At 61.4% G+C, this 57,671-nt stretch carries 47 protein-coding genes, 2 tRNA genes and 1 riboswitch (2 of these 50 cut by a window edge); of the genes, 34 read left to right on the top strand and 15 right to left on the bottom strand.

Annotated features, from left to right (window positions below):
- Positions 1–1,290, bottom strand: partial view of a TolC family outer membrane protein gene (locus HV822_RS13825; protein ID WP_238870744.1) — the 5' portion only. 150 nt of this gene lie to the left of the window's left edge; 1,290 of the gene's 1,440 nt are visible here — the first part of the coding sequence; its start codon is at positions 1,288–1,290; the stop codon falls past the left edge of the window.
- 207 nt (positions 1,291–1,497) lie between these two features.
- Positions 1,498–1,594: riboswitch (TPP riboswitch) on the top strand.
- 73 nt (positions 1,595–1,667) lie between these two features.
- On the opposite strand from HV822_RS13825, the gene thiC reads away from it, so the two are divergent.
- The 8 genes from thiC to parC all read left to right on the top strand — a co-directional run bounded on the left by thiC (position 1,668) and on the right by parC (position 11,619).
- Entirely contained in the window at positions 1,668–3,551 is a 1,884-nt protein-coding gene (thiC, locus tag HV822_RS13830) for a phosphomethylpyrimidine synthase ThiC (RefSeq protein ID WP_238870745.1), read from the top strand.
- 214 nt (positions 3,552–3,765) lie between these two features.
- Positions 3,766–4,380: an NUDIX domain-containing protein gene (locus HV822_RS13835; protein ID WP_238870746.1), complete on the top strand. Its 615-nt coding sequence runs from the start codon at positions 3,766–3,768 to the stop codon at positions 4,378–4,380.
- Positions 4,377–4,841 (top strand): DUF1249 domain-containing protein, encoded by a 465-nt coding sequence (locus tag HV822_RS13840; protein WP_396264891.1) that lies wholly within the window; start codon positions 4,377–4,379, stop codon positions 4,839–4,841. Before HV822_RS13835 ends, HV822_RS13840 begins: the two co-directional genes overlap by 4 nt.
- Before the next feature lie 73 nt (positions 4,842–4,914).
- Positions 4,915–5,715, top strand: coding sequence for a 3',5'-cyclic-AMP phosphodiesterase (cpdA, locus tag HV822_RS13845; protein ID WP_238870747.1), 801 nt, complete (start codon positions 4,915–4,917; stop codon positions 5,713–5,715).
- Positions 5,716–5,848: 133 nt separating this feature from the next.
- Positions 5,849–7,744 (top strand): DNA topoisomerase IV subunit B, encoded by a 1,896-nt coding sequence (parE, locus tag HV822_RS13850; protein ID WP_238870748.1) that lies wholly within the window; start codon positions 5,849–5,851, stop codon positions 7,742–7,744.
- Positions 7,744–8,769, top strand: coding sequence for an SdiA-regulated/phytase-like domain-containing protein (locus HV822_RS13855; RefSeq protein WP_238870749.1), 1,026 nt, complete (start codon positions 7,744–7,746; stop codon positions 8,767–8,769). Before parE ends, HV822_RS13855 begins: the two co-directional genes overlap by 1 nt.
- Positions 8,770–8,810: 41 nt before the next feature.
- Positions 8,811–9,290, top strand: a complete 480-nt coding sequence (locus HV822_RS13860) for a retropepsin-like aspartic protease family protein (protein ID WP_238873614.1) — start codon at positions 8,811–8,813, stop codon at positions 9,288–9,290.
- 46 nt (positions 9,291–9,336) lie between these two features.
- Positions 9,337–11,619, top strand: coding sequence for a DNA topoisomerase IV subunit A (parC, locus tag HV822_RS13865; RefSeq protein ID WP_238870750.1), 2,283 nt, complete (start codon positions 9,337–9,339; stop codon positions 11,617–11,619).
- A gap of 34 nt (positions 11,620–11,653) precedes the next feature.
- Here parC and HV822_RS13870 read toward each other — a convergent pair whose 3' ends face one another.
- Complete coding sequence (locus HV822_RS13870; protein ID WP_238870751.1) at positions 11,654–13,177, bottom strand: histidine kinase; 1,524 nt, start codon at positions 13,175–13,177, stop codon at positions 11,654–11,656.
- Positions 13,178–13,340: 163 nt separating this feature from the next.
- Here HV822_RS13870 and serB point away from each other — a divergent pair, with 163 nt between their 5' ends.
- Positions 13,341–14,552: a phosphoserine phosphatase SerB gene (gene serB / locus HV822_RS13875; RefSeq protein WP_238870752.1), complete on the top strand. Its 1,212-nt coding sequence runs from the start codon at positions 13,341–13,343 to the stop codon at positions 14,550–14,552.
- A gap of 26 nt (positions 14,553–14,578) precedes the next feature.
- Here serB and HV822_RS13880 read toward each other — a convergent pair whose 3' ends face one another.
- From HV822_RS13880 to epmB, 3 genes are all read right to left on the bottom strand, one after another.
- On the bottom strand, positions 14,579–16,648 hold the full coding sequence (locus tag HV822_RS13880) for an EAL domain-containing response regulator (protein WP_238870753.1): 2,070 nt from the start codon (positions 16,646–16,648) through the stop codon (positions 14,579–14,581).
- Positions 16,649–16,710: 62 nt separating this feature from the next.
- A complete protein-coding gene (locus tag HV822_RS13885; RefSeq protein WP_238870754.1) occupies positions 16,711–18,498 on the bottom strand; it encodes a molecular chaperone in 1,788 nt (595 codons plus the stop codon).
- A gap of 184 nt (positions 18,499–18,682) precedes the next feature.
- Positions 18,683–19,711, bottom strand: a complete 1,029-nt coding sequence (gene epmB, locus HV822_RS13890; protein ID WP_238870755.1) for an EF-P beta-lysylation protein EpmB — start codon at positions 19,709–19,711, stop codon at positions 18,683–18,685.
- A gap of 105 nt (positions 19,712–19,816) precedes the next feature.
- Between epmB and efp the strand changes: the two genes are divergently transcribed.
- Both efp and epmA read left to right on the top strand, forming a co-directional pair.
- Positions 19,817–20,383 carry an elongation factor P gene (efp, locus tag HV822_RS13895; protein WP_083725482.1) on the top strand — a complete coding sequence of 189 codons (567 nt, stop codon included), beginning with the start codon at positions 19,817–19,819 and terminating at the stop codon, positions 20,381–20,383.
- Between the two features lie 70 nt (positions 20,384–20,453).
- Positions 20,454–21,416: an elongation factor P--(R)-beta-lysine ligase gene (gene epmA, locus HV822_RS13900; RefSeq protein ID WP_238870756.1), complete on the top strand. Its 963-nt coding sequence runs from the start codon at positions 20,454–20,456 to the stop codon at positions 21,414–21,416.
- On the opposite strand, the gene asd is transcribed toward epmA, so the two are convergent.
- The 3 genes from asd to HV822_RS13915 all read right to left on the bottom strand — a co-directional run bounded on the left by asd (position 21,417) and on the right by HV822_RS13915 (position 24,744).
- Entirely contained in the window at positions 21,417–22,271 is an 855-nt protein-coding gene (gene asd, locus HV822_RS13905) for an archaetidylserine decarboxylase (RefSeq protein ID WP_238870757.1), read from the bottom strand.
- A 9-nt stretch (positions 22,272–22,280) separates the two neighbouring features.
- Positions 22,281–23,090 (bottom strand): rhodanese-like domain-containing protein, encoded by an 810-nt coding sequence (locus tag HV822_RS13910; protein ID WP_238870758.1) that lies wholly within the window; start codon positions 23,088–23,090, stop codon positions 22,281–22,283.
- A 79-nt stretch (positions 23,091–23,169) separates the two neighbouring features.
- The gene (locus HV822_RS13915) at positions 23,170–24,744 is read right to left on the bottom strand and encodes a hypothetical protein (protein ID WP_238870759.1); all 1,575 of its coding nucleotides are present in this window, start codon (positions 24,742–24,744) and stop codon (positions 23,170–23,172) included.
- A gap of 108 nt (positions 24,745–24,852) precedes the next feature.
- Between HV822_RS13915 and motA the strand changes: the two genes are divergently transcribed.
- Together motA and motB are read left to right on the top strand one after the other, a co-directional pair.
- Entirely contained in the window at positions 24,853–25,707 is an 855-nt protein-coding gene (gene motA / locus HV822_RS13920; RefSeq protein WP_238870760.1) for a flagellar motor stator protein MotA, read from the top strand.
- A 3-nt stretch (positions 25,708–25,710) separates the two neighbouring features.
- Entirely contained in the window at positions 25,711–26,769 is a 1,059-nt protein-coding gene (motB, locus tag HV822_RS13925; RefSeq protein ID WP_238870761.1) for a flagellar motor protein MotB, read from the top strand.
- On the opposite strand, the gene rsgA is transcribed toward motB, so the two are convergent.
- Positions 26,763–27,803 (bottom strand): small ribosomal subunit biogenesis GTPase RsgA, encoded by a 1,041-nt coding sequence (gene rsgA / locus HV822_RS13930; protein ID WP_238870762.1) that lies wholly within the window; start codon positions 27,801–27,803, stop codon positions 26,763–26,765. The genes motB and rsgA overlap by 7 nt on opposite strands.
- Positions 27,804–27,895: 92 nt before the next feature.
- On the opposite strand from rsgA, the gene orn reads away from it, so the two are divergent.
- Entirely contained in the window at positions 27,896–28,438 is a 543-nt protein-coding gene (gene orn / locus HV822_RS13935) for an oligoribonuclease (protein ID WP_238870763.1), read from the top strand.
- Here the strand turns inward: orn and queG are convergent.
- Complete coding sequence (gene queG, locus HV822_RS13940) at positions 28,428–29,495, bottom strand: tRNA epoxyqueuosine(34) reductase QueG (RefSeq protein WP_238870764.1); 1,068 nt, start codon at positions 29,493–29,495, stop codon at positions 28,428–28,430. The genes orn and queG overlap by 11 nt on opposite strands.
- Before the next feature lie 62 nt (positions 29,496–29,557).
- Between queG and HV822_RS13945 the strand changes: the two genes are divergently transcribed.
- The 12 genes from HV822_RS13945 (at position 29,558) to HV822_RS14000 (ending at position 42,641) form a co-directional block, all read left to right on the top strand.
- Positions 29,558–31,060, top strand: a complete 1,503-nt coding sequence (locus tag HV822_RS13945) for an NAD(P)H-hydrate dehydratase (RefSeq protein ID WP_238870765.1) — start codon at positions 29,558–29,560, stop codon at positions 31,058–31,060.
- Positions 31,057–31,530 carry a tRNA (adenosine(37)-N6)-threonylcarbamoyltransferase complex ATPase subunit type 1 TsaE gene (tsaE, locus tag HV822_RS13950; protein ID WP_238870766.1) on the top strand — a complete coding sequence of 158 codons (474 nt, stop codon included), beginning with the start codon at positions 31,057–31,059 and terminating at the stop codon, positions 31,528–31,530. Before HV822_RS13945 ends, tsaE begins: the two co-directional genes overlap by 4 nt.
- A gap of 10 nt (positions 31,531–31,540) precedes the next feature.
- Positions 31,541–32,953 (top strand): N-acetylmuramoyl-L-alanine amidase, encoded by a 1,413-nt coding sequence (locus tag HV822_RS13955; RefSeq protein WP_238870767.1) that lies wholly within the window; start codon positions 31,541–31,543, stop codon positions 32,951–32,953.
- Position 32,954: 1 nt separating this feature from the next.
- A complete protein-coding gene (mutL, locus tag HV822_RS13960) occupies positions 32,955–34,811 on the top strand; it encodes a DNA mismatch repair endonuclease MutL (protein WP_238870768.1) in 1,857 nt (618 codons plus the stop codon).
- On the top strand, positions 34,811–35,797 hold the full coding sequence (miaA, locus tag HV822_RS13965) for a tRNA (adenosine(37)-N6)-dimethylallyltransferase MiaA (RefSeq protein ID WP_238870769.1): 987 nt from the start codon (positions 34,811–34,813) through the stop codon (positions 35,795–35,797). Before mutL ends, miaA begins: the two co-directional genes overlap by 1 nt.
- A gap of 132 nt (positions 35,798–35,929) precedes the next feature.
- Positions 35,930–36,184, top strand: a complete 255-nt coding sequence (gene hfq / locus HV822_RS13970) for an RNA chaperone Hfq (RefSeq protein WP_083728692.1) — start codon at positions 35,930–35,932, stop codon at positions 36,182–36,184.
- A 17-nt stretch (positions 36,185–36,201) separates the two neighbouring features.
- On the top strand, positions 36,202–37,503 hold the full coding sequence (hflX, locus tag HV822_RS13975) for a ribosome rescue GTPase HflX (RefSeq protein WP_238870770.1): 1,302 nt from the start codon (positions 36,202–36,204) through the stop codon (positions 37,501–37,503).
- Between the two features lie 110 nt (positions 37,504–37,613).
- Entirely contained in the window at positions 37,614–38,804 is a 1,191-nt protein-coding gene (gene hflK / locus HV822_RS13980; RefSeq protein ID WP_238870771.1) for an FtsH protease activity modulator HflK, read from the top strand.
- Positions 38,804–39,679 carry a protease modulator HflC gene (gene hflC / locus HV822_RS13985; protein WP_238870772.1) on the top strand — a complete coding sequence of 292 codons (876 nt, stop codon included), beginning with the start codon at positions 38,804–38,806 and terminating at the stop codon, positions 39,677–39,679. Before hflK ends, hflC begins: the two co-directional genes overlap by 1 nt.
- 196 nt (positions 39,680–39,875) lie before the next feature.
- Positions 39,876–40,061 (top strand): DUF2065 domain-containing protein, encoded by a 186-nt coding sequence (locus HV822_RS13990; RefSeq protein ID WP_238870773.1) that lies wholly within the window; start codon positions 39,876–39,878, stop codon positions 40,059–40,061.
- Positions 40,062–40,112: 51 nt separating this feature from the next.
- Positions 40,113–41,303, top strand: a complete 1,191-nt coding sequence (locus HV822_RS13995) for an ATP phosphoribosyltransferase regulatory subunit (protein ID WP_238870774.1) — start codon at positions 40,113–40,115, stop codon at positions 41,301–41,303.
- Positions 41,304–41,351: 48 nt separating this feature from the next.
- Entirely contained in the window at positions 41,352–42,641 is a 1,290-nt protein-coding gene (locus HV822_RS14000) for an adenylosuccinate synthase (protein WP_238870775.1), read from the top strand.
- 137 nt (positions 42,642–42,778) lie between these two features.
- On the opposite strand, the gene HV822_RS14005 is transcribed toward HV822_RS14000, so the two are convergent.
- Positions 42,779–42,865, bottom strand: a tRNA-Leu gene (locus HV822_RS14005).
- Positions 42,866–42,914: 49 nt separating this feature from the next.
- A tRNA-Leu gene (locus tag HV822_RS14010) sits at positions 42,915–43,001 on the bottom strand.
- Positions 43,002–43,260: 259 nt separating this feature from the next.
- On the opposite strand from HV822_RS14010, the gene rnr reads away from it, so the two are divergent.
- The 8 genes from rnr to HV822_RS14050 all read left to right on the top strand — a co-directional run bounded on the left by rnr (position 43,261) and on the right by HV822_RS14050 (position 52,606).
- Entirely contained in the window at positions 43,261–45,747 is a 2,487-nt protein-coding gene (rnr, locus tag HV822_RS14015; protein ID WP_238870776.1) for a ribonuclease R, read from the top strand.
- A 2-nt stretch (positions 45,748–45,749) separates the two neighbouring features.
- Positions 45,750–46,496 (top strand): 23S rRNA (guanosine(2251)-2'-O)-methyltransferase RlmB, encoded by a 747-nt coding sequence (rlmB, locus tag HV822_RS14020; RefSeq protein ID WP_238870777.1) that lies wholly within the window; start codon positions 45,750–45,752, stop codon positions 46,494–46,496.
- A gap of 232 nt (positions 46,497–46,728) precedes the next feature.
- The gene (rpsF, locus tag HV822_RS14025; RefSeq protein WP_238870778.1) at positions 46,729–47,160 is read left to right on the top strand and encodes a 30S ribosomal protein S6; all 432 of its coding nucleotides are present in this window, start codon (positions 46,729–46,731) and stop codon (positions 47,158–47,160) included.
- A gap of 40 nt (positions 47,161–47,200) precedes the next feature.
- Complete coding sequence (gene rpsR, locus HV822_RS14030; protein ID WP_083723771.1) at positions 47,201–47,431, top strand: 30S ribosomal protein S18; 231 nt, start codon at positions 47,201–47,203, stop codon at positions 47,429–47,431.
- A 63-nt stretch (positions 47,432–47,494) separates the two neighbouring features.
- Complete coding sequence (locus HV822_RS14035; protein WP_238870779.1) at positions 47,495–48,364, top strand: YybS family protein; 870 nt, start codon at positions 47,495–47,497, stop codon at positions 48,362–48,364.
- Between the two features lie 18 nt (positions 48,365–48,382).
- Positions 48,383–48,829 carry a 50S ribosomal protein L9 gene (rplI, locus tag HV822_RS14040; protein ID WP_083723767.1) on the top strand — a complete coding sequence of 149 codons (447 nt, stop codon included), beginning with the start codon at positions 48,383–48,385 and terminating at the stop codon, positions 48,827–48,829.
- Positions 48,830–48,962: 133 nt separating this feature from the next.
- Positions 48,963–50,366, top strand: coding sequence for a replicative DNA helicase (gene dnaB / locus HV822_RS14045; RefSeq protein ID WP_238870780.1), 1,404 nt, complete (start codon positions 48,963–48,965; stop codon positions 50,364–50,366).
- 2 nt (positions 50,367–50,368) lie between these two features.
- A complete protein-coding gene (locus HV822_RS14050) occupies positions 50,369–52,606 on the top strand; it encodes a YgiQ family radical SAM protein (protein WP_318035911.1) in 2,238 nt (745 codons plus the stop codon).
- Between the two features lie 186 nt (positions 52,607–52,792).
- Here HV822_RS14050 and HV822_RS14055 read toward each other — a convergent pair whose 3' ends face one another.
- The 3 genes from HV822_RS14055 to purH all read right to left on the bottom strand — a co-directional run.
- The gene (locus tag HV822_RS14055) at positions 52,793–55,540 is read right to left on the bottom strand and encodes a response regulator (protein ID WP_238870781.1); all 2,748 of its coding nucleotides are present in this window, start codon (positions 55,538–55,540) and stop codon (positions 52,793–52,795) included.
- Between the two features lie 171 nt (positions 55,541–55,711).
- Positions 55,712–56,992, bottom strand: a complete 1,281-nt coding sequence (gene purD / locus HV822_RS14060; RefSeq protein WP_238870782.1) for a phosphoribosylamine--glycine ligase — start codon at positions 56,990–56,992, stop codon at positions 55,712–55,714.
- A 156-nt stretch (positions 56,993–57,148) separates the two neighbouring features.
- Positions 57,149–57,671, bottom strand: the 3' end of a protein-coding gene (gene purH, locus HV822_RS14065) for a bifunctional phosphoribosylaminoimidazolecarboxamide formyltransferase/IMP cyclohydrolase (RefSeq protein WP_238870783.1). 1,085 nt of this gene lie beyond the right edge of the window; only the last 523 of its 1,608 coding nucleotides appear in the window; its start codon lies beyond the right edge, outside the window; its stop codon occupies positions 57,149–57,151.

The raw sequence follows: 57,671 nt of genomic DNA on the forward strand, positions 1-57,671 counted from the left end.
CTGCAGGTCCTGAGGGCTCAGGGTGCCGGCAGCCAGCTTCAGGTTCAGGTTGTTGATGATGTAGTTGTAACGCACGGTGTTGTAGTCACGCACGGTGCGGAACAGGTTGCGCTGGGCCTGAAGTACGTCGACTACGTTGCGGGTGCCCACTTCATAGCCGGTCTGGGTGGCGTCCAGTGCCGCCTTGGCCGAGACAATCGCCTGGCGGCGGGCGGTTACTTCTTCCACGCTGGATGTCACAGTGCGGTAGAGGTTGCGGGTGTTTTCGACCACGCGGCGGCGCTGCGCCTCGCTGCCTTGCTCGGCCTGGGTTAGACGGTAGGTCGATTCGCGCACCCGAGAGGTGGTCAGCCCGCCGGTGAACAGCGGCATGCTCAACTCCACGCCAAAGCTGGTCAGCTCGGTATCGGCGCTGGCCTGGCCGGCAGCCGGGATGCTGGCGCCGCCGTTGTCGTTGCTGTAGCGCACGAAGGCGTCGACCACCGGAGCATAGCCGGCCTTGCTGCTGCGCAGGGTGTCTTCTGCGCTTTCAATGGCATACCGACTGGCCTGCAGGGTGAGGTTTTGCGCGGCGGCGGTTTCTACCCACTCCTGCATACTGGCGGGGGTCGGTGGCAGTACGGGCAGCTCGTGGCTGATACCGTAGAGGCTGTCGTAGCTCTGGTTGGTCAGGCGCGTCAGGGCCTGGTAGCTGACATCCAGGTTGGTTTCTGCTGTCAGGCGCGCGGCGCGGGCGCTGTCATAGCCGGCACGCGCTTCCAGTACGTCGGTGCGGGCCGACAGGCCGACGTCAAAGCGTTCCTGCGCCTGCTCAAGCTGACGCTCAAAGGCCTTTTCCTCGGCCTTGGCGGTGGCTAGGTTATCGGAGGCGCGCAGCACATCAAAATACGCCTGTGAAACCTCCAGAATCAGATTCTGCTGTGTTGCCGAGAACTCCAGCTGTGCCTGCTGGCTGACCGATTTGGCAGCCTGATAGGTGAACCAGCGGTCCGCGCGAAACAGCGGCTGGGTCAGACTGGCCTGGTAGTAATGGGTGGAGTACTCATCACCCCCCACATTGTCGATCTCCAGATCCTCCCGTGCGGCGCCGGCGCCAATACCCAGGTTGGGCAGCAACTGCGAGCGCGCTTGCGGCAGGGCTTCCTGGCGGGCCAGGGCATCCGCTTCGGCGGCGGCCAAATCAGCGCTGTTCAGCACGGCTTCGCGGTAAATAGTCATCAGATCGGTGTTGGCAGCCGCCGGGCCGGAAACACCAGCCAGCAGCAAGGCGACATACAGAGGGCGGAACATGCAGACATCCTTCGCATGGGGGAGAGTCAAGCAAGGCTAAAAGGCTCGGCAGCCGGGGTCAAGCGAGCAGACGGTAACAATCGGGAACAAACTGTTGCCGCCTGTTTTGCTGACATTTTCGCCGATTTTGTCAGCCGGTGCGCCGCTGCTTTTCGATTGGTGCGCGTGCCGCTTGCGGCCGGGTAAGAACAGCCCCTAGACTATGCCGACATCTTGACGGGGTGCTGCCTGCTTGGCAGCTGAGATGATACCCGTTGAACCTGAACCGGTTAGCACCGGCGTAGGAATCGAGATAGACGGCAACCGCGAGTCCGTAAGGGCTGGCGTAGCCGTGGTTTTTCGGTTCCCTGCGCATTTCAACGCAGTGGAGCACAACAATGAACAGCAAGTTGCCTGATACCGCCATCGCCACCTCGGGTGCCGACAGCGCCGCCACCCAACCCTTCCCTAATTCCCGCAAGGTTTACGTGACCGGCTCGCGTCCGGATATTCGTGTGCCCATGCGCGAGATCAGTCTGGCTGACACACCGACCGATTTTGGCGGCGAATCCAACGCGCCGGTGCTGGTGTATGACACCTCCGGCCCCTACACCGACCCGCAGGCCACCATCGATCTGCGTGCCGGTCTGGCCGATGTGCGCGGCGCCTGGATTGACGAGCGCGCCGATACCGAAGTGCTGCCTGGGCTGACCTCCGAGTTCGGCGCCTCGCGGCTGGCCGACCGTTCCCTTGATCACATGCGCTTTGCCCATGTGCGCACGCCACGCCGCGCCAAGGCGGGCAGCAACGTGTCACAGATGCATTACGCCCGGCGCGGCATCATCACGCCGGAAATGGAGTACGTCGCGATTCGCGAAAACATGAAGCTGCAGGAGGCCCGTGAGTCAGGTCTGTTGAAAGAACAGCATGCCGGCCACAGCTTCGGCGCGAACATCCCCAAGGAAATTACCCCTGAATTTGTGCGCGAGGAGATCGCCCGCGGCCGCGCCATCATCCCGGCCAATATCAACCACCCGGAACTGGAGCCGATGATCATCGGCCGCAACTTCCTGGTGAAGATCAACGGCAATATCGGCAACTCGGCGCTGGGCTCTTCCATCGAAGAAGAGGTCGAGAAAATGACCTGGGGGATTCGCTGGGGCTCTGACACCGTCATGGACCTATCGACCGGCAAGAACATCCACGAAACCCGCGAGTGGATCATCCGCAACTCGCCGGTACCGATCGGCACTGTGCCGATCTATCAGGCGCTGGAAAAGGTGGGCGGCGTTGCCGAGGATCTGACCTGGGAAATCTTCCGTGACACCCTGATCGAGCAGGCCGAGCAGGGCGTGGATTACTTCACCATTCATGCCGGCGTGTTGCTGCGCTATGTGCCGATGACCGCCAAGCGGGTCACCGGCATCGTATCGCGCGGTGGCTCGATCATGGCCAAGTGGTGCCTGGCGCATCATCAGGAGAACTTCCTCTATACCCACTTCGACGACATCTGCGAAATCATGAAAGCCTACGACGTCAGCTTTTCGCTTGGCGACGGCCTGCGCCCGGGCTCGATTGCCGATGCCAATGACGAGGCGCAGTTCGGTGAGCTGGAAACCCTTGGCGAGCTGACCAAAATCGCCTGGAAGCACGACGTGCAGGTCATGATCGAAGGCCCGGGCCATGTGCCCATGCAACTGATCAAGGAGAACATGGACAAGCAGCTGGAGTGCTGCGATGAAGCGCCGTTCTACACCCTGGGCCCGCTGACCACCGACATTGCTCCGGGCTACGACCACATCACCAGCGGTATCGGTGCGGCTATGATCGGCTGGTTTGGCTGTGCGATGCTGTGTTACGTGACGCCCAAGGAGCATCTGGGGCTGCCGAACCGCGATGACGTCAAGACCGGGATCATTACCTACAAGATCGCTGCTCACGCGGCAGACTTGGCGAAGGGGCACCCGGGCGCACAGATTCGTGACAACGCGCTCTCCAAGGCGCGTTTCGAGTTCCGCTGGGAGGACCAGTTCAACCTGGGGCTGGACCCGGACACCGCGCGCGCCTATCACGATGAGACCCTGCCGAAGGAGTCGGCCAAGGTGGCGCATTTCTGCTCCATGTGCGGCCCCAAGTTCTGCTCGATGAAAATCACCCAGGAAGTCCGTGAGTATGCTGCCCAGCAGCGTATCGATGCGGTCGATCTGGCGGTAGAAGAGGGCATGAAGGCCAAGTCCGAGGAGTTTCGCACCACCGGCTCGCAGCTGTACCACAAGCTTTAAGGAAACTCTGATCCGTTTCGCGCGCGTCTTTCGGCTGTGGGTCTGGCACGTCTAGACCCTTGCCGTCTGCCCGCCAGATATGCGAGCTTAAGCGACTGACTCTTATTCGCTCTGCCCTGCGCCCGCGCAGCAGAGCGAATTTATGCTTTGCTTGCAGTCCGCAGCGGGCCCGGTGCCTTGCCCTCTGCAGCTGCCTGATCGGGGGAGTGTGCTTTTGTCCTTTACGCGCGACGACGTGGACATTATCAGCCGGGAAACCGGCTTCAAGGGTTTCTATCGCCTCGACGTTCTCAATCTGCGGCACCGCTTGTTCAACGGCGGGTGGGGGCCGGTGCTGCGGCGCGAGCTGTTCGTGCGCCACGATGCCGTGTGCGTCTTGCCCTACGACCCCTGGCTGGATCAGGTTGTGCTGATTGAGCAGGTGCGCATCGGTGCACTGGAGAAAAGTGACAATCCCTGGATGCTGGAGCTGGTCGCCGGGCTGATTGATACCGATGAATCCCCGCAAGAGGTTGCCCACCGCGAGGCTGACGAGGAAGCTGGCCTGACCCTGCTCTCGCTGCACCCCATTACCCGCTACTACCCATCGCCTGGCGGTAGCGACGAGTTTGTTCACCTGTATTGTGCGCTGGTCGACAGCCGCGGCGTGGGTGGTGTTCACGGATTGGCTGAGGAAGGTGAAGATATTCGCGTCAGTCTGTGGTCGCGCGAGCAGGCGCTGGCCGCGTTGCAGGAGGGGCGTATCGACAATGCAGCCAGCATCATTGCCCTGCAGTGGCTACAGCTCAACGGTGCGCAGCTGCGCGCTGGCGCCGGAGAACAGCCATGAGTGCCTTGCGCAAGCCACGTTACCGGGTCGATCTGATCGGCTTGCAAGCTGCTTGCGAGAGTAACTATTGGCGGCTGCTCAAGTTGATGCCCCAGTTGCATTCGCAGGATGAGGTGCGAATCGATATCGACGCTGGCGACGGCCAGAAACAGGCGCTGCTGATTCGGGTGCTGGAACGCTGCCCTTATACATCGACCTTGCAGTTGGCCCATGAGCGTCGCCACGCCTGGGTTACGCCGCCGAGCATGGAAGTGCGCCTGTACCATGATGCTGGGCTGGCCGAGGTCGTAGCTGCCTACAACCGTCGGCGGTTTCGCGGAGTGTATCCGTACCCCAACGAGCAGATGCTGCAGCCGGATGAGAAGTACCAGTTGAACCAGTTTCTGGGTGAGTGGCTTGGTTATTGTCAGCGCCACGGACAGAGCGCTCAGCCAGTGTCTTTTGCCGGGCAGGGTCTGTGATCCAGTCGCTGGAATCGCTATGCGGCAACGGCCAAGATAATCGCTGAGAAAGCGTACAAGGAGTGGGAGCAGCATGTCGTTAGGATCGGACTTCGTCTGCGTTGTGCAGTTGACCGACAGTCATCTGTTTGCCGAGGCAGAAGGTGACCTGCTGGGCTTGCAGACGCAGGCCAGTCTGGACGCCGTGATCGACATGGTGTTGCAGCAGATCGCGCGTATGGATCTGGTGCTGGCAACCGGCGACATCACCCAGGACGGCAGTGAGGCTGCCTATCGCCGATTTATCGCTTCCAGCCTGCGGCTGCCGGCCCCGTGCTACTGGATTCCCGGCAATCACGATGACGCCGAGTTGATGGCACGGTTGGGTAAACCGCTGGGCCTGACCCGCGATTGGGTGGATATCGGCAAGTGGCGCATCGTCTTGCTCGACTCCAGCATCCTGGGCGCGGTGCCGGGCCGTCTGTCGCCAGCCGCGCTATCCGGCCTTGACGATGCCCTGGCAACGGCGGGCGACCGCCATGTGCTGGTGTGCCTGCATCATCAGCCGGTGAGCATAGGTAGTGGCTGGATGGAACCCATCGGCCTGCTCAATGCCCCGGACCTGCTGACCCGCCTTGAACCCGATCCGCGAGTCAAGGCGGTGCTCTGGGGGCATATTCATCAGCACTTCGACCAGCCGCTTGGTCACCTGCGCCTGTTGGCTACCCCCTCGACCTGCGTGCAGTTTGCGCCCAGCAGTGACGACTTTGCTACCGATACCCAGGCACCGGGTTACCGGTGGCTACGCCTGTATGACGACGGGCGAATCGAAACCGCTGTGTGCCGTCTGCCTGCTGGGCAGTTTCTGCCCGACCCGCAAGCGGCTGGGTATTGAGTTCTGCCAGCGCAGACGGTGGCAGGCAAGCGGCCTGCCGGATACTATGTGACCCCATGTCTGTCTTTGTTGTCGGCTGCCGCACCCGCTGCCCGCATGTTGAAAAGATTCAAGAAGGAAGCCTGCCTCCACCATGTCTCAATCGACCTATAACGCCGATGCGCTGGAAGTTCTCAGCGGTCTGGACCCGGTGCGCCGCCGCCCCGGCATGTACACCGACACCACCCGCCCCAACCATCTGGCGCAGGAGGTCATCGACAACAGTGTTGACGAGGCGCTGGCTGGCCATGCGCGCACCATCAGCGTTGTACTGCATCAGGACAATGCGCTGGAGGTCAGTGATGATGGCCGTGGCATGCCTGTGGATATTCACCCGGAGGAGGGCGTGTCCGGGGTCGAGCTGATCCTTACCCGGCTGCATGCTGGCGGCAAGTTCTCCAACAAGAACTACCAGTTCTCCGGCGGTTTGCACGGGGTGGGTATTTCGGTGGTCAACGCCTTGTCGCACAAGGTGGAAGTGCGCGTCAAAAGAGACGGGCAGGAGTACGCCATGGCCTTTGCCAATGGCGACAAGGTACGCGAGCTGGAGGTGATAGGTACGGTCGGCAAGCGCAATACCGGCACGACCGTGACCTTCTGGCCGGACGCCAAGTATTTTGATTCAGCCAAATTCAGTATCAGCCGGCTCAAACACCTGCTCAAGGCCAAGGCCGTGCTCTGCCCGGGGCTCAAGGTCGACTTTGACGACCGCCAGTCCGGCGAGAAGATCAGTTGGTACTTTGAAGATGGCCTGCGCGACTATCTGGTCGATGCCTGCGCCGAGTGGCCAAAGCTGCCGGAAGAGCCCTTCTCCGGGGCCTTTGCCGCCAAGCAGGAAGCCGTTGACTGGGCGGTGTTCTGGCTGCCCGAGGGCGGCGAGCTGGTGCAGGAAAGCTACGTCAACCTGATTCCTACCGCGCAGGGCGGTACCCACGTCAACGGTTTGCGCGCGGGGTTGCTGGAAGCCATCCGCGAATTCTGTGAGTTCCGCAATCTGCTGCCGCGCGGCCTCAAGCTGGCGCCAGAGGATATCTGGGAACGCGTCAGTTACGTGCTGTCGCTGAAAATGGCCGAAGCGCAGTTCTCCGGTCAGACCAAGGAGCGGCTGTCGTCTCGCGAGTCCGCGGCCTTTGTCTCCGGTGTGGTCAAGGACGCGTTCAGCCTATGGCTGAACCAGCACGCCGACATCGGTCAGCAGATTGCTGAAATGGCGATCAGCCATGCCGGTCGACGTCTCAAGGCTGGCAAGAAGATCGAGCGCAAACGGATCACCCAGGGCCCAGCGTTGCCGGGCAAGCTGGCCGACTGCGTGGGGCAGGACAGCAGCCGTTCGGAACTCTTTCTGGTTGAGGGTGACTCTGCCGGCGGTAGCGCCAAGCAGGCCCGCGACAAGGAGTTTCAGGCCATCATGCCGCTGCGCGGCAAGATCCTGAACACCTGGGAGGTCGAGTCCAGTGAGGTGCTGGGCTCCCAGGAAGTACATGATATTGCGGTCGCTATTGGTGTGGACCCGGGTGCGGCCAGCCTAGAGCAGCTACGCTACGGCAAGATCTGCATCCTCGCCGATGCCGACTCTGACGGTCTGCACATCGCCACGCTGCTGTGCGCCCTGTTTGTCCGTCATTTTCGCCCGCTGGTTGAGGCCGGCCATGTGTTTGTTGCCATGCCGCCGCTGTATCGCGTGGATATTGGCAAGGATGTCTATTACGCGCTGGATGACGCCGAGAAGCAGGGCATCCTTGACCGCATCGAGGCCGAGGGCAAGCGCGGCAAGATTCAGGTCACACGCTTCAAGGGGCTGGGTGAAATGAACCCGCTGCAGCTGCGTGAAACCACCATGGCGCCCGACACGCGGCGCCTGGTGCAGCTGACCGTGGACGAGAGCCAGGACACCGAGCAGCTGATGGATATGCTGCTGGCCAAGAAGCGCTCCTCGGACCGCAAGGCCTGGCTGGAAAGTAAGGGTGATCTGGCCGAGGTGCTGCTCTGATGATGCCTGCTGGTCTGCGCCTGCTGGGTGCCTGTGCGTTGCTGCTGAGCACTACTGCCAACGCCTTTGAGCGAGCGCCTGAGTTGCAGCTTGAGTCGGCCCTGCCGGTGGACGGCATGCCGCGCGGCAATCTTTCCGCCTTGCAGCACTGCAACGGGCAACTGTTGACCCTGTCTGATCGTGAGGACACCAGCCTGTTTGTGTTGCAGCGCGACGAGCATGCCTATCAGGCGAGTGTCGAGAGCTTCACGCTGCCGTCCGAGTCGCCCTCCATGTTGCCCGTCAAGTTGCTGGCCGGCGCCTGGTTGCGCGGGTTGAGCGGCCAGGCGCTGGATTTTGAAGGGCTGGCCTGTGATGGCGATGGCAATCGCTATCTGGTCAGCGAGAGCCAACTGGGCGTTCTGCGTCTGCCGCCGCCGGCCGATACGCCGGTACAGGGCAGTTGGCTGAACCTGGACCCGGCGGTATACACCGAGGGTGAAGCACGCGGTCTCTGGCAGCAGGTCAACGCGCTGGCCGAAGGGGTGGCGATTGATGCCCAGGCCAACACCCTGTGGCTGGCGGCCGAGCGTCAGGGGCGTGGCCTGGTCAAGTTACAGCGTCAGGGTGATCAGTGGGGCTGCCCGCTGGCGGGTTGTGTGCTGCTCGCCGAGCGCCGCTTTCTGCCCACCGAACCCTTTGGGCCGGGCATCCTCAACCGCGAGGTGATGCCGGTCGACTTTTCTGATCTGGCGTTCTGGAAGGGCTGGCTCTGGACATTGGAGCGTAACGCCCATCAGGTATGTCGGCGTAATCCGCTGTCCGGCAAGCGCGAACGCTGCTGGTCGTATGCCCAGTCGGTTTTGGTTGAGCCCTATTTCTATCCTGATGCGCCTTTTGGTCTAGCAGAAGCGCTGCTGATCAGCGAAGAGGGCATTGTCATCGGTCTGGACAACAACAACCGGCTGCGCCCGGATGGCGACGCGCGGCCCTGGCTGTTTCACTTTGCGCTGCCTGACGACTGGCAGGAGGACGTGACGCCGTGAGCGAATCGACGCCTCCCTCCCAGCGCAAGCTGGGTACCGGCATGATGATTCTGGCGTGGATTGCCGGCCTGTTGCTGGCTGCTTTCTGGTTCAGTGGCGTGGAAGAGCGTCAGCGCAACCCCAACCAAAACCCCGAGTCCAGTCGCCTGGACAGCGCGGTCGAGGTGCGGCTTGAGGCCAATCGGCAAGGGCACTATCTGGTTAACGGGCGCATCAACAGCCGCGCCGTTACTCTGCTGGTGGATACCGGGGCGAGTTTTGTTGCCGTGCCGGCCGGTCTGGCCGAGGAGCTGGGGCTGGAGCGCGGCCGGCAATTCATGGTTGATACCGCCAACGGCACAGCACAAGGCTATGCCACCCGGTTGAACAGCCTGCAGATTGGCGACATTCGCCTGTATGACGTGGAGGCCGGCATTGTGCCTGGCATGGGCGGCGATGAAGTGCTGCTGGGCATGAGCGCTTTACGTCAGCTGGATTTTCGTTCGCAGGGCGGTGATCTGCTGCTGCGACAGTACCAATAAGTGTTCAAGCGGGCAGCCCGGTGCTGCCCACCTGTGGAGATAATGCATGAGTGATGGACTGGACCTGAGCCTGGATGGCGTAGAGCGTCGCTCGCTGGCGTCCTTTACCGAGGAGGCCTACCTCAACTATTCCATGTACGTGATCATGGATCGGGCCCTGCCGCACATTGGCGACGGCCTCAAACCGGTACAGCGGCGCATTGTCTATGCCATGAGCGAGCTGGGGCTGTCGGCCAGCTCCAAGCACAAGAAGTCGGCCCGTACCGTGGGTGATGTGCTGGGCAAATACCATCCGCACGGCGATTCGGCCTGTTACGAGGCCATGGTGCTGATGGCACAGCCCTTCTCCTACCGCTATCCACTGGTAGACGGCCAGGGTAACTGGGGCGCGCCGGACGATCCCAAGTCCTTCGCCGCCATGCGCTACACCGAGGCTCGTCTGGCGCGCTACAGCGAGGTGTTGCTGTCGGAGCTGGGGCAGGGCACGGTGGATTGGCAGCCGAACTTTGACGGCACCATGGAAGAACCCATGGTGCTGCCGGCCCGCTTGCCCAATCTGCTGCTCAATGGCACCACGGGCATCGCCGTGGGTATGGCTACCGATATTCCGCCGCACAACCTCAAGGAAGTGGCTGCCGCCTGTGTGCGTCTGCTGGATGACCCGGGCGCAGGCCTGGACGAGATCCTCGAGCACGTGCAGGGGCCGGATTTTCCCACCGAAGCGGAGATTGTCACGCCCCGTCACGAGCTGTTGAAAATGTACGCCAGCGGCCGCGGTTCGGTGCGCTGCCGCGCCGTCTGGGACAAGGAAGATGGCGAGGTGGTCATTACTGCGCTGCCGCATCAGGTCTCCGGTGCCAAGGTGCTGGAGCAGATCGCTGCACAGATGCAGAACAAGAAGCTGCCCATGGTCGCCGACCTGCGCGACGAGTCGGACCACGAAAACCCGACGCGCATTGTCATTGTGCCGCGCTCCAATCGGGTCGATCTAGATGATCTGATGCAGCACCTGTTCGCCACCACTGACCTGGAACACAGCTATCGGGTCAACATGAACGTCATCGGCACCGACGGCAAGCCGGCGGTCAAGGATCTCTGGACCTTGCTCAGTGAGTGGCTGGGCTTTCGTGTAGCGACCGTGCGCCGCCGGCTGCAGTTTCGCCTGGACAAGGTGCTGGCGCGCCTGCACCTGTTGGATGGCTTGCTGGTGGCCTTCCTCAATCTGGATGAAGTCATTCACATCATTCGCACCGAGGATCACCCCAAGGCCGAGTTGATCGCCCGGTTTGATCTGAGTGAACTGCAGGCGGACTACATTCTGGACACCCGCCTGCGTCAGCTGGCGCGTCTGGAAGAAATGAAGATTCGCGCCGAGCAGGATGCGCTGCGCGAGGAACGCGATCACTTGCAGAGCGTGCTGGGTGACGAGCGCAAGCTGCGTAATCTGGTGCGCGACGAACTGGTCGCTGATGCCGAGACCTACGGTGATGATCGCCGCTCGCCGCTGGTGGAGCGCAAAGAGGCCAAGGCCCTGTCCGAAACCGAGCTGGTGCCCTCTGAACCGGTGACGGTGGTGCTCTCGGAGAAAGGCTGGGTGCGCTGCGCCAAGGGGCATGACGTAGACGGTGCCGGCCTGAATTACAAGGCGGGAGACGGCTACCTGGGGCAGGCCAGCGGACGCTCCAATCAGCAGGCGGTGTTTATCGACAGCAGCGGGCGCAGCTATTCGCTGGCAGCCCATACCCTGCCGTCAGCGCGCGGGCAGGGCGAGCCGCTGACCGGACGCTTCAGCCCGCCGGCCGGTACCAGTTTTGACGCGGTGCTGATGCCTGAGGATGAGAGCTTGTACCTGCTGGCGTCCGATGCCGGTTACGGTTTCCTGGTCAAGGGCGAGGATATGCTCGCCAAGAACAAGAACGGCAAGGCACTGCTGAATTTGCCCGAGGGCGGCCGTATTCTCACGCCGCAACGGGTGCGTTATCCGCAGAGCAGCCACTTGGCGGCGGTATCCAACGAGGGTCGTCTGCTGGTGTTCCCGCTCAAGGATCTGCCGCAACTGTCTAAGGGCAAGGGCAACAAGATCCTGTCGCTGCCCTCTGCGCGGGTCAAATCACGCGAGGAGTTTGTCGCCGGGTTGGCCGTACTGCCGCCGGGTGCGCAACTGGTGCTGACCGCCGGCAAGCGCACCTTGACCCTCAAGGCGGCTGATCTGGAGCATTACAGCGGTGAGCGCGGCCGTCGCGGTAACAAGCTGCCGCGTGGCTTCCAGAAGGTTGACGAGGTGGCTGTAGAGCTGCCGTCAGTCAGTACGCCGGCCGACGAAGGCTGACCTGATCGGTGTGTGCTGTACAACCAGCGCAGGCTCAGGCCTGACGCTGGTTGTACAGGGAGCTAAGCTGGCGCTCGAGCAGCGACTGATACGGCTCCAGCAGGCGCTCGATACAGAAGGTGCCGGGTTGGCTGGCAAGGCGCCGAGTCGAGGCGCACTGACGGAGTGGCTCACTGGCAGCGAGCTCCGCGTGGACCAGCAACAGGTTGCGGCTGTGTTGCAACTGCTCCAGCACCTGCTGACAGGCCGGGTGTTCACCCAGAGCCTTCTCATCCAGTCCGGCCAGACCAGCCGCGTGACCGAGCGCCAGTTGCAGGTGCAACGCGGTGCCGGTGTCGGCAATCTCGATCTGCAGGTCATGCCCCAGCACGCGCAATAGTTCACCGCAGCACAGGCCGTGTTTGAGCTCCGCGCCCCCAGCCTCCGGATTGTCCCTGAACAGCAGCACGCTGGTGCCGTCGAACAGCGTGTGCTGCTCGCCGCCGTACAGCTGGCAGGCGCGTTGAACCTGTTGGCGATAACGCTCAAGCAGCGTCATCAAACGCTCGCGCGGGAGCCGGCGCAGGGCTTCCTGGTTACCCAGGCGGACCGCCAGCATGGCCTGGCGAGCCAGACTGGGCGCAGGTTCTTCATCTGCTGTAGCGTCTGTGACCGCCTCCGAGGGAGCGGCCTCGTCTTGCGGGTCTTGCTCTGTCTCGGCGCTGTCGCTGTCGCTGGGGTTGGCTGCTGCCGCATTAGGTGTTTCTGTCGGCGTTTCGTCGACGGCTGCAGTGTCTGGGCTCGGATCTGCTGCTGTGGCGCTGTCCGCGACGTTGATGTACGCGGGTTCAGCCAACGGCGCTGGAACTGGCTCTGGCTCAGGCTCGGGCAGAAGGCCCCGGTGCGCCAGCATGGCGCGTGAGAGTTCTCCGAGCTCATCGCGACGACGATAGCCGGGAGCCGGGTAGTTGGGAGAAGTGTCCCACTCGGCCAGTGCACTCAGTTGACGTGACAGCTCGCGGCCGCGATGCCACGCCAGCAGCCCGCCGAGACCGCCAATCAGCACCAGGCCCCAGATCAGCCGTTCGAGCAGTTGCTGCGCCGGTTGGGCAAAGGGCGCCGCGCTGAGTGTCAGCTGTACTTGTCCAGCCAGTTGATCCTGCAGGTGCACGGCGGCCGGGTAACGCCCCTGGCCGGGCGCGCGGAGTTGGCGTGACGGCTCGCTGCCCGCTTCGGCCAACAGCCGGTTGCTGGGGGAGTAAAGGCTGACGTGGGCAATCATCGGATTCTGTGCCCATTGAGCCAACAGCATATTCAGGCTCAGGCGGTCCTCAGCTGCCAGCGGCTCTGCCACCGAGGCGGAAATTTGCCGGGCCAGCGCACTGCCGGCACGGTCGGCCTGCTGGGCTATGTCCTGGCTCAGCTGAAATTTGCCAAGCCAAAGCAGCAGTATCAGCATCAGCAACATGGGGCCAAGCACCATCAACGGCAATGCACCGGCCAATGTCAGGGAGCGGCGTCGCAGATTGGCGTAGCAGCGGAGAAATAGATTGTCGGGGGGCGTAGTTGGGCGGCTCAAGGCAAGACTCGACTGGTTGCGGAGGCGGCACCCTGGAGGTGACTGGGCGGCGGCGCGTTGGGCGAGTATAGCTATTCACGAAAACGGGAAAAAGGCTGATCTGTGAGCTGTTTGCCAAATGCAGGTAGAATAGCGGCCAGTTCTGTCTGCCGGAGTGCCTGCCTTGAAGGAAATCGTCCTGATCAACATCACCGGTCCCGATCGTCCGGGGCTGACCGCCGCCATCACCGGCCTGCTGGCCAAGGCGCAGGTCAATATCCTGGATATTGGCCAAGCGGTGATTCATGACACCCTGTCTTTCGGGATTCTGGTCGAGATGCCGGCCGGACAGGGCAGCTCCGATGTGCTCAAGGACGTGCTCTTTCGTGGTTACGAGTTGGATCAGCAGGTGCGCTTCACGCCGGTCAGCGCCGAGGAGTACAGCCGTTGGGTGGAAGGGCAGGGCAAGGCGCGGCATATCGTTACCCTGCTGGCCCGTCGCATTACCGCCGAGCACATCGCCAGGGTCAGTGAAATCACCGCGCGCTATGGCCTGAATATCGACCACATCGATCGCCTGTCAGGTCGTATCCCGGAAGGCTTGCCCGAGGATCAGGGCAAGGGCTGCATTGAGTTTTCGGTGCGCGGCGAACCGGCTGACCCAGCGGCGCTGCGTGCTGAGTTTTTGGCTATCGCCCAGGAGTTGAGCGTCGATATCGCTTTCCAGCAGGACAGCCTGTTCCGTCGCAATCGCCGGCTGGTGGTGTTCGATATGGACTCGACGCTGATCGACGCCGAGGTGATCGACGAGCTGGCAAAAGCGGCGGGCGTGGGCGAGGCGGTGGCGGAAATCACCGAGCGAGCAATGCGTGGCGAGCTGGATTTTCGTGCCAGCTTTCGTGAGCGCATGGCGTTGCTCAAGGGGCTACCGATCTCAACGCTCGACAGCATTGCCGAATCGCTGCGCCTGACCGAGGGCGCAGAAACCCTGATAGCCCAGCTGAGACGTCTTGGCTACAAGACGGCGATTTTGTCAGGCGGCTTCAGCTACTTTGCTGAGCGCCTGCAACAGCGTCTGGGTATCGACTACGTCTACGCCAACGCCTTGCCGGTTGAGAATGGTCTGGTAACCGGTGAGGTTCAGGAACCGATTGTAGACGGTCAGCGCAAGGCCGAGCTGCTGCGTCAACTGGCCCAGCAGGAGGGGATCAGCCTGGAACAGACCATCGCCGTTGGCGACGGCGCCAATGATCTGCCTATGCTGTCGATTGCCGGGCTGGGTGTGGCGTTCCGCGCTAAACCGCTGGTCAAACAGTCCGCCAAGCAGGCGATTTCGACCCTGGGGCTGGACGGTATCTTGTATCTGCTGGGCTTTCGTGACCGCGATGGCGCTTGATCAGCGTTTTCCTAGAGCAGCGCTGATTATTCAGCGCTGAAGTCGTAGTTCATGGCGTCGCTTGGGGCCTGCAGGTAGGACCCCTGGATATAGTTGACGCCGGCCTGCCACAGGGTTGGCATCATAGTGGCGCTATCCACGTAGGGCACGATGGTCAATTTGCCCTGGTTGTGCAGGCTGCTGACCATTTCCTTTAGCGTTTCCACCGCTGTAGCGCTGGACAGATCCCGGGTGAACGAGCCATCAATCTTGATGAAGTCGGCTTGCACGTGCTTCAGCGAGGCATAAGGGTTTAGTGCCCCGCCGAAATGGCTTATCGACACACGGCAATGCATCTGGCGCAGGGCATCGGTGTGTACCTTGGCTTGTTTGAGGTAGGTATTGATGTCGGCGTCGTTGAATTGGAAGATGATGGCGTCGCTGGGCAGTCTGGCGTCGCGCAAGGTGTCGGCGATCCACCGCACCATGTCCGGCGACTGCAGGCTTGCTGCACTCAGGTTTAGCAGCAGATGGGTTTCGGCGCCTTTGCTACGGTGGTTGCTCAGCAGCTTTACTGCCTGAGTGATCAGCCAGCGGTCAATATCCAAGGCCAGCCCTGCTTCCATTGCCGCCGGCAGAAACTCGGTGCTGGGTACTTCCTCGCCTTCACTGTTGAGCAGGCGCAGAAAGGTTTCGTAGTTTTCGGTGTCATCGCCGCGCAGGCTGATGATCGGCTGAAACTGCATGCGGAAGGCGTTGGTTTCCAGCGTATGGCGAATCAGTGCAATCAGGTCGCCGCGATTGGCCTGCATGGCCAGCTCTTCCAGAGGGTCGAAAGCCTTGATGGCGTTGCCGCCGGCGGTGCTTAGCTGGTCGGCCAGGCGGTGGGCTCGATCGACCGCTTCGCTTGGGTTGGCACTGGTCTCGCTGATCGCGGCGACGCCCATGCTCACGGTGATGCGTACCGTGCGTCCGTTGGTTTCGAACAGGTGCGACTCCAGCTTCGCACGCAATTCTTCCAGCTGGGGTAGTGCTGTGACGGGCTCCTTGCCCTCGATCAAAATGCTGCAGGCATCATCTGCAAACCGGGCCATCAGCGTATCTTCGCTGAAATGACCGCGCAGCAGTTGTGCAAGGTCTGTCAGCAGCAGGTCCGCGGCACCGATGCCGATGTCGGCCTGCAGGCTGCTGAAACCGTCGATGCCGAGGTACACCAGCGTGCTGAACAAACCTTGGCGCACCGCCTGATCGCGCACGCTGTCCAACTGTTCCAGAAAGTAGTTGCGATTGAACATGCCGGTGACCAGATCCCGGCTGGCCATTACCTTGAGTTTTTCTTCAAATTCGGCGCTCGCGGTTTCGGCGCGTATGACCACCTGCGTGCAGGGTTCGCCATCGTAGCTGGCTGGCGAGAAGCTCAGGCGGACTGGGAAACCCTTGCCGCTGCTATCCACCGCTTTGCAGCGCATTTCGTTTTGACCGCCCTGGCTATCGTAGTGACGCAGGAAGTCTTTGAAGTTCGCCTGATCAGCACTGTCAATCAACCCCACCATCGGTTCGGCGGCCAGGTCGTCGGCGTCTTCGTAGCCAAACAGTTCGCTGTAGGCGCGGTTGGCATAGATGTGCATACCGTCATGCACATAAGCGATAGCGTCAACCGAGCTGTCCAGTAGCAGTTGGCAGCGTTTCTCGGTCTCACGCAGATTCTGCTCGGCGATGCGTCGTTGGCGGCGTGCGTCGAGGTTGATCAGCTCACGGCCGACCACCAGGGTAAGCAGGTTGTCGGCGTCCTGGGGGAGGGCGTCGGCCATGCCGCTGCGTAGCGCTTCGACGCGCATCTCCATGTCAGCCTGGGGTTTAAGCAGAATGAACGGGATGTCTCTGGACTGGCGCTTGATGAGTAGCGCAGCGTCTTCGGCACTCATGAAACTGGTTTCTGGCTGGGCGAGACAGATATCCCAGTTTTGCTGCAGACACTCCTGCAGGTCTTCAACCGAGGTGATGCGGTGGGCGCGGGTGGCGTGACCTGCGTTGCGTAGCAGGCTGACCAGACGCTCGGCGTTGTTTTGTGAGTCGTCGAGGATCAGTAGCCTTATGGCTTGTTTTTCGTTGGCCATGATATTCCGGGCAAGTCCGGCTGCGCGGGCGCGCAGCCTTGTGCTGTGTCAGAGCACTGAATCTACAGAGACTTCCAGAGTGAGTCAAAGTCATCCTCGGTGCTGACTGTCAAAGATGCGCCGTCTGTCTCAGATTGATTCTTCTCTTCCTTGGGCTGCTCGATCAGGTGGTACTCAAACTGGCTGAAGCTGCCCGTTGCAGTCACCCGACTGGTGAGGTGAGCGCGCTCTGCCGAGCCGCCCTGCAGGATGCTGATCTTGCTGTTGACCTGGAATGGCAGGCGCGGCGTGATAATGGTGGCTGGCCGGTCAATGGCGGTCACCTCCGGCAGCAGCAAGGCGCGCAGGTATTGGCTTGGTTCGCCGGTTTTTCGAATCAGTTTGGCGGCGCAGGGCGTGCAGTGCGGCGCAATCAGCTCGATACCCATCTGTGTGCCGCCGCCGCGCACTTGTCGAATCCAGCGCACCACGGCCAGGCTCCAGTCTTGTTCGTTGGCCTCCTGGACGCCGAGCAGCTCGCCTGCCTGCAGCTGTTTGGGTACGTCTTTGGGCCAGGTCAGACAGAAGCCGCCGGGGCTGTGATTGACAATGGGCAGGCTGTGGATGGGGTAGGCGTCATCACCTTCCTCTTCGCTCTCCTCACCCTGGCTGCTGTAGTTGATCTGTTCAATGTTGCCACCGCTCCATTCAACCGACTGTCCGCCGTCAAAGGCCCCGCTCCAGCCGCCTTGCTTGGCGCGTTGGGCAACATCTGAAAAGGGGTTGAGCTCTTGATCGGTGGCGTCGATGATACGTGCGAAGGCTTTGCCGGCAATGCGGTAGTGGGTGGCGCTCATGCCGATGCTGACCCGCAATTGCCCTTGGCTTGGGATGCGGTTGAAGGTGCGTTCGGCCAGATCGCCCCAGGATTGACTGAGGTGTTGCAGCAGTTCAACGCCCAGTGTGCCGGGGATCTTCAGGTCGCCTCGATAGTCGTTGCCTTCGAGCATGAAGTTCTTGATGTCGCTGACCAGGTGGCGGGTATCCAGGCCGAGGCTGCTATCCAGGCTTTCTCCGCGAATCAGTGATTTGTAACGCGGCGGGCAGTCCATGTCGGGGTTGATGATGAACAGCGCCTTGCTGTCATCCGGGTCAACCAGGTCGGCGTGCCTGCTCCAGTCCTCGAGAGTCGCAAAGAGTCGACCCATGGCGCTCTGGCGCATTTGATTGGGACGTGCGGAGCCCATCAGCAGGGCAACCAGATAGCATTGTTCGATGCTCAGGGGCTGTTTGTTGGCGCTTTCGCTATCGTTTACCGGGGTCTGGTGCAGCTTGCGCTTGCGCGCCATCTGATAGAGCTGGTGCAGCTCCAGCCAGATGCCGTCGGCGACCGGGCAGTACAGCTGGAAGGCGCGCAAAAGCGGGCCGCACAGGCCGCGAATGGAGCGTTGCAGCGCGAGAGTCATCAAGTTGGCGTGGTCGCGCGACTTGATGCTGCGTTCCTGTGCCACCACGATCTTGTAGCCGTTGGCCAGGTGGTTCTGCAGGGACTGGGACAGGTTGGCAACCTTGCGCGGTTTGTCTTCCAGCACGATGGACTGACCGAGGTAGTACTTGGACAGCGCGGAGCAGACGTAGTGTACTTCCGGGCGGATGCGTTCGAGCATGGCCAGGCGGCGGTCGGGAGCAACGTCGTACTGGTTCAGCTCGATCAGTCCCTGATACAGCTGGCGGGCGGTTTCGCCAATGTTGGCCTTCGGTAGGTTGGCCAGCCACTGGGTGATCCCCTTCTCCGTACCCTCGGCGAAGCTCAGGTTGCTGAGCGTTTGTTGAGGTATGCGCAAGTGCATTTTTTGCGTTGTGCTATCCATAACAGTCGTATCCAATACGTGCGTTTGCGGCTGAGCCCCGGCAGCGACGTTGCGCTGCTCATCCGTGGCGCTTGAAGGGTCATGTCTTCTGTGAAAACACTGTAGCAGCTTAGTTCTCAACTGGCTAAGTGCAGAGGCCGAGTCGTAATCTGCCATGCGTTACTGCCGAATCCTATGATGTTTTTCATTGCTCGCGTACCAAGGTGACGCTGATCGGAACCTTGGCGGGTTCGCCTGCGGTTTCACGTACCAGTCGGGGTACCAGATAGCCAGGCAGCCTCGTCAGCATCCGGCCGACTAGTTCCCGAGCTTGCTGGTCGGTCACCAAAAAGTGGCTGGCCCCGCGGACGCGGTCGAGCAAATGCAGATAATAGGGCAATACGCCACTGTCGCCTAGTGCTTCACTTAGGGCTATCTGTGCCGTCAGAGTGTCGTTGACGCCCTGCAGCAGCACCGCCTGATTCAGCAGGGTGACGCCGGCCTGGCGTAGCCGGCTGGCCGCATCACGGGTCAGGTCGTCCAGTTCGGCGGCATGGTTGCAGTGCCAGACCATGGTCACAGGTAGGCGTGTGCCGCAGAGGGCGTCGATCAGCTCGGGGGTGATGCGCTGCGGAATCACGATGGGCAGGCGCGTGTGAACGCGTAGCCGGCGCACGTGGGGGATGGCGGCAATTTCTCGGGTCAGCCAGGCCAGACGGCGGTCGTTGGCGGCCAGGGGGTCTCCGCCGCTGTAGATGACTTCGCTGATGCTGTCGTCCTGGCGAATGTAGTCCAGTGCGGCATCCCATTCGGCGGTGCTGAGGCTGTTGTCCTGGTAGGGGAAGTGGCGGCGAAAGCAGTACCGGCAATTGACGGCGCAGCCAGCCGTGACCACCAGCAGCAGGCGGCCGTGATATTTGTGGATAATCCCGGGGCGAGCGTTGCTGTGCTGTTCGCCCAGCGGATCGGTAACGTAGCCCGGTTGTTCGTCCAGTTCGATGCCAAGTGGCAGCACCTGGCGCAATAGCGGGTCGTTCACGTCGCCGGGGCGCATGCGCGAGAGGTATGGCTCGGGTACACGCAGGGCAAAGTCGCGCGCAGCAGCCAGGCTGCCCTCGAGCAACGCGGGGTCAAGCTGCAGGCGCTGGAGCAAGACGCGTGGGTCGGTGATGCTGGAGGCGAGCAGATTTTGCCAGCTGGCAGGCTCAACACGCACCGCAGAAGCATGTATCATTGGCGTTTTTCCGCGCATGGGTATCAGGGTGTCCGACTGAATGCCCCGCAGCTAGGTGGTGCGGCGCGCTTCGGATCATCCGTTTAACTGAAAGTGGGAACTTGTATGGCCAACTATTCTACCAACGAATTCAAACCGGGTCTTAAGGTGATGCTGGACGGTGATCCGTGCTCGATCCTCGAGAACGAATACGTCAAGCCGGGCAAAGGGCAGGCGTTTAACCGCGTTAAAGTCCGCAACCTGAAAACCGGTCGCGTCAACGAGCGTACCTTCAAGTCGGGCGACAGCCTGGAAGGCGCTGACGTGATGGATCGCGAAATGGAATACCTCTACACCGACGGTGAGTTCTGGCACTTCATGGCCACCGATGGCTCCTTTGAGCAGTACGGCGCGGACGAAAAAGCCGTTGGCGACTGCATGAACTGGATGAAAGAGCAGGTTGTTTACACCGTGACCCTGTTCAACGGTGCGCCGATCGCCGTGACGCCGCCGAACTTCGTGGAGCTGGAAGTGGTTGAGACCGACCCGGGTGTGCGTGGCGATACCTCTGGCGGCGGTAACAAGCCCGCCAAGCTGGTCACCGGCGCTGTGGTCAAGGTGCCGCTGTTTATCAACACCGGCGACGTGCTGAAGGTGGATACCCGTTCCAGCGAGTACGTTGGTCGCGCGTAACGGGTTTTGGCTGTTGAAGAAACCGGGGCTCGTCCCCGGTTTTTTGTGTCTGTAAATCGAGGTAGGCAACATGAACCGAGAGTGGCAACCCTGTGCGACTATCGATGCCCTGCGCCAGCGTGCGGGCATCATCAACCAGATTCGGCGCTTCTTTGCCGTGCGTGATGTGCTGGAAGTCGAGACGCCGAGCCTGTCCCACGCCGCCGTGAGCGATCCATTCCTGCATCCGTTTGCTACTGACTTTGTGCCGGAGGGGGGGGGGCAGGCTGCGACGCTGTATCTGCACACGTCACCGGAGTACCCGATGAAGCGCTTATTGGCGGCCGGCAGTGGCCCGATCTGGCAGCTGTGCAAGGTCTACCGTAATGGCGAGGTGGGGCGCAGACACAACCCCGAATTCAGCATGCTGGAATGGTACCGCCCCGGCTTTGATCACCATGAGTTAATGGATGAAGTCGACGCTTTGGTCTGCGCGGTACTGCAAAGTGCACCGGCGCGCCGCATCACCTATGCCGAAGCCTTTGCCGAGCATACCGGGCTGGATGTGCACAGCTGCTCCGATGCCGACCTGCAGGCGCTGGCAGCGTTGCGTTGCGGTTTTGCTGGCGAACTGAGCCGCGACGGTTACCTCAACCTGCTGTTTGCCGAATGCGTTGAGCCGGCATTGCAGGCGCCCACCATGGTGTATGCCTTTCCGGCCTCGCAGGCGGCGTTGGCGCAGATCGTTGAGGGCGATGACCGGGTGCCGGCAGCGGCGCGCTTCGAACTGTTTGTGCAGGGTATGGAGCTGGCGAACGGCTATTTTGAGCTGACCGACGCCGATGAGCAGCTGCGCCGATTTGAGGCTGACCAGCAGCAGCGTGAGGCGTTGGGTGTGGCAGCGTTGCCCATCGACTTTCCGCTGGTTGCGGCGCTGCAGGCGGGGTTGCCGTCGTGCGCCGGGGTGGCGCTGGGGGTTGATCGTTTGGTGATGCTGGCGCTGGGCGCCAGCACGATTGCCGAGGTGATTGCCTTTGATGCCGAGCGGGCCTGATCAGGCGCCGCCGAGCGTACCCATTTTCTGACCCATACTGACCGTGTCGCCTGCTTTCAGGGTGTCGCTCCAGCGTGCTGCGTCCGGTCCGAACAGTACGATGGCGGTTGACCCTAGCTTGAAGCGGCCCATCTCGGCGCCCTTGTCCAGTTGGGGCGCGGCGTCGCCGTAACGGGTGCTGCGCAGCTGGCGGCTGGGTGGTGCGACCAGGCCGGCCCAGACGGTCTCGACTGATGCAACGATCATGGCGCCAACCAGCACCACTGCCATTGGACCGGCTTCGGTATCAAACAGGCAGACCACCCGCTCGTTGCGGGCGAACAGCTCGGGCACGTTCTCGGCCGTCAACTGGTTGACCGAAAACAGCTTGCCCGGCACGTAGATCATGTCTTTCAGCGTGCCGCCGAGCGGCATGTGCACGCGATGGTAGTCGCGCGGCGACAGGTACACGGTGGCGAATTCGCCGCCCTGGAAGGCTTGCGCCTGCTGTGCATCGCCGCCCAGCAGCTCCTGTACGCTGAAGCTGTGACCCTTGGCCTGGAAGATGCGGCCGTGCTCGATCTTGCCGAGCTGGCTGATGGCGCCGTCAGCGGGGCAGAGAATGGCGCCGGGGCTATCGTCCAGCGGGCGGGCGTCGGGTTTCAGGGCGCGGGTAAAGAAGTCATTGAAGCTGGCGTAGGCCGTGGGGTTTTCTTCTAGTGCCTGGCTCATATCCACGTCGTAGCGTTTGACGAACCAACTGATAAAGGGGTTCTTGACCCAGTTCCAGCGGCAGTTGGCCAGCCAGCCCGCTGCGCGGGACAGCAGGTGGTGCGGCAACAGGTACTGAAACAGGATGAACAGACGGTCTGACATGCGCTTTCCTCAGGATTCAACAGGGGTGTCGGGGTGGTTACCCCACTCGGACCACGAGCCGGCGTAGGCCTTGACGCGCGGATAACCGAGGATTTTGGCCGCCAGGTAAGTAAAGCCCGAGCGGTGATGGGTCTGGCAGTGGGTGACTACTTCCTTGTCTGGCACGATGCCCAGTTGCTGCAGTTGCTCGGCCAGGTCGGCATGCAGGCGCAGCCCGCGGGCCGGGTCCATGCCCGCGGTCCACTCGAAGTTGATGGCGCCCGGTATGTGTCCGCCCTTGCTGGCAACCACCTTCTCGCCACGGTATTCCTGCGGTGAGCGCGCGTCCCAGATGACCCGGTCGGGGTTGCGCAGGTCGGCCAGCAAGCTGCTCAGGGTGATCGTGTGGCTGTTGTCGATGCGCAGTTGCGGCACGCTGGTTTCGACCTGATTGGGTGCGGTTTCCAGTGCCAGGCCGTCCTCGATCCAGGCTTTGAGGCCGCCATTGATATAGCTGTAGTGGCGATGACCGATGCAGTCGAGCATCCAGATAAAGCGCCCGGCCCAGCCGCCGCCCTCGTCGTCATAGACAATGTAGTGCAGGTCTTCATGATGACCGAGTTCTGAAAAGATGGCCTGCAGCTCGGCAAAACCGGGCAGTGGGCCAGGGCGAGGGGCGGGGGATGTGGTGCGTGACGGTGTCAGGTGCACGGCCCCGGGGATGTGGCCGGCCAGGTACTGGTCGGTGCTGCACAGATCAACCAGGCGGGTGCTGCGGGCGTCAATCGGCAGCGCCAGATCGCGTGGTTCGATCAGTAGCGGCAAGGTGGCTTGAGCCATGGCATAAGTCTCCTGGGTGTCCTGGCCGGAAAAGGGTGAATGCTAGAGCCAGTTGTGGCTCGCCACAAGGCCTGGTCAATCAGACGCGCCGCTTGAATTCTACCAGCGCCTTGTGCAGACACTGCGCGGTCTTCACCAGTGCCAGCTGGTGCTGCTCGCTCAATGGGCTGCCCTGCTCGCCAGAGACGAAGATCAGTGCCAGCAGTTGCTGGTTGTGTGTCACCGGTGCGAGATGGAATGCCTTGGTATAGGGGTGACGCTGCAGCGCTGCTGGTAGCTGATTGAATTGCAGGTGACCGGCACTGACGCTGTGGCAGGGGGCTGAGTTCAGCCAGCGCAGCCAGGCGCTTTCCTTGCCGGGGCCAACCCGGCTACCCGGTGCGAAGAGCTCGGGAGGGAATCCGGCACTGCTGCGCACCACCAATTGTCCGCTGGCGGCATGTACCAGCGCTATCCAGCTATGTTCTGCGCCAAGACCATTCTGCAAGGCTTGCTGGGCACAGCCAATGACGTCACCCAACTGTGTAAAGGGCGACGGCGTTGTCCTGAGTTGCAGGCACAAGCTGCGCCAGTGCGCCGGTTGGGCACGACTGGGGGCGGGTTGCTTGGGCGCAGCGCCCTGCAGTGGCAGCGTGGCAGATAGTTGTTCAATGGCGGCCGGCTGTTCGGTCCACGGCAGCGTGGCGGCTGGCAGGCGTAAATCTGCGGTGTTGTGCTGATACTGCAGTCGAGCATTGTCAACGGCGTTCTTGTGGCTCAGGCGCTGAGCTTCGGCTACCTCGCAGTTGAGGTAGAGCGCGGCCAGTTGCTGCCAGCGCAGGGTGTGGCTGGTGTACCAGTTGCTATGCGCGCCCAGTGCCAGGCCGCTGGAGATCAGCACGCCGTTGGCTGGCTGGGTCAGCCAGCGGTATAGCTCACGATCGGCGTCCAGGCGTGCTTGTTGTTCCTGCGGGTGGGCGCTGTCGCGGGCTACGTGCAAGGCTTTTACCATAGTGCGCCGGTTATCGTTCAGTGAGCGATAGCCTTGCAGTATCCACGGGGGGAGCCACCAGTCCTGGGCGACCAGCTGCACCAGTTGAAAGCCGGCAGTGGTTGTCGCGGCAACCTGGGTGCGGGTGACGCCATCGGGCAGTGCGCCGCGGTTAAGCTGGTCCCACTGTTCGAACAGGTGTGGTTTTAGGTAGGTGAGGGCCCACAGCGGCGAAAGAAACAGCAGGCTGGCCAGGGACATCTCCTGCCACAGCCGGGCGATGCGATTGGCAAACAGCCCCTGCGCCTGGCCAACAGCGTGCTCGCTGATACTGAGCAACTGGCGGTAGGGCCGCGGCAGTTGGTCATGCTCCACCACTGGCAGCTCGCGCAACAGGGTGTGCAGGCGCTGGGTGCCGAGTAGTGAGCAGGCCTGCTCCAGGGTCAGCACGTCGACATCGCGCTTGCGCGCCGCTTCCCCAGCCTGGCGGCAGATATGCAGAGCCGCCACTGGTACGCGCATAATCTGGTGGGTCAGTTCGGTAATGCTCAGCAAGTCGCTGCCAAGCTGTTCGAGCAAGTGGTCGCGCTGGCCGCTGGTAATCGGCAGCACACAGGCATTCAGCTTCTGTCGCAGCTCGCCGATAACCTCTGTGTAAGCGTTGCTGTTGGGGTGTGTGCTCATGCGCTTTGCGGCTTTATAATAGCTGTTTGCACGACTATAACCTGAAAGGCGGCAATTTGCTGCCCTGCGCTATTTTGGGCGCAAGCTTGCTCGGGGTGACACGGATCTATGTTGAAAATTGGCGGTTTTGTTGTGGTCATCGGCGCCGTGCTCGGTGGCTTTTTGTTCTCTGGCGGCCACATTGCCGCGCTATGGCACCCCTTTGAAATTCTGATCATCGGTGGCGCTGCCCTGGGTGCGTTCCTCGTCGCCAACAGTGGCGCGGTAGTTAAGAAGGTCATGGCTGCCGGACCCGCTATCCTGTTTGGTCATCGCTTCAACAAGGCATTCTACCTGGACGTGCTGGGCGTGCTCTACGAAGTGCTGAACAAGAGCCGCCGTGAAGGCATGATGGCCATTGAGGCAGATGTCGAGGCTCCGGACGAAAGTCCCATCTTTAGCAAATATCCCGTGATTCTCAAAGACACGCACATGACCGAGTTCATTTGCGACTATCTGCGCATTATGTCCTCGGGCAACATGGCGCCGCACGAGCTGGAAGCGTTGTTTGACGTGGAAATCTCGGCGTTGAGCGAGGAGCTGCAAGAGCCCTCCCATGCGGTCACCCGGGTGGCCGATGCCTTGCCGGGCTTCGGTATCGTGGCCGCGGTACTGGGCATCGTGATCACCATGGGTATTCTTGGCGACGCCGAGAAGGCGGAGATTGGTGAGAAGGTTGCTACCGCGCTGGTCGGTACCTTTTTGGGTATTCTCGCGGCTTATGGCTTTGTCGGGCCATTCGCCACCGCGATGGGGCATGTTGCCCATGAAGAGGCCAACACCTACGAGGCGATCAAAATGACCCTGGTGGCCAGCGCACAAGGCTTGCCGCCGGCGCTGGCGGTGGAGTTTGGTCGCAAGTCCCTGTTGCCGGAGCATCGTCCGAGCTTTAACGAGCTGGAAGACTCGGTCAAGGGACGCTAAGCGGTGGACAATAACCAACCTATTATCGTCAAGCGGATCACCCGCAAGGACCATGGCCACCATGGTGGCTCGTGGAAGATCGCCTTTGCCGATTTTGCTGTGGCGATGATGGCGTTCTTTCTGGTCATGTGGTTGATCACGGTGGCCACGCCCGAGCAGTTGCGCAGCATTTCTGGTTACTTCAACGACCCGATCGGTTTCAACGAAGGAGGCAGCCCCTGGGCGATTGACCTGGGTGGGTCCCCTGAAGTTGCTCCGCAGGCCACGCTGAACCAGACCCCGCAGGAAACCGGTCAGCAAGAGGTGAGCGAAGACACTGCGCGTGAGTTGGCTGATCAGGCTGAGCGTCGGGATATGGAGATGCTGCTGCAGGAGTTGCAGAACCAGATCGACAGCGAGCCGGTGTTGCAGCGCTTCAAGGACCAGATTCTGATCGAGATCACCCAGGATGGGCTGCGTATTCAGATTGTCGATGCGGAGAATCGGCCGATGTTTGCCAGCGGCAGCGCGCAGCTGCAGCCTTACTTTGAAGAGATTTTGCTGTCGCTGAGCGACACCATTGCCAAGGTCAAGAAGAAGATCAGCGTCAGCGGCCATACGGACGCCCAGCCTTATGTGGGGCGCCGTGGCTACGGTAACTGGGAGCTGTCCAGCGATCGCGCTAATGCCGCCCGTCGCACCCTGTTGGCCGCCGGTTATCCGGAGGAGCAGGTGGCGCGGGTGGTGGGGTATGCCGACTCCGCGCTGTTCAATCGTGAGGATCCGCTCAGCCCGATCAATCGGCGTATCGATATCGTGGTGCTCAACCGCCATGCCGAAGAGCAGATAATGGAAGGCGCTGATGCCGACGCGCCTGCGCTAGCCCCGCTGGAGCTGGGGGCGGACGCCGAGGCCTCTGCCGTCGACCAGCCCGCGCAGACCTCAGAGCTGCCTGCGCCCTCCGCGCTGCCGCAAGAGGAGCCCAGCGAGTCGGCCGCCCCGCAAGCGCCTGCCGCCGAGGGTGAGCAGCGGCGGCTGAATCTGTTTGATAATGCCGAGCCGTTGCGCCGGCTGAATCAGTAGCTGTCTGCGCCGTCGTCCAGCGTCGACAGAATGTGCCGATAACTAGCCATGCGCACGGCGGAAATATCACCGTTCTCAACGGCCTGAAGCAGGGCGCAGCCCGGCTCGTGCAGATGCTGGCAGTCGCGGAAGCGGCAGTGGCCGACAAAGGGACGAAACTCGATAAACCCTTCCAACAGCTCCTCGTGACTGATATGTGTCAGGCCAAACTCTCGAATGCCGGGCGAGTCAATCAGGTCGCCGCCATCGGGGAAGTGGAACAGCCTGGCTGTCGTGGTGGTATGGGTGCCCTTGCCGGTGCTTTCCGACAATGCCCCAACGCGCAGGTCCTGCCCCGGCAGCAAGGCGTTGATCAGCGATGACTTGCCCACGCCGGACTGACCAACAAAGACACTGGTATGTCCTTGCAGGTTGCTGCGCAGCTGGTCGAGCCCGTCGCCGGCACCGGCTGACAACAGCAGTGTTGGGTAGCCCAAGCGGCTGTAGTCATCCAGCCACTGCAGCAGCTCTGCGCTGTCTGCGGCTGCCGCCAGAAGGTCCGACTTGTTCATCACCAGCAGTGGCTCCAGGCCGGCCTGTTCGGCAGCCACCAGATAGCGGTCGATCAGGTTGGTGTACGGCGTGGGCAGCGGGGCAAATACGATGATCAGCCGATCCACGTTGGCCGCCACCGGTTTCAGCTGGCCGCGCTGGTCGGGGCGGCACAGCTCGGTCTGGCGCGGTTGCTGAGCAACGATGACACCGCCTTGCTGATTGTCGGCGCGCCAGACAACCTGGTCGCCAGTCACCAGCGAAGGGAGGTTGGCGCGGCGGTAGCAACGGCGTATCTGGCCGGCAAACTCGCCGCTGGTGGCCTCGACATCGACCTGCACACCGAAATGAGCAATGACCAGGCCGGGTTGCTCGGGCCCCAGGTCGCCGCCTTCCAGGCTTTCCTCGGCCTTTTCGGCACGTCGTTCGGCACGTGCGGCGCGCTCGTCCTGAATTTTTTGAATGCGCCAGCTCTGGCGGCGGGTGAGGTGTCGTTTGGCCATGGGGTCTGAGTCTGAATAGTCCGCGGCAGTTTAGCAGTTATACTGCAGCCATTGCGCGTCCCGCGCGTCCATCCCTCTGTGCAGGAGCTCCCATGCAACACCCCGACAATCTGATCTGGATCGACCTGGAGATGACCGGTCTGGATCCGGATAACGACGTCATTATCGAAATTGCCACTATCGTGACCGATGCCGAGCTGAACGTGCTGGCAGAGGGACCCTCGTTGGCGGTCAAGCAGCCGGACGCGCTGCTCGACGGTATGGATGAATGGAATACCCGCCAGCATGGGCAATCGGGTCTGACCCAGCGGGTCAGGGACAGCCAGATCAGCGCGGCCGAGGCTGAGCGTCAGACCATCGACTTTCTTGCCAAGTGGGTGCCGGCCGGCAAGTCACCCATGTGCGGCAATAGCATTTGCCAGGATCGCCGCTTCCTGTATCGCGGCATGCCCGAGCTGGAAAAGTACTTTCACTACCGCAATCTGGATGTCTCGACGCTGAAGGAGCTGGCCTCACGCTGGGCGCCGGAGGTCAAGAACGGCTTCAAGAAGCAAAGCAGCCATCTGGCCATGGATGATATTCGTGATTCGATCGCGGAACTGCAGCATTACCGCGAGCACTTTATCAAGTACTGATGCCGTGGCGCTCAAGCGCCCAGCTCACGTGCTCGCGCACCAGCGCCGAGGGGTGGGTTTGGCGCTGTTTCAGGGCTTCAATGACATTGATGCTGCTGGTTGCATTGCCCAGGCCTACGGCCAGGTTACGCAGCCAGCGCTCATGACCAATGCGCCTTATAGGCGATCCCTCGGTGCGCTTGAGAAATGTCGCCTCATCCCAGCGAAACAGCCCGACCAGACTGGCTTGATCCAGACTGTGCCTGGGGCTGAAGTCAGACTCGCCTGTGGGTTTGGCAAACCGGTTCCAGGGGCAGGCTAGCTGGCAGTCGTCGCAGCCGAATACTCGGTTACCCATGGGCTCGCGCAGGGCTTCGGGTATGGCGCCCTTGAGTTCGATGGTCAGGTAAGAAATGCAGCGCCGTGCGTCCAGCAGGTGTGGGCCAGCGAAGGCATCGGTCGGGCAGGCTGTCAGGCAGGCGGTACATTTGCCGCAATGCTCGGTCTGCTGCGGGGCGTCGATGGGCAGGGGCAGGTCCGTGTACAGTTCTCCCAGAAAGAAGTAGCTGCCTGCCTTGCGGTTGATCACCATGGTGTTTTTGCCGATCCAGCCCAGTCCTGAACGGGTGGCCAGGGCGCGCTCCATGACAGGTGCGCTGTCGACAAAGGCGCGGTAGCCGAAGGGGCCGATGAGCTGTTCGATGCGCTCGGCCAGTTGCTGCAGGCGGCGGCGAATCAGCTTGTGGTAGTCGCGCCCCAGTGCGTAGCGGGAGATGTACGCCGCGTCGGGATTGGCCAGGCGTTTGGCCATCTCGGTATCCGTTGGCAGGTAGTCCATCCGCACCGACAGCACGCGCTGGGTGCCGGGCACCAGTTCGTCCGGGTGCGTCCGTTTGCTGCCGTGGCTAGCCATCCATTCCATTTCACCGTGGTAGCCGGCATCCAGCCAGCGCTGCAGGTGCTGTTCGTGCTCTCCCAGATCGACGGCGCCAATACCCAGTTGCTGAAAACCCAACTCACGTGCCAATTCACGAATTTGTTCGGCTAGCTGTTGATAATCTGGTGTTTGGGAGGTCATGGCGGCTGGGGCTGGTTGGCAAGCTTCCCTATAATTGTGCCAGACCTTGAAGGAGCCTATCCATGCTTGCCTCTGCGCCGTTGCTATTACATTCCCGTGAGCAGACTCGCGCGTTGGATGCGGCATTGATTGCATCGGGCCTGTCCGGCCTTGAATTGATGCAGCGTGCCGCGGACGCTGCCTGGACGGTGGTGCAGCAGTGCTGGCCGCGCTGCGGACGCATGACGGTGTTGTGCGGTAGTGGCAATAACGCAGGGGATGGATACCTGTTGGCCCGTCTGGCGCATGCGGCAGGCTGGCAGGTGAGCGTTCTGACGCTGTCGCCGCCGGAGCGCTTGCGCGATGATGCGGCGCTGGCCTGGCAACAGGCTTGCGCCGCTGGTATTGTCGCCGCCCCCTGGTGCGCAGGCAGCGAGCTTGCAGGGGTAGTCGTTGATGCGATGTTGGGCACCGGCCTGCGTGGCCAGTTACGAGCGCTGTATGCAGAGGCTATTGCTGCGGTGAATCAGGCTGATCATCCGGTGCTGGCGCTGGATATTCCGAGCGGCCTGGATGCCGACTGCGGCGTGCCACTGGGGCTGGCGGTATGTGCGACAGCGACCGTCACTTTTATCAGTGTCAAACCGGGCCTGTTAACGGGGCAAGGGCCGGAGTACTGCGGGCGGCTGGAGTTTGCGCCGCTGGTGGCGCAATTACCTGAGTCGGTGCCGGCGGTGATGGAACACTTGCTGCCTGAGCGTTGGCTGCACTGCCTGCCGCCCCGGCAACGGGCGGCGCACAAGGGGCATTTTGGTCACCTGTTGCTGGTCGGTGGCGGGCCGGGAATGGGCGGCGCCATCATGCTGGCCGCCGAGGCTGCGCTGTACGCTGGCGCAGGCAAGGTCAGCGTGGCAACGGCGGCAGAGCACGTCGCGCCGATGCTGGCGCGGCAGCCTGAAGTGATGGTGCATGCGGTGGCGCAGCCGTCGGAGCTGCAGGCACTGTTGCTAGAGGCAGATGCGGTGGTGGTCGGGCCTGGGTTGGGCAAGTCAACGTGGGCTCAGCAGTGTCTCGACGCCTGTCTCGCGCTTGAGAAGCCTCGGGTCCTGGATGCCGACGCGCTCAATCTGTTGGCCGCAGGTTCCGTCTTACCGACGCTGGGCGCAGAGGTGGTGATTACGCCGCATCCGGCAGAGGCTGCTCGGTTGCTTGAAATTGCTACCGCCGAGGTGTCGCAGGATCGCCTGGGCGCTGCGCGGCAACTGGTTGAACAGCTGGGCTGTCAGGTGGTGCTCAAGGGCGCCGGCTCGTTGATCGCCGGGCCGCAGGCCGATGCGCTGTTGCCAGCGCTGTGCAGCGCCGGTAATCCAGGTATGGCGGTCGGCGGTATGGGGGATGTGTTGTCGGGTTTGCTTGGCGCCTTGCTGGCCCAGCGCGTTCCCGCTGCGCAGGCGGCGCGTTATGCTGTGTTGGTGCATGCGTTGGCCGGAGATCGGCTGGCGCAGGCGGTTGGGGAGGTCGGCTTGCGAGCCAGCGAGATGGCGCCGGTTATACGCAGTATCTTGAATCAACGGGGAGCGGTATGAAGCTGGAATTACTGGCCAATGGTGAAGATGCCATGGTTGCGCTCGGCGCGCAGATTGCCGCCGCGCTTGAGGGGCGAGGTGTCGTGTATCTGGAGGGTAATCTGGGGATGGGCAAAACCACCCTCAGCCGTGGCATTATCCGCGCGCTGGGGCACGCCGGTGCCGTCAAGAGCCCAACGTATACCCTGGTGGAACCCTACGAGCTGGGGCCGGTCAACGTATATCATTTCGACCTTTATCGCCTGGCCAGTCCGGAAGAGCTGGAGTTTCTAGGGGTGCGCGATTACTTTGACGGTGACAATCTGTGTCTGGTGGAGTGGCCTGAGAAAGGTAGGGGTGCTTTGCCAAGGCCTGATCTGACGATTACCATTGACGCTGTGGGCAGCGGGCGGCGTCTGACGCTGACTGCCGGCGGCCCACAGGGTCAGGCGACCTGCCAACGGATACAACAAATGCGGAGTGAAGGCTAGCGTGATACGCATGACCGGGGGAAAGCGCCGGCTGACGTTGCTCAGTGCAGTGCTGCTGATCGGCCTGTTTGTGCAATGGGCGCAGGCGGCTGACATTAAAAGTGTTCGCCTGTGGCGCGCGCCGGATAATACGCGCCTGGTGTTCGATCTCAGCGGGCCTGCCGAGCATACCCTTTTCACCCTGTCCAATCCTGAGCGCATTGTTATCGATATCAGCAATGCGCGGCTGACGGCCAATACCAGTGGCCTGGAGCTTGATAATACGCCGCTCACCGGCCTGCGTTCGGCGCCCCGCGATGGCGGCGACTTGCGTGTCGTGCTTGACCTGTCTACGGCCGTGAACCCCAAGAGTTTTGTGCTGCCGCCTAACCAGCAATACGGTGACCGCCTGGTGGTCGACTTGTTTGATCAGACGCCACGGCAAGCCGCCAGCCTGCCTGCGCCGCCCCAGCCCAGCGCCTCGCCGTTGCCTCAGACGCCCACGCGCTCGGCTAGTGAGGCGGGTGATCGGGACATCATCGTTGCCATCGACGCCGGGCATGGTGGCGAAGACCCTGGGGCCATCGGACATGGTGGCGCCCGCGAGAAAGACGTGGTGCTAGCCATCTCCCGCGACCTGAAACGCCTGATAGATGCCGAGCCGGGTTTTCGGGCCGAGCTGGTGCGTACTGGCGACTACTTTATTCCGCTGCGCCGGCGTACCGAGATTGCCCGCCAGCACAACGCCGACCTGTTTGTCTCGGTGCACGCGGACGCCTTTACCCGTCCCAGTGCCAACGGCGCTTCGGTATTTGCCCTCTCGGACCGAGGTGCGACCTCTGAAACGGCGCGTCTGCTGGCTGACCGGGAAAACCGCTCCGACTTGATTGGTGGGGTGGGCGGCGTCAGCCTGGATAACAAGGATCAGGTACTTGCCAGCGTGCTGCTGGACCTGTCGATGACTGCCACCTTGTCGGCCAGCCTGGATGTCGGCCAGCAGGTGCTGTCATCGGTGGGTCAGATCAATCGTCTGCACAAGCCCCGCGTCGAGCAAGCTGGGTTTATGGTGTTGAAGTCGGCGGATATTCCGTCGATCCTGGTCGAGACCGGGTTTATCTCCAACCCGGGTGAGGCGCGCAAGCTGGTGACGCGAAGCCACCAGCAGTCCATGGCGCGCGCGATTTTCACCGGGGTTAAGGGCTATTTTCACCGTAACCCTCCGCCCGGCACCCGGGTAGCCGCGATGAAGGCCGACGGTCGTCTTGCGCAAGGGCCGCGTGAGCATACGGTACGACGTGGCGACAGCCTGTCTGCCATTGCCAACATTTACCAGGTGTCGCTGGCCAGTCTGCGCGACGCCAACAATCTTTCCTCAGACCAGATTCGTGTTGGCCAGGTGCTGAAGGTGCCGGCCAGCAGCATGCTGGTCCAGAACGAACGCTGATATGTCCCGTATTCAATTATTGAGCCCGCGCCTGGCTAACCAGATCGCGGCCGGGGAGGTCGTTGAGCGTCCTGCCTCGGTGATCAAAGAGTTGCTGGAAAATAGCCTGGACGCGGGCGCCAAGCGCATCGATATCGACGTGGAGCAGGGCGGCGTAAAGCTGCTGCGTGTGCGTGATGATGGCTCGGGTATCGAGCAGGATGACCTGCCGCTGGCACTGTCGCGCCATGCCACCAGCAAGATTCGTGACCTGGACGATCTGGAGGCGGTGGCCACCCTGGGCTTTCGCGGCGAGGCGCTGGCCTCGGTCAGTTCGGTCTCACGGCTGACGTTGACCTCCTGTCCGCTGGGTGCCGACCAGGCCTGGCAGGTCGAGACCGAAGGGCGGGACATGGCGCCCAGCGTGCGTCCGGCTGCTCACCCGCGGGGGACGACGGTCGAGGTGCGCGACCTGTTCTTCAATACTCCTGCGCGGCGCAAGTTTCTGCGTACCGAGAAAACCGAGTTTGGCCATCTGGAAGAGGTGGTCAAGCGTTTGGCGTTGTCGCGCTTTGATGTCGCCTTCAACCTGCGTCATAACGGTCGCCCGGTGCTCGGCCTGCCGCCGGCACAGACCGAGCAGGAAGCGCGGCGCCGTGTGGCGAGCGTCTGCGGCCCGGCCTTTGTCGAACAGTCGCGACAGATTGACAGCGAGCGCAGCGGTCTTCGTCTTTGGGGGTGGGTCGGCTTGCCTACCTTTTCGCGCAGCCAGGCTGACCTGCAGTACTTCTTTGTAAACGGCCGGATGATCAAGGACAAACTGGTGGCGCACGCGGTGCGTCAGGCCTATCGGGATGTGCTGTTTCATGGCCGCCATCCGACCTTTGTGCTGTTTATGGAGCTGGACCCGGCTGTGGTAGATGTGAATGTGCACCCGACCAAGCACGAGGTGCGCTTTCGTGATGGTCGCATGGTCCACGATTTTCTCTTCAGTACCTTGTACCGTGCACTGGCTGATCAGCGGCCCGGTGATCAGGGAGACGACGACCAGGCCTCAGCTCAGCCGCCATCGCCAGTCAGTCAGCCTGCCGTCAGTGGCCTGGATGCCGGCGTGTTCTCGGGCCAGCAACGCATGGTGCTGAACGAGGCGCCGCCGGCCTGGAGTGCAACGCCTGCCAACAGCTATGTTCCGCCATCACCGCCGCCTCAGGGTACGGCCGCCGCCTATGCCGGGCTGTACGGCAATGGCGGTGCGTCGGTGCCGAGTCTGCCGGCCTCTGTGGAGGGGGAGGATGTGCCGCCGCTGGGCTACGCGGTGGCGCAGATGCACGGCGTTTTTATTATCGCCGAGAATGCCGCCGGTATGGTCATTGTCGATATGCATGCGGCGCATGAGCGCATCACCTACGAGCGTTTGAAGCAGGCAATGGATCAGGAAGGGCTACGCAGTCAGCCGTTGCTGGTACCTGCCAGCATGGCAGTGAGTCAGCGCGAAGCCGATTGTGCGGATGAACATGCGGCCTGGTTCCAGAAGCTCGGCATGTCATTGCAGCGCATGGGGCCGGAAACCCTGGCGATCCGTGAAGTGCCTTCACTGTTGCGCCAGGCAGATGCCGAGCCGCTGGTGCGCGACGTGTTGAGTGATCTGCTGGAATACGGCAGTAGCGACCGTATTCAGGCGCACCTGAATGAGCTGTTATCTACCATGGCCTGCCACGGGTCGGTGCGCGCCAATCGGCGGCTGACCCTGGCTGAGATGAATGCCCTGTTGCGTGATATGGAGCAAACCGAGCGCAGCGGTCAGTGTAACCACGGTCGTCCGACCTGGACGCAGCTAAGCATGACCGAGCTGGACAAGCTGTTTATGCGGGGGCGCTGATGGTTGCTCCCGACGAGGCTGTGGCTCTGCCGCCGGTGATATGCCTGATGGGGCCAACCGCGTCCGGCAAGACCGACCTGGCGATGTACCTGTACGACCAGTTCCCCTGCGAACTGGTCAGTGTTGATTCGGTGCTGGTATATCGCGGTATGAATATCGGCGCGGCCAAGCCTGATGCGCAGGCCCTGCAGCGGTATCCGCACCACCTGATCGACATCCTGGACCCGGCCGAGCCCTATTCGGCCGCGCGCTTTCGTGATGATGCCCTGGCGCTGATCCGCGATATCACCGCACGTGGCCGCGTGCCGCTGCTGGTGGGTGGCACCATGTTGTACTTTAAGGCTTTGTTTGGCGGTCTCGCCAACATGCCTTCGGCTGATCCGGCGGCCCGTGCGCGTATCGAGCGGATGGCGCAGGAGCAGGGTTGGCCGGCCGTGCACGCAGCGCTGGCAGAGGTTGACCCCGTCGCCGCCGAGCGTATCCACCCCAATGATCCGCAGCGGATTTCACGTGCTTATGAGGTGTTTCTCGCCAGCGGGATTACACTTACGCAATGGCACCAGCGTCAGCACGCAGAAAAAGCCTCTGATCAGCCGCCCGGTACCGGTGTTTTACCTTATACTGTGCGCTATCTGGCGGTTGCTCCCCAGGAGCGCGCAGTGTTGCATGAGCGAATTGCTGAACGTTTTACGCAGATGTTGCAACAAGGGCTGATTTCCGAGGTCGAAGCCCTGCATGCGCGTGGTGATCTGGATGTCAGCATGCCCTCGATTCGGGCGGTCGGTTATCGACAGGCTTGGGATTATCTGGAAGGGCGGCTGAACTACGAGCAGATGCGTGAACGGGGCATCATCGCAACGCGCCAGTTGGCCAAGCGGCAGTTTACCTGGTTGCGTGGCTGGAATGAGCCGATTGAGTGGCTTGACAGTCTCGACCCGAAAAGATTCGAGCGGGCCTTGAAAGTGCTGCAGACGGCCTCATTATGAGGTTTCGACGCTTCTGCAAGCTGTGCTTGTGCAGTAACGGTGCCTGCTCGTCTTTTGGATAATGGACAGGCCGGCCGATTCGCATTGAAATAATGCTCAAAATTATACGGTTTCCATAAAAGGAGTGAGGCAATGTCAAAAGGGCATTCACTACAAGACCCTTACCTGAACGTTCTGCGCAAGGAACGAGTTCCGGTATCTATCTATCTGGTCAACGGCATCAAACTGCAGGGGCAGATCGAGTCTTTTGACCAGTTCGTCATTTTGCTGAAGAACACTGTCAGCCAGATGGTCTACAAGCACGCTATTTCCACTGTCGTTCCCGGTCGCCCGGTGCGTCTGCCGACGCAGCCCGGTGCTGACGAAGCCGAGGCCGGCAATCCCTGATGATGCAGGAGGCCTGATTGTTTTTTGAGCGCCATGAAGGGGGTGAACGTGCCATTCTTGTTCACCTCGAAGGTCTGGACGAGCAGCGCCAGGAAGATCCGCACGAATTTATCGAACTGGTACGTTCTGCCGGCGCTGAAAACGCAGGTTTCCTGACCGTCTCCCGCCACCAGCCCACCCCGCGTTTTCTTATCGGTAGCGGTAAGGTCGATGAGCTGCGGGCGCTGGTCAAGGCCAGCGAAGGCGAGCTGGTCATTTTCAACCACACCTTGACCCCCAGCCAGGAGCGCAATCTTGAGCGCGAACTGGAGTGTCGGGTTATTGACCGTACCGGTCTGATTCTGGATATCTTTGCCCAGCGCGCCCGTACCCACGAGGGCAAGTTGCAGGTGGAACTGGCCCAGCTCGACCACCTCAGCACTCGCCTGGTGCGGGGCTGGACGCACCTTGAGCGTCAGAAAGGTGGTATTGGCCTGCGTGGTCCGGGTGAGACCCAGCTGGAGACTGATCGTCGCCTGCTGCGTGTACGTATCAAGCAGATTACCAAACGTCTTGAAAAGGTGCGCAGTCAGCGTGATCAGGCGCGCCGTGCGCGGCGCCGCGCTGAAATTCCGGTGGTTTCACTGGTGGGCTACACCAACGCGGGCAAGTCGACCCTGTTCAATACGTTGACCGTCTCCGAGGTGTATGCAGCAGACCAGCTGTTCGCAACGCTGGACCCGACGCTGCGCAGGATCGAGCTGGCAGACATCGGGCCGGTGATTCTGGCCGATACCGTAGGTTTTATCCGTCACCTGCCGCACAAGCTGGTCGAGGCGTTCCGCGCCACCCTGGAAGAGTCCAGTCAGGCTGACTTGCTGTTGCATGTGATTGATGCTGCCGATGAAGAGCGCGAGTCCAATGTCGAGCAGGTGCATCATGTGCTCGGTGAGATCGGTGCCCTCGAGCTGCCGATGCTTGAGGTGTACAACAAGATCGACCTGATTGACGGCTTTGAGCCGCAAATTCAGCGAGATGAAGACGGTGTGGCAGTGCGAGTCTGGATCTCGGCGCAGCAGGGGCGCGGGCTGGATCTGCTGGCGCAGGCCATCGCTGAGCGGTTGGGGGATGATATTGTGCAGGAGCACATTCAGCTCGATTACGCCGAAGCGCGCCTGCGCGCCCAGTTTTATGCCGCTGGTGCGGTGCTGGGGGAGCAGATTGGTGAAGATGGCCGGCAACAGCTGGAAGTACGCCTGCAGCGCAGTGATTTCAATCGCCTGCTCAAGCGTGAAGGCTGGCAGCCGGAGCAGTTTCTGCAGCAACATACTTTGCAATGAAAGCGGGGGAGGCCGGTTCGCGTCCCCTGTCAGGTTTACGGTAGGATTGCACCCTGTTTCGGCGCCCCGGCGGCCCGAACTTTGATTGGTTACAGACAACGGAGAACGCTATGGCCTGGAATGAGCCTGGTGGCGGCAATAATTCTAACGACCAGGACCCTTGGGGTAGCGGCGGCGGTGGCAATCGCGGCGGCAAGCAAGGTCCGCCGGATCTGGATGAAGCGCTGCGGAAATTGCAGGACAGCCTGAACAATCTGTTCGGCTCCGGCAAGCGCGGCAGCAAAAGCGGCGGTGGCAGCAGCACCGGTGGTGCTGGTATCCCAAGCTGGATGTGGGCGCTGGGCCTGGTACTGATTCTCGGCTTCTGGGTGTTCAAGGCCGTGTACATGGTCAATGAGCAGGAGCAGGCGGTTATTCTGCGCTTCGGTGAATACCATCGCACCGTCGGGCCTGGTCTGCATCTGTATTTCCCGCCGGTTGAGCGCAAGTTTCAGCGTAACGTGACCCAGGTGCGTTCCTATCGCCAACAGGGTCAGATGCTGACCGAAGACGAGAATATCGTTGAAGTGCCGGTGGCGATTCAGTACCGCATCTCCAATCTCGAGAACTTTGTGCTCAAGGTCGAAGACCCTGAGACCAGTCTGCGTCACGCGACCGAAAGTGCTGTACGCCACGTTGTGGGTTCTACCCCGATGCACCAGGTGCTGACCGAGGGGCGTGAGCAGATGGCGGTTGAGGTAACCGAGCGTCTGCAGCGTTATCTGGACAGCTACAACACTGGTATTGCGGTGACCCAGGTGAACATCGAGAACGCACAGGCACCGGCCGAGGTGCAGGACGCGTTTGATGACGTGATTCGCGCCAAGGAAGATGAAGTGCGTGCGCGCAACCAGGCCGAGGCCTACGCCAATGGGGTGATCCCTGAAGCGCGTGGCCGCGCCCAGCGCATGCTGGAAGAGGCTAATGGTTACCGTGATGAGGTGGTGGCCCGCGCAGAAGGTGAAGCCAAGCGCTTTGATCTGCTGCTCGAACAGTATGTTCTGGCGCCTGAGGTACTGCGTGAGCGCCTGTATCTGGAAGTCATGCAAGACGTGCTGAGCAGCACCAGCAAGGTGCTGGTGGCTGGCGGAGAAGGCAGCAATAACCTGCTTTACTTGCCGCTCGACAAGCTGATGAATCAGGGTGGCAGCAGCGGCTCCAGCAGTGCCAGCTCCGGTCTGCCGCCGATCGTGCAGAGCGATTCATCTGCCCGTACGCCTGCTTCGCAGCAGCGTGATCTGCGCTCCAGGGAGTCCCGCTGATGAGTAACAAGTCACTGTTTGGATTGATTGTGCTGCTGGCCGCTGTAGTTGTTGGCTGGAACAGCTTCTTCGTGGTTAGCCAGACTGAGCGCGCCATCGTGCTGCAGTTCGGTAAGGTGGTGCAGAACGACGTGCCGCCAGGTCTGCACTTCAAGCTGCCGTTTGTGCAGGAGGCGCAGAGCTTTGATGGTCGTCTGCTGACGCTGGATACCGCTACCCAGCGCTATCTGACGCTGGAAAAGAAAGCGCTGATGGTGGACTCCTACGCCAAGTGGCGCATCGCTGATGTGCAGCGTTTCTACACGGCGACGTCAGGTCTGCGTGCGATTGCCGAAGAGCGTTTGTCGCGCCAGCTGGAGTCCGGTCTGCGCAATGAGGTGGCGCGCCGTACCCTGCACGAGGTGGTGTCAGGTGAGCGCGATCAGTTGATGGCTGACATCACGGCGACCCTGGATGAAAACGCCCGACGCGAGCTGGGTATCGAGGTGGTGGATGTGCGGGTCAAGGCGATTGACCTGCCGACTGAGGTAAACCGCAGCGTATTCGATCGTATGAGTACCGAGCGTGAGCGTGAGGCGCGTGAGCACCGCGCCAAGGGTGCTGAGCTGGCCGAGGGGATTCGCGCTGACGCTGATCGTCAACAGCGCGTGATCATTGCCGAGGCATTCCGTGAGTCCGAGAAGATTCGCGGTGATGGCGATGCGCAGGCGGCGGCTATCTATGCCGAAGCCTACAATAAGGATCCGGAGTTTTACTCCTTCTCGCGCAGCCTGCAGGCTTATCGCGAGAGTTTCGCCAGCAAGTCCGACATGCTGGTGCTGGATCCGGAGAGCGAGTTCTTCAAGTATATGCAGGCTGATCCTCTGCAGCGTTGAGTGCTTCGGCACTGAAAGACGGGCTGCCTTTGGGTAGCCCGTTTTGCTGTCTGCAGGGTCGATGAGTGCGTGCCGATTTGCGCAGTGTCGGTCGCGCAAAACGTGTTACACTTGCGCAGCCGGGTTAGCCCGGCTTTTTTGTGACCGGTCCACGCTGCCTGACGCGCCGGCAGGGGTGGTGCTGACGGGGACGGACATGTTGCAGGAAATCTTGACGGCACTTTGCCTGGTGTTGGTGATAGAGGGGGTGCTGCCCTTTCTGATGCCGGCCCGCTGGCAGCGAATGCTGAGCGGCATTTCAGAGCTCAGTGCGCGTCAGGTTCGGCTGGCAGGGCTTGCCAGCATGTTGATCGGCACCCTGTGCCTGTATCTGGTTCGCTAGGTGTCCGAGTGTCACGCAGAGGCTCGGCACCCTGTATGAAAGGTTTAAAAAATGCCTAGTGTAGACCGTTGGCTGTTGCCTGACGGCATCGACGAAGTGCTGCCTCGCGAGGCGGCACGTATTGAAGCAGCCCGTCGACAGCTGCTGGATCTGTTCTCCCGTTGGGGCTATGACCTGGTCATTACCCCGCATATCGAATACCTCGAATCGCTGCTCACTGGCGCTGGCCATGATCTCGAGCTGCAAACCTTCAAAATGATTGATCAGCTGTCCGGGCGCATGCTCGGGCTACGTGCCGACATCACGCCACAGGTTGCGCGCATCGATGCGCACACGCTAGGCGCCGAAGGGCCGTCTCGGCTGTGCTACTGCGGTAGCGTGCTGCATACCCGTCCGCGGGCGCTGGCGACCTCGCGTAGCCTGATTCAGTTGGGTGCGGAGTTGTACGGTGATGCGTCCAGTGCCAGCGATATTGAAGTGATTTCGCTAATGCTGGAAACCCTGGCGCTCTGCCGCGTCGAAGATGTGCATCTGGATATTGGTCATGTGGGTATTTACCGTGGCTTGATTCAGGCAGCCGGGGTGACTGAGCAGACCGAACAGGCCCTGTTCGATGCGCTGCAACGCAAGGCGGCCGATGAGGTCGCGGCCTTGGCGGGCGGTGTGGAGCAGGGCTCGCTGGGTGCCATGCTGTGCAGTCTGGTTGAGCTCTCTGGCGGTGTCGAGGTGCTTGATCGAGCGCATGCGCTGCTTGATGGAGCGCCAGAGGCGGTGATGGCGGCGCTCGACGATCTGGCTGAGGTGGCTCAGGTGTTGGCGCGCCAATACCCGGATGTGCCGTTGTATTTCGACCTTGGTGAATTGCGCGGCTACCATTACCACACGGGTGTGGTGTTTGCGGCATTTGTGCCGGGGCTGGGGCAAAGTGTTGCCCAGGGTGGTCGTTACGACGATATCGGCAGTGACTTCGGTCGCGCCCGCCCGGCCACTGGGTTTTCTACTGACCTGCGGTTTTTGGTGCAGCGCGGGCAGATTGCCAGCGCCGATATCGCCTCGGCGGTGTGGGCGCCCTATAGCGCGGAGCCTGGCCTGCAGCAGGCCGTGGCTGAGCTGCGCGCAGCCGGCCAGCGAGTCATTGTAGCGTTGCCAGGCCAGGCTGATGCTGAGGCGGCGGCGCACGGTTGTGACCGTATTCTGACCTGGCGCGACGGTCGCTGGCAGGTCGTTGAACTGAATTCGTGATTAGACGGCCGCAAGGCCATTTCATTTCTAGTGAGGCATGGGCTGAACATGGGTAAGAATGTTGTCATCCTGGGGACCCAGTGGGGCGATGAAGGCAAGGGTAAGATCGTCGACTTGCTGACCGATCAGGTCGCGGCGGTAGTGCGCTATCAGGGCGGTCACAACGCCGGCCACACACTGGTGATCGATGGTGAGAAGACCGTACTGCACCTGATTCCCTCGGGGATTCTGCGTGACAACGTCCAGTGCTTTATCGGTAACGGCGTGGTGCTGTCGCCGGAAGCGCTGCTGAAGGAACTGACTCAGCTGGAAAGCAAGGGTGTGCCGGTGCGCGAGCGCCTGCGTATCAGTCCGGCTTGTCCGTTGATTCTGCCGTATCACGTTGCTCTTGATCAGGCGCGTGAGCTGGCCCGTGGCGAAGCCAAGATCGGTACCACTGGTCGCGGTATCGGCCCGGCCTACGAAGACAAGGTCTCGCGCCGTGGTCTGCGTGTGGCTGACCTGTTCCATCGCGAACGCTTTGCCGCCAAGCTGGGCGAGGTGCTGGATTATCACAACTTCGCCCTGCAGCACTACTACAAGGTAGAGCCGATCGACTTCCAGAAGACGCTGGATGAGGCGATGGAGTATGCCGAATGGCTGGCTCCGCTGATGACTGATGTGACCGCGCGTCTGCACGAGCTGCGCCGCGAAGGTGCCAACATCATGTTTGAAGGGGCTCAGGGCTCGCTGCTGGATATCGACCACGGTACCTATCCCTTCGTGACCAGCTCCAACACCACTGCCGGCGGTACTGCTACCGGGTCCGGCTTTGGTCCGCTGTATCTGGATTATGTGCTGGGTATCACCAAGGCCTACACCACCCGTGTTGGCTCGGGCCCGTTCCCGACCGAGCTGTTTGACGAGGTGGGTAGCCGCCTGGCCGAGCGTGGCCACGAGTTTGGTTCTACCACTGGGCGCGCGCGTCGCTGCGGCTGGTTTGATGCGGTCATTCTGCGTCGCGCTATCGAGATTAACAGCATCAGCGGCCTGTGCCTGACCAAGCTGGACGTGCTGGACGGTCTGGATGTGATCCGTATTTGTGTGGGTTACCGCAATGCTCAGGGTGATGTGATTGAAGCGCCGACTGACGCGGATAGCTACATTGGGCTGGAGCCGGTGTACGAAGATATGCCTGGCTGGCATGAGTCGACTCTGGGTGTGAAGACACTGGAAGGTCTGCCGGCCAATGCGCAAGCCTATATCCGTCGCATCGAGGACCTGGTGGGTGCGCCAATCGATATCATCTCGACTGGCCCGGATCGTAACGAGACTGTGATCTTGCGCCAGATCTTCTGAGTGTGAGCGTGGTCTGAAAAAAGGCGTCCTGCGGGGCGCCTTTTTTTGTCTGCATGGCGGATGGTGCCACGCTGGGCGGGAAGGGTGAAATTCAGGCATAAAAAAACCGAGCGCATGGCTCGGTTCTTTTACGAAATTGGTGCCCAGGAGAAGACTCGAACTTCCACGACCGTAAGGTCACTAGCACCTGAAGCTAGCGTGTCTACCAATTTCACCACCTGGGCGATTTCTTTAAGCTGAAAAAACCGAGCAACTGCTCGGCTTTTTCTGAATTGGTGCCCAGGAGAAGACTCGAACTTCCACGGCCGTAAGGCCACTAGCACCTGAAGCTAGCGTGTCTACCAATTTCACCACCTGGGCATGTCATCTGAAACTGCTATGCTGAGGCAGGGCTCGCTGCGATGGCTGTTTCCTGTTGACGGCGCGAATCTTAGATAGTCGTAGCGGAGTTGTAAACCCCTGACGTGAAAAAAATTATCCTGCAAACAGGTGCATGTGACATTGATTTTCGGTTCAATAGGCGCCTATGACGAAAAAGACCAAATCCCCCGGTTCGACCTCTCGGTCGGACACCTCCAACACTTCCCGCAATAACGTCACGTCCTCTGACTGGAGTCAGATGGACCCTGAGGCGCGGCGCGAAGCAGAAAAGTATGACAACCCCATTCCCAGTCGCGAGCTGATACTGCAGCTGCTGGAGAATCGTGGCGCGCCGGCAACGCGCGCCCAGCTGCAGCAGGAGTTTGGGCTGCAGGATGAAGAGAGTATCGAGGCCCTGCGCCGCCGCCTGCGCGCCATGGAGCGCGATGGTCAGGTCATCTACACCCGCCGTGGCGCCTATGCGCCAGTGGATAAGCTGGATCTGATTCCCGGGCGTGTGCAGGGGCACCGTGATGGCTTCGGCTTCCTGGTGCCTGATGACGGTGGTGAAGACCTGTTCCTCGGCCCCTCGCAGATGCGCCTGGTATTTGATGGCGACCGTGTACTTGGCCGTGTCACCGGTGTGGATCGCCGTGGCCGCAGCGAAGGTGCAGTGGTCGAGGTGATAGCTCGCGCCCATGAGATTCTGGTGGGGCGCTATTACGAAGAGAACGGCATCGGTTTTGTGGTCGCTGACAACGCCCGTATCCAGCACGATGTGCTGGTTGCGCCAAGCGCGAAAGGTGGCGTCAAGCACGGCCAGTACGCCGAGGTGCGCATTACCCAGTGGCCGACCATGAGTCGTCAGGCCCAAGGTGAGGTGATTGAAGTGGTTGGCGACTACATGGCGCCAGGCATGGAAATCGAAGTTGCGCTGCGCAGCTATGACATTCCCAGCGAATGGCCCGATGCGGTCATCAAGGAAGCTGAGCGCCTGAAGGATCATGTGGTCGAGAAGGACAAGCTCAAGCGTGTCGATCTGCGTCACCTGCCATTGGTCACCATTGACGGTGAAGATGCCCGCGATTTTGACGATGCTCTTTACTGTGAACCGCACAAGGCCAGTGGCTGGCGTCTGTTCTCTGGCGGCTGGAAGCTCTACGTTGCCATCGCGGATGTGTCGCACTACGTGCCGATTGGCTCGGCGCTGGACGAAGAGGCGGAGCTGCGCGGTACCTCGGTGTACTTCCCCAGTGAAGTGATCCCCATGCTGCCGGAGGCGTTGTCCAACGGTCTGTGTTCGCTGAATCCGCATGTAGATCGCCTGGCTATGGTCTGTGAAATGACCATTTCCAAGACCGGTGAGCTGACCGATTTCGAGTTCTACGAAGGGGTGATCCACTCCCATGCGCGGCTGACCTACAACAAGGTCTCCAGCATGCTGGAACATCCGCGCAGCCGTGAAGGCAAGGCGCTGCGCGAGCAGTACGGCGAGGTGCTGCCGCACCTGGAGAGCCTGTACGAGCTTTACAAGGCGCTGGCCAAGGCGCGCCAGGGCCGCGGCGCGATCGATTTTGAGACTACCGAGACCCGCATGGTTTTTGGTGAGGATCGCAAGATCGTGGAGATTCGCCCGACCACGCGCAACGATGCCCACAAGATTGTCGAAGAATGCATGCTGTGTGCCAATGTGGCTACCGCACGCTTCCTGCAGGAGCTTGAACTGCCCGGTCTGTACCGCGTGCACGACGGCCCGCAGGCCGAGAAGGTGGAGCGCCTGCGCGAGTTTCTAAACTCCCAGGGCTTGAGTTTGACGCGCAAGAAGGGTGTGCCGACGCCGGAAGACTATGCGGCCGTGCTGGCCAAGGTGCAGGGTCGCCCGGACGCCCAGCTGATTCAGACGGTGATGCTGCGTTCGCTCAGTCAGGCTGTCTATAGCCCGGATAACGCAGGTCACTTCGGCCTGAATTACGAGGCCTACACTCACTTTACCTCGCCGATTCGGCGCTACCCCGACCTGCTGGTGCATCGCGCCATTCGCAGCGTCATTCGCTCACGGCGCAACACCGATCTGGTGCGCCGTGCTGGTGGCGGTGTGATGCCCAAGGCGCGCATCTACCCCTACGATCATCAGCGCCTGGCCGAGCTGGGCGAGCAGTGCTCGCAGCACGAGCGTCGTGCCGATGAGGCAACCCGCGATGTAGTCAGCTGGCTCAAGTGCGAGTTCATGCAGGACAAGGTGGGCGAGAGTTTTGATGGCCTGGTCACGGCTGCTACCAGCTTTGGCTTGTTTATCGAATTGACTGATATCTACGTCGAAGGGTTGTTGCACGTCACGGCGCTGCCGGCGGACTACTACGTGTTTGATGCAGTGCATCACGCCCTGGTAGGTGAGCGCTCGGGTAGACGCTTCCGTCTCGGTGATCCGGTGCGTGTGCAGGTGGCGCGGGTGGATCTGGATGATCGCAAGATCGACTTTGAAATGGCTCAGGATGCACCGCAGCCCCAACCGCAGCCGGCTGAGCGCCAAGTGTCTGCCAGTCGGGCGATGCGTGAGAAGCTGCTGGCGGACGCGCGCCGTGCTGCCGGTGAAACAGAGCCTCGCAGCAAAGGTCGCTCCGGCGCGGGCAAAGCACCGGCGAGCAAGGGTAAGGGCAAGTCGGCCAAGCCAGCCGGCGCTGCCAAGCCTGCGGGTAAGAAGCCAGCTGGTGATAACCGCGGCCCGCGTAAGCGTAAGGCCCGTTGAGTATGAGTGATCTGGAGCGGGTATTTGGTCTGCACGCGGTGCAGGCTCTGCTGGATCGTCATCCCAAGCGGATCAAGCGCCTGCTGCTGCAGGCCGGACGCCTGAATGAGCGTCAGCAAGCACTGCTGGCGTTGGCTGAGCGCCAGGGGGTCGCCATGCAGCGTGTCGCCGGTGATGAGCTGGATGCGCAGGCCGAGGGTGTGCATCAAGGTGTGCTAGCCGAGGTGGTGCCCAGCCAGGTGTGGTCCGAGGAGATGCTGGGGCATATGCTGGACCGGTTGGAGGGTACGCCCTTGCTGTTGGTGCTGGACGGCGTGACCGACCCGCATAACCTGGGCGCCTGTCTGCGCAGCGCCGATGCGGCTGGCGCGCACGCGGTGATCGTGCCGCGTGATCGTTCGGCCAGTCTGAATCCGACGGTACGCAAGGTGGCCTGTGGCGCGGCTGAAACCGTGCCGCTGGTGGCGGTGACCAACCTCAGTCGTACTCTCAAGCAGCTCAAGCAACGTGGGCTGTGGGTGGTGGGCACGGCGGGCGAAGCGGACCAGCTGATCTATGACGTGGATTTCACCGTGCCGTCGATCATCATCATGGGCGCAGAAGGCGCCGGCATGCGCCGTCTGACCCGCGAGCATTGCGACTACCTGGCCAAGCTGCCCATGGCCGGCAGCGTTAGCAGCCTCAATGTGTCGGTAGCCACCGGTATCTGCCTGTTCGAAGCGGTACGCCAGCGCGGGGTCTCGAGCTGACTTGTATGCCGGCGGTGCCGTGGGCGCCGTCGGTGTAACTCAACCCTTGCAGGCTAACCAGTCTCCCGCCCACGCTATTGGCTTCCAGCCTGGGTTTTACCTGTCTCAGGACCGCTACTGGCATTTCCCTTGCAAGCCGAGCGGCGCTTCACTAGAATGGCCGCCCCAAACCCTATGTTCCACTCCTTGCCAGACTGTTTGGGCAGCTGGCTATAACCCGTAAGGAGCTTATATGCGTCATTACGAAATCGTATTCCTGGTTCACCCGGACCAGAGCGAGCAGGTTAGCGCGATGGTTGAGCGCTACAGCAAAGTGATCGAAGAAGACGGCGGCAAAGTACATCGTCTGGAAGATTGGGGCCGCCGCCAGCTGGCTTACCCGATCGACAAGATCCACAAAGCTCACTACATCATGATGAACGTTGAGTGCAGCGCCAAGGCACTGGATGAGCTGAGCGAAAACTTCCGTTACAACGATGCCGTTATCCGCAACATGGTTATCCGTCGTGACGAAGCCGTTACCGAACAGTCTGACATGCTCAAGTCTGAGGAAAGTGGCCGTGGTGAGCGTCGCGAGCGTCGCGAGCGCAACGACGACAACGATTCCAACGACAATGCTGACAACAACAGCAACGACGCCGACGACAACGGTGACGACGAGTAAGTTTTTTCAGTTCCCATTCCAGAATTAAGGAGACGCTGCCATGGCACGTTTTTTCCGTCGCAGAAAGTTCTGCCGTTTTACCGCTGAAGGCGTAAAAGAGATCGATTACAAAGATCTCAACACTCTGAAGGCCTATGTCACCGAGACCGGCAAGATTGTCCCGAGCCGTATCACCGGTACCAAGGCCAAGTACCAGCGTCAGCTGGCCGTTGCTATCAAGCGCGCCCGCTACCTGGCTCTGCTGCCTTACACCGACGGCCACGGTCGTTGATTGGTAGCCAAAAGTAATTGATCGGGAAGCCGAATCGGCATGCAGGGGCTCGCTGAATTCATAATGCGCGGTCGTCGGCAAGCCACCCTGGTGGTGGGTTTGTCAGTCGCCGTCCCCCTGTTGTTCTGGTTTGGTGCAGTAGTACTGGCGCTGGTGCTGTTGCGCCGCGGTTGGTCGGAAGGTATGTCGGTTGTGGTCTGGGGCGCGCTTCCCGCGCTGGCCTGGGCCCTGATAGGCGATCCGACCCCGCTGCTGGTATTGCTGGGTAGTGCCGCGCTGGCACTGTTGTTGCGTCAGCGTAGCGAATGGTCGCTGGTCGTGATGGCGACAGCGCCGCTGGGGTTGGTGTTTGCCCTGGTGTTGATGGCGACACTGCAGGCGCCCTTGCAGCAGCTGGCCGAGCAGATTCAAGCGGCCCTGCCGCAGATGCTCAGTGAGCTGGGTGAGGTCGACGAGGCAGCGCTTGCGCGCCTCCAGGCCATGCTGGTGCCGCTGCTGGCTGGCCTGATGGGTGCAACCCATGCGGCCATGACGCTGCTCAGTCTGATTCTGGCGCGTGCCTGGCAAGCCAGGTTGTACAACCCGGGTGGATTCCGCGAGGAGTTTCATCGTTTGCGGTTGGCACCCTGGATGAGTGTGGTGCTGCTCCTGGCCGTGTTTGCCGGGCCCCAGGTCGATGGCCTGGTGCTGCTTGCGCCGGTTGCCACTGTGCCGCTGCTGTTTGCCGGCCTGGCGCTGGTACACGGCGTAGTCGGCATCAAGCGGCTGGGTATCGGCCCGCTGGTGGTGCTGTATGTGGCGTTACTGTTCGTGTGGCAAGTGCTGTACCCCCTGATCATGATTTTGGCGTTTATTGATAGTCTGTTTGATTTCCGTTCCCGCCTGAAGCCGGTTTCCGGTGGCGGCAACGATGACTCAAACGGTCAAGGTTGAATTAAAGAGGTCATCGCAATGGAAGTTATCCTGCTCGAAAAGATCGCGAACCTGGGTAACCTGGGCGACAAAGTCGCTGTTAAAGCTGGTTACGCTCGCAATTTCCTGCTGCCCTTCGGCAAAGCCACTCCGGCGACTGCTGATAACGTAGCTGCTTTTGAAGCACGCCGCGCCGAACTGGAAAAGATCGCTGCTGAGAAGAAAGCCGAGGCTGAAGCCCGCGCTGCCAAACTGGCTGATCTGACTGTCACCATCGCTGCTAACGCAGGCGAAGAGGGCAAACTGTTCGGTTCCATCGGTACTCGTGACATCGCTGACGCTGTGACTGCAGCTGGCGTTGCCATCGAGAAGAGCGAAGTCCGTCTGCCCGACGGCGCGCTGCGTACCGTTGGCGAGTTCGACATCGACGTGCAGCTGCACACCGACGTCGACGCTACCGTCAAGCTGGTTGTTGTAGCCGGCTAATAACGATTGGCCTCGCGCTATCCGCCCTGAGCGGATGATTTGCCGGGGCTTTGTCGTTAGACTTCAACACGGCGCCTGTCTGCGGACAGGCGCCGTGTTGCATTTCTGATCAGGCTGTTTTGAGCGCACTCCCATGACCGAATCACTGTATACCGACCGTCCCGAGCTGGATCTGCAGACCGCAGCCCTGAAGGTGCCCCCGCACTCGATTGAGGCCGAGCAGGCAGTCCTTGGCGGCGTGATGCTGGACAACATGGCCTGGGAGCGGGTGGCCGAACAGCTGACCGACAGTGATTTTTATCGCCACGACCACCGGCTGATCTTTCAGGCGCTGTTGCGTCTGGCCTCGCGCAACCAGCCGTTTGACGTGGTGACCCTGGCTGAAGAGCTGGACAAGGAAGGACTGACCGACCAGGTGGGTGGTCTGGCCTACCTCGGGCAGCTGGCCAAGAACACGCCCTCGGTAGCCAACATCAGTGCCTATGCGCAGATCATTCGTGAGCGCTCCACCCTGCGCCAGTTGATCAGCGTCAGCACCGAGATTGCTGATACCGCCTTCAACCCCAAGGGTATGCAGGCGACCGAGGTGCTCGATGATGCCGAGCGCAAGATTTTCTCGATTGCCGAGAGCCGCCCGAAGACCGGCGGACCGGAAGGGGTCAATGCACTGCTGACCAAGGCGATCGACCGCATCGATACGCTGTTTAACAGTGAAGGCTCCATTACCGGTCTTTCCACCGGCTTTACTGACCTGGACAACATGACCTCGGGCCTGCAGCCGGCTGACCTGATTATCGTCGCAGGTCGTCCGTCGATGGGTAAGACCACCTTTGCCATGAACCTGGTCGAGAACGCGGTGATGCGCAGCGACAAGGCGGTGCTGGTGTTCTCGCTGGAGATGCCAGGTGAGTCGCTGATCATGCGTATGCTGTCTTCGCTTGGTCGCATCGACCAGACCAAGGTGCGTTCAGGGCGGCTGGACGATGAGGATTGGCCGCGTCTTACCTCGGCGGTCAACATGCTCAACGACCGCAAGTTGTTTATCGATGATACCGCTGGCCTGTCCCCGATGGAGATGCGCACCCGCGCCCGCCGTATCGTTCGCGAGCACGGCGACCTGGCACTGATCATGATCGACTATCTGCAGTTGATGCGTATTGGTGGCGCGGCGTCGGAAAACCGCACCAACGAAATTTCCGAGATTTCCCGGTCGCTCAAGGCGTTGGCCAAAGAGTTCAACGTGCCGGTGGTTGCCCTGTCGCAGCTTAACCGCTCGCTTGAGCAACGGCCGAACAAGCGCCCGATCAACTCCGACTTGCGTGAATCGGGTGCGATCGAGCAGGACGCGGACGTCATCATGTTTGTCTATCGTGATGAGGTCTACCACCCCGACACCCAGGACAAGGGCGTCGCGGAGCTGATTATCGGTAAGCAGCGTAACGGCCCTATCGGCACGACACGGATGGCGTTTCTGGGCAAATACACCCGTTTTGAAAACCTCGCACCGGGCTCGTACTCCGGCTACGGGGAGGAGTGAACATGGCCGTCTCTATTCCGGTCGCCAAGCATCAGCTGTTCGACTATCCGCGTTACTGGGCCGAGTGCTTTGGACCGGCGCCGTTCATGCCGGTCAGTCGCGAAGAAATGGATCAGCTCGGCTGGGACAGCTGTGATGTGATCATCGTCACCGGCGATGCCTACGTCGACCATCCGTCATTCGGCATGGCGGTGATTGGCCGCCTGCTGGAGGCGCAGGGTTACCGTGTCGGCATCATCAGCCAGCCTGACTGGCACAGCAAGCAGGACTTCATGAAGCTCGGCAAGCCCAACCTGTTTTTCGGGGTGGCTGCCGGCAATATGGACTCGATGATCAACCGCTATACGGCTGATCGCAAGGTACGTTCCGATGATGCTTACACCGCCGGCGGACAGGGCGGCAAGCGACCGGATCGCGCCAGCCTGGTCTACAGCCAGCGCTGCCGGGAGGCCTTCAAGGATGTGCCGATTGTACTTGGCGGTATCGAGGCCTCGCTGCGCCGCATCGCCCACTACGACTACTGGCAGGACAAGGTGCGGCACTCCCTGCTGGTCGACGCCAAGGCTGACATCCTGCTCTACGGTAACGCCGAGCGGGCGGTTGTTGAGGTAGCCCATCGTCTGAGTCGTGGTGAGCCGATTCAGGACATTACCGATGTGCGCGGTACAGCGTTCATTCGCCGCGATACGCCGGAAGGCTGGTTTGAGCTGGACTCCACCCGCATCGACCGGCCCGGCAAGATCGACAAGATCATCAACCCCTACGTCAACACCCAGGACACGGCCGCCTGTGCGGTGGAGCAGGCCAAGGGTCCGGAGCCCGAGTCGGCGGCCGACGAGGCCCAGGTCATCGAGCTGCTGCCGCACCCGCGCCTTGAGCGCGACCGCACGGTGATTCGCTTGCCGGCCTTCGAAAAAGTGAAGGGCGACCCGGTGCTGTACGCCCACGCCAACCGTGTGCTGCATCTGGAGACCAACCCCGGTAACGCTCGCGCGCTGGTGCAGCGTCACGGCGATCGCGATGTCTGGTTCAACCCGCCGCCCATTCCGTTGAGCACCGAGGAGATGGACTATGTCTTCGGTTTGCCCTACGCGCGCGTGCCGCACCCGGTCTATGGCGGCGAGCGGATTCCTGCCTACGAGATGATTCGCTTCTCGGTCAATATCATGCGCGGCTGCTTCGGCGGCTGTACCTTCTGCTCAATCACCGAGCACGAAGGGCGCATTATCCAGAACCGCTCGCACGACTCGATCATTCGTGAGATCGAGGACATGCGTGACAAGGTGCCTGGCTTTACCGGGGTGGTGTCCGATCTGGGCGGCCCGACGGCCAACATGTACCGCATCGCCTGCAAGAGTCCGGAGATCGAGGCGGCCTGCCGTAAGCCCTCCTGCGTATATCCGGGCATCTGCGACAACCTCAATACTGACCACTCCTCGTTGATCGAGCTGTACCGCAAGGCGCGGGCGTTGCCGGGGGTGAAGAAGATCCTGATCGCCTCGGGCCTGCGCTACGATCTGGCGGTCGAGTCGCCGGAGTACGTCAAGGAGCTGGTGACGCACCACGTCGGGGGCTATCTAAAAATCGCGCCCGAGCATACTGAGGACGGGCCGCTGAGCAAGATGATGAAGCCCGGTATCGGCAGCTATGACCGCTTCAAGCAGATGTTCGAGAAGTTCTCGAAGGAAGCGGGCAAGGAGCAGTACCTGATTCCCTACTTTATCGCGGCGCATCCTGGCACCACCGATGAAGACATGATGAATCTGGCGTTGTGGCTCAAGCGCAACGGCTTCCGCGCTGATCAGGTACAGGCGTTTTACCCATCGCCCATGGCCACGGCAACGGCCATGTACCACTCGGGCAAGAATCCGCTGCGCAAGGTGACCTACAAGAGCGATTCGGTGGGCACCGTCAAGGGTGAGCGTCAGCGTCGACTGCACAAGGCGTTTCTGCGTTACCACGACCCGAACAACTGGCCGCTGCTGCGTGAAGCGCTCAAGAGTATGGGGCGCGCTGACCTGATCGGTAACGGCAAGCATCAGTTGATCCCCAGTTTCCAGCCGGCGGTTGGCAGCTATCAGAGTGCGCGGCGCAAGAACTCGACGCCGACCGGTAGCAAGAAGGCCGGCCGCATGCTAACGCAGCACACCGGCTTGCCGCCGCGGGAAACCGGCGCCGGCAAGGGGCAGAGCAAGCGTGGTCGCAATGGCAGTGGGCCGGCGCGCAAGGGCGGGCGCTGAAGGCTGTCGCTATCGTGCTGATAGCGGCTTTCAAATAGCCCGGGTCGTCCTATGCTTCTAGAGTAGTGCGAGTAAAGCGTGGCCAGCCGGCCACGCTGTAGCAGTGTTCTGGAGGTGGTTTATGTGGAACGAAACCTGGCTGAGCTGGTGGGCAGATTACGCGAGTGCCAGCGCTGCCTGATGACGTCAGAACAGGCCGACGTTGTCGCTCTTCATGGTGCGCCAGTGCTGTAGCTGTTCACGTAGCTGATTCAGTTCTACCGGCTTGGCCATGTGGCCGTTCATGCCGGCCTTGCGTGCCCGTTCACGGTGCTCTGGCAGGATGTGTGCGGTCAGGGCGATGATGGGAATTGGTTGCGTGCCGCCGCGCTGTTCCCAGTGACGTATTCTCTCGGCCGCGGTAAAACCATCCATTTCGGGCATTTCACAATCCATCAGCACCAGATCGTAGCTCTGCTCCTGCACTGCTTCGACGGCTCGCAGGCCGTTGTCTACGGCGCTGGCCGATACCCCCAGTTTTGCCAGCATGCCAAGGATCACCTTGGTGGATATGGCGTTATCTTCGGCAATCAGCACGCGGAAGTCGCTTTCACTGTCGCCGGCTTGTTGCGTTTCGCGCTGTTCACGGTCGGTGCTGTCCGGGATCGGCGCACGGCGCTGGTTCCACTCATCAATCAGGGTGGTACGCAGGGTGTAACCGGCAACCGGCTTGCTCAGAATGCGGCGGATGCCGGCGTTGCGAGCAATGACCCGGCTGGGCACCTGGTTCATGCCCGTGAGCATGATGATCAACAGGTCGCTGCTCAGTACCGGGTCGTCCTTGATGCGGCTGGCCAGCTCCACGCCGCTCATGCCAGGCATCGACTGATCCAGCAGGAGGATGTCGAACGGGTTACCCAGGTTGGCCTGATTGCGCAGCATTGCCAGCGCTTCGCGGCCGCTGGAGGCGCATTGGGCGCGCATGCCCCAGGCGGTGGTCTGCTGCTGGAGTACTTTGCGGCAGGTGGCGTTGTCATCCACGATCAAGATGTTGCGCTCGAGCAGGTTGCGGCCTTCAGCAGCCCCTTCGTCCGAGGTGTCCAGATGCGTAGCAGGCAGTGTGAACCAGAGCGTATTGCCTTGTTCGCCGCTGGTCTTGATGCCAATTTGGCCTTGCATCATGTTGATCAACTGGCGAGTGATGACCAAGGGCAACTTGCCATCGGTATCTGACTGGTCGAGGAAGCGAGTGACTTTGAAATCCTTATTCAGCAGGCTGTCGCGGGCTTCGTCTGGCATGCTGGTGCCAGTATCCTGAATGGCAAAGCGCAGTTGAGGCGTACTGTCGCGTTGCTCGAGCCCGACAACCAGCAGCACTTCGCCCGAGTCGGTGTGCTGCAAGGCGTTGGCCAGCAGATTCATCAGCACCTGACGCAGCCGGGTGGGGTCGCCCTGCAGGGTGCGCGGAACCTCCGGATGAACAAAGCCGATCAGCTCGACACTCTGATTTTCCGCACGCGTGCGGTAAATATCGAGACAGTCGTTGACCAGGGCGTGCAGATCGAACTGCACGCGCTCCAGCGTCAGCTGGCCGGACTCCAGCCGCGACATATCGATGATTTCGTTGATCAGGTTGAGCAAATCGTTGCCCGAACCATGGATGGTTTGCACGTAGTCGCGCTGCTTGGCCGATAGCGCGGTATCCAGCAGGAGTTCGCTCATGCCCAGTACGCCATTCATAGGGGTGCGAATCTCATGGCTTATACGCGCCAGAAATTCTGCCTTGGCGCGCTGTTCGGCGTGCGCAGTCGCACTGTCCTGGCGTTCGTGGATGCGCTTGGCTAGATGCACTTGCAGCCGGCGGAAGAGGCTCCAGCTGAAACCGACCAAGGCGCTCCAGAGCAGCAGGTCAGCCAGGTAGGCTGCGGGGATTTGTTTGCCCACATAGTTAGAAACCAGCCCTTGGCCCAGCAGCAGGGATACGCCGATGGTGAAGGGGCGGTCGAATGGGCGGCGCGCCGCGTGCAGCAGGCCCAGAATCAACAGCATGCAGAGTGGTTGGCCAATCAGAATCAGATTGGAAACAAAACGGAACAGGGGAGGGAAGCTGGCAGCGATGGCTGTCAGCAGCGCCGTAGCTATCGCCAATGCGTAAACGGCACGCTGCAACCCCCTGTGCTGGCGGGCAGTGAATTGGCTATTGAGCAACAGGGCCAGCAATGGGTAGGCGCAGAAGAACAGGATGTCTCCGGGTTGGCCATGCAGCTGAGGCATCAGGCTGATAACCCAATTCAGGGCTGTCAGGCTGCTGGCGGCAAGTATCAGGCCCGCCGCGGCCAGCAACACGTGGAAGGGGTCGCGCCCGATCAAGCCGTGCAGCATGCCGTGCAGAAACAGAGCCAGCAACAGACCGACCAGGATGCCCTGAACGGTTTGTTGCATCGAATGATGCGCAGCTGCGGCTTTGATGTCCTGCAGCATGATGCGGGTTGCCAGTGGGTAGTCGTTCTTCAGGCGCAGCAGCAAGGTGTCGCCGGCTGCGCTACTGCCCTCCAGCGGAAAGGCAAAGCCATGGAACGGCAGCGGGCGGCTATTGAACGGCTGCTGGGCACCCGTGCGATACAGTTGGCGGGGTTCGCTCTCTTGCAGGCGATAAATATCGATCAGCCCTATGGCCGGGTTATCCACGGTGAGGAGCTTGTCCTGTACCGAGTCGAGGGTGAATTCCACCCACAAGGTGCCGCCGTCTCCAGGCAGCGTCAGCGGGCCTGCTGGGGCGGGAATAAAGCGATTGGCATAACGATTGGACAGAATGTCCTGCAGCGTCAGGTCGCCGCTGGGGTCAACAAAGGTGCGGTAGGCAGGGGTGCTGCTGGCGACCGTATCAACCCTTAGGGTGAGCGTGAAGGCGATGCCGAGCAGCAGGGCGAGCAGCATTGAACTGACTTGCTTCACGTGGGTCCTGTCCTTGGTCTGAGTATCCGGTTGACGATGTCGCTAGCGAGTATAGCCCAGTGAGAGTCTGCTCGAAACGGACTGGGCGGACAGCGTGCTGTCCGCCCAGGCCAATAACCAAGCGCCGGAAAATGCCGTGCGGTTTGCGCTACGGGCTTGGCTGATGCGTCCTTACTGCTCTCTGGCGATAGCGCGGTAGCCAATATCCTTGCGGTAGAAGCAGCCGTTCCAACTGATCTGCTCGGCCAATCGATAAGCGCCCTGTTGGGCTTCGCGCACGCTATTGCCCAGGGCCGTAGCGCAGAGCACGCGGCCGCCGCTGGTGGTCACTTGCCCGTCTTTCAGGGCTGTGCCGGCGTGGAAGACCTTGCCGCTGTCGCTGACGGCGACATCCAGGCCCTGGATGACGTCGCCCTTGGCGTAGTCGGCCGGGTAGCCGCCGGCAGCCAATACCACGCCCAGGCTGCAACGCGGATCCCACTTGGCGTCGACCTTATCCAGGGTGCCAGCGTTTGCCGCTTCGATCAGCTCAACCAGGCTGGACTGCAGGCGCAGCATGATCGGCTGGGTTTCCGGGTCGCCAAAGCGGCAGTTGAACTCGATGACCTTGGGGTTGCCCGCTGCATCAATCATCAGGCCGGCGTACAGAAAACCGGTATAGACGTTGCCTTCGGCGGCCATGCCGCGCACGGTCGGCCAGATCACCTGATCCATGACGCGCTGGTGAACCTCGTCGGTAACCACCGGAGCGGGGGAGTAGGCGCCCATGCCGCCGGTGTTGGGGCCGGTGTCGCCGTCGCCAACGCGCTTATGATCCTGGCTGGTGGCCATCGGCAGCACGTGCTCGCCATCGACCATGACAATGAAGCTGGCTTCTTCGCCGTCCAGGAACTCCTCGATGACAACGCGTGAGCCGGCTTCGCCAAAGGCATTGCCGGCCAGCATGTCGCGCACGGCGGCTTCGGCTTCATCCAGCGTCATGGCAACGATCACGCCCTTGCCCGCCGCCAGGCCGTCGGCCTTGATGACGATCGGCGCACCCTTTTCACGAAGGTAGGCCAGTGCCGGCTCGATCTCGGTGAAATTCTGGTACTCCGCGGTCGGGATCTGATGGCGGGCCAGAAAGTCCTTGGTGAAGGCCTTCGAGCCTTCCAGTTGGGCTGCGCCAGCGGTGGGGCCAAAGCAGGGCAGGCCGTGCGCGCGGAAGCGGTCGACGATACCCGCGACCAGCGGGGCTTCCGGGCCGACGATGGTCAGGCTGACGTTGTCCTTGGCAAAGGTCACCAGCTTGTCGAGGTCCAGTACGTCGATGGCGACGTTCTCGCATTTGGCTTCGATCGCGGTGCCGGCGTTACCCGGGGCAACGAACACGGTCTGTACGCGCTCGTCTTGGGCCACTTTCCATGCCAGCGCATGCTCACGCCCGCCGCTGCCGATAATGAGTATATTCATTGTCATTCTGCTCTATTGAGAAGTCTTCGGGCTGAACGCTGAAGGCTCGAGGCTGGAAGGTCTGGTTACGTGCTAGAGGCGGAGGTTTGTGCTCCGCTCCAGTACTATTGCGCGTCGTTGGCCTTCCAGCCTTTAGCCTCCAGCTTTCAGCGGCTATTAATGTCTGAAGTGGCGCATACCAGTGAACACCATGGCCATGCCGGCTTCGTCGGCTGCGTCGATCACTTCCTGATCGCGCATGGAGCCACCTGGCTGGATGACGGCGCTGATACCAACCTTGGCTGCGTTGTCGATGCCGTCGCGGAACGGGAAGAAGGCGTCGGAGGCCATGACCGCGCCGGCAACCTGCAGGCCAGCGTGCTCGGCCTTGATGGCCGCGATACGGGCGGAGTTGACACGGCTCATCTGGCCGGCGCCAACACCGATGGTCTGGCGGGCCTTGGCGTAAACAATGGCGTTGGATTTGACGAATTTGGCGACTTTCCAGGCAAACACCAAGTCGTGGATTTCCTGCTCGGTCGGCGCGCGCTTGGTGACCACTTTCAGGTCGTCAGCGGTAATCATGCCGATATCGCGGCTTTGCACCAGCAGGCCGCCGTTGACGCGCTTGTAGTCCCAGTCGGCCTGGCGGTCGGTGCCCCATTCGCCGCACTCGAGCAGGCGGACGTTGGCTTTGGCG

It is taken from the genome of Halopseudomonas maritima, assembly GCF_021545785.1.
GTDB lineage: Bacteria > Pseudomonadota > Gammaproteobacteria > Pseudomonadales > Pseudomonadaceae > Halopseudomonas > Halopseudomonas maritima.

What these genes read in the sequence shown, in the direction of transcription:
- thiC (WP_238870745.1), top strand. Translation starts at nt 1,668, where the DNA reads ATGAACAGCAAGTTGCCTGATACCGCCATCGCCACCTCGGGTGCCGAC.
- HV822_RS13840 (WP_396264891.1), top strand. Translation starts at nt 4,377, where the DNA reads ATGAGTGCCTTGCGCAAGCCACGTTACCGGGTCGATCTGATCGGCTTG.
- cpdA (WP_238870747.1), top strand. Translation starts at nt 4,915, where the DNA reads ATGTCGTTAGGATCGGACTTCGTCTGCGTTGTGCAGTTGACCGACAGT.
- parE (WP_238870748.1), top strand. Translation starts at nt 5,849, where the DNA reads ATGTCTCAATCGACCTATAACGCCGATGCGCTGGAAGTTCTCAGCGGT.
- HV822_RS13855 (WP_238870749.1), top strand. Translation starts at nt 7,744, where the DNA reads ATGATGCCTGCTGGTCTGCGCCTGCTGGGTGCCTGTGCGTTGCTGCTG.
- HV822_RS13860 (WP_238873614.1), top strand. Translation starts at nt 8,811, where the DNA reads ATGATGATTCTGGCGTGGATTGCCGGCCTGTTGCTGGCTGCTTTCTGG.
- parC (WP_238870750.1), top strand. Translation starts at nt 9,337, where the DNA reads ATGAGTGATGGACTGGACCTGAGCCTGGATGGCGTAGAGCGTCGCTCG.
- HV822_RS13880 (WP_238870753.1), bottom strand. Translation starts at nt 16,648, where the DNA reads ATGGCCAACGAAAAACAAGCCATAAGGCTACTGATCCTCGACGACTCA.
- HV822_RS13885 (WP_238870754.1), bottom strand. Translation starts at nt 18,498, where the DNA reads ATGGATAGCACAACGCAAAAAATGCACTTGCGCATACCTCAACAAACG.
- epmB (WP_238870755.1), bottom strand. Translation starts at nt 19,711, where the DNA reads ATGATACATGCTTCTGCGGTGCGTGTTGAGCCTGCCAGCTGGCAAAAT.
- efp (WP_083725482.1), top strand. Translation starts at nt 19,817, where the DNA reads ATGGCCAACTATTCTACCAACGAATTCAAACCGGGTCTTAAGGTGATG.
- epmA (WP_238870756.1), top strand. Translation starts at nt 20,454, where the DNA reads ATGAACCGAGAGTGGCAACCCTGTGCGACTATCGATGCCCTGCGCCAG.
- asd (WP_238870757.1), bottom strand. Translation starts at nt 22,271, where the DNA reads ATGTCAGACCGTCTGTTCATCCTGTTTCAGTACCTGTTGCCGCACCAC.
- HV822_RS13910 (WP_238870758.1), bottom strand. Translation starts at nt 23,090, where the DNA reads ATGGCTCAAGCCACCTTGCCGCTACTGATCGAACCACGCGATCTGGCG.
- HV822_RS13915 (WP_238870759.1), bottom strand. Translation starts at nt 24,744, where the DNA reads ATGAGCACACACCCCAACAGCAACGCTTACACAGAGGTTATCGGCGAG.
- motA (WP_238870760.1), top strand. Translation starts at nt 24,853, where the DNA reads ATGTTGAAAATTGGCGGTTTTGTTGTGGTCATCGGCGCCGTGCTCGGT.
- rsgA (WP_238870762.1), bottom strand. Translation starts at nt 27,803, where the DNA reads ATGGCCAAACGACACCTCACCCGCCGCCAGAGCTGGCGCATTCAAAAA.
- orn (WP_238870763.1), top strand. Translation starts at nt 27,896, where the DNA reads ATGCAACACCCCGACAATCTGATCTGGATCGACCTGGAGATGACCGGT.
- queG (WP_238870764.1), bottom strand. Translation starts at nt 29,495, where the DNA reads ATGACCTCCCAAACACCAGATTATCAACAGCTAGCCGAACAAATTCGT.
- HV822_RS13945 (WP_238870765.1), top strand. Translation starts at nt 29,558, where the DNA reads ATGCTTGCCTCTGCGCCGTTGCTATTACATTCCCGTGAGCAGACTCGC.
- tsaE (WP_238870766.1), top strand. Translation starts at nt 31,057, where the DNA reads ATGAAGCTGGAATTACTGGCCAATGGTGAAGATGCCATGGTTGCGCTC.
- HV822_RS13955 (WP_238870767.1), top strand. Translation starts at nt 31,541, where the DNA reads ATGACCGGGGGAAAGCGCCGGCTGACGTTGCTCAGTGCAGTGCTGCTG.
- mutL (WP_238870768.1), top strand. Translation starts at nt 32,955, where the DNA reads ATGTCCCGTATTCAATTATTGAGCCCGCGCCTGGCTAACCAGATCGCG.
- miaA (WP_238870769.1), top strand. Translation starts at nt 34,811, where the DNA reads ATGGTTGCTCCCGACGAGGCTGTGGCTCTGCCGCCGGTGATATGCCTG.
- hfq (WP_083728692.1), top strand. Translation starts at nt 35,930, where the DNA reads ATGTCAAAAGGGCATTCACTACAAGACCCTTACCTGAACGTTCTGCGC.
- hflK (WP_238870771.1), top strand. Translation starts at nt 37,614, where the DNA reads ATGGCCTGGAATGAGCCTGGTGGCGGCAATAATTCTAACGACCAGGAC.
- hflC (WP_238870772.1), top strand. Translation starts at nt 38,804, where the DNA reads ATGAGTAACAAGTCACTGTTTGGATTGATTGTGCTGCTGGCCGCTGTA.
- HV822_RS13990 (WP_238870773.1), top strand. Translation starts at nt 39,876, where the DNA reads ATGTTGCAGGAAATCTTGACGGCACTTTGCCTGGTGTTGGTGATAGAG.
- HV822_RS13995 (WP_238870774.1), top strand. Translation starts at nt 40,113, where the DNA reads ATGCCTAGTGTAGACCGTTGGCTGTTGCCTGACGGCATCGACGAAGTG.
- HV822_RS14000 (WP_238870775.1), top strand. Translation starts at nt 41,352, where the DNA reads ATGGGTAAGAATGTTGTCATCCTGGGGACCCAGTGGGGCGATGAAGGC.
- rnr (WP_238870776.1), top strand. Translation starts at nt 43,261, where the DNA reads ATGGACCCTGAGGCGCGGCGCGAAGCAGAAAAGTATGACAACCCCATT.
- rlmB (WP_238870777.1), top strand. Translation starts at nt 45,750, where the DNA reads ATGAGTGATCTGGAGCGGGTATTTGGTCTGCACGCGGTGCAGGCTCTG.
- rpsF (WP_238870778.1), top strand. Translation starts at nt 46,729, where the DNA reads ATGCGTCATTACGAAATCGTATTCCTGGTTCACCCGGACCAGAGCGAG.
- rpsR (WP_083723771.1), top strand. Translation starts at nt 47,201, where the DNA reads ATGGCACGTTTTTTCCGTCGCAGAAAGTTCTGCCGTTTTACCGCTGAA.
- HV822_RS14035 (WP_238870779.1), top strand. Translation starts at nt 47,495, where the DNA reads ATGCGCGGTCGTCGGCAAGCCACCCTGGTGGTGGGTTTGTCAGTCGCC.
- rplI (WP_083723767.1), top strand. Translation starts at nt 48,383, where the DNA reads ATGGAAGTTATCCTGCTCGAAAAGATCGCGAACCTGGGTAACCTGGGC.
- dnaB (WP_238870780.1), top strand. Translation starts at nt 48,963, where the DNA reads ATGACCGAATCACTGTATACCGACCGTCCCGAGCTGGATCTGCAGACC.
- HV822_RS14050 (WP_318035911.1), top strand. Translation starts at nt 50,369, where the DNA reads ATGGCCGTCTCTATTCCGGTCGCCAAGCATCAGCTGTTCGACTATCCG.
- purD (WP_238870782.1), bottom strand. Translation starts at nt 56,992, where the DNA reads ATGAATATACTCATTATCGGCAGCGGCGGGCGTGAGCATGCGCTGGCA.